Annotated in this window: 53 protein-coding genes and 1 tRNA gene; 23 read left to right on the top strand and 31 right to left on the bottom strand. The window is 62.3% G+C overall.

Translation table 11 applies throughout. The features are described 5' to 3' along the window. Window positions 1-148: 148 nt before the first annotated feature. Window positions 149-1,258 carry an aldo/keto reductase gene (locus NKI31_RS28985; protein WP_352653206.1) on the bottom strand — a complete coding sequence of 370 codons (1,110 nt, stop codon included), beginning with the start codon at window positions 1,256-1,258 and terminating at the stop codon, window positions 149-151. Window positions 1,259-1,292: 34 nt separating this feature from the next. Next, entirely contained in the window at window positions 1,293-1,820 is a 528-nt protein-coding gene (locus NKI31_RS28990) for a nuclear transport factor 2 family protein (protein ID WP_023671025.1), read from the bottom strand. A 99-nt stretch (window positions 1,821-1,919) separates the two neighbouring features. Between NKI31_RS28990 and NKI31_RS28995 the strand changes: the two genes are divergently transcribed. After that, window positions 1,920-2,846: a LysR family transcriptional regulator gene (locus NKI31_RS28995; protein ID WP_352653207.1), complete on the top strand. Its 927-nt coding sequence runs from the start codon at window positions 1,920-1,922 to the stop codon at window positions 2,844-2,846. 33 nt (window positions 2,847-2,879) lie between these two features. On the opposite strand, the gene tsf is transcribed toward NKI31_RS28995, so the two are convergent. The 5 genes from tsf to NKI31_RS29020 form a co-directional block, all read right to left on the bottom strand. Continuing rightward, the gene (gene tsf, locus NKI31_RS29000; RefSeq protein ID WP_023684688.1) at window positions 2,880-3,800 is read right to left on the bottom strand and encodes a translation elongation factor Ts; all 921 of its coding nucleotides are present in this window, start codon (window positions 3,798-3,800) and stop codon (window positions 2,880-2,882) included. A gap of 108 nt (window positions 3,801-3,908) precedes the next feature. Next, window positions 3,909-4,697 (bottom strand): 30S ribosomal protein S2, encoded by a 789-nt coding sequence (gene rpsB, locus NKI31_RS29005; protein ID WP_023671022.1) that lies wholly within the window; start codon window positions 4,695-4,697, stop codon window positions 3,909-3,911. Between the two features lie 177 nt (window positions 4,698-4,874). Further along, entirely contained in the window at window positions 4,875-5,486 is a 612-nt protein-coding gene (locus NKI31_RS29010; protein WP_352653208.1) for a LysE family translocator, read from the bottom strand. After that, the gene (locus tag NKI31_RS29015; RefSeq protein WP_023671020.1) at window positions 5,483-5,761 is read right to left on the bottom strand and encodes a DUF4031 domain-containing protein; all 279 of its coding nucleotides are present in this window, start codon (window positions 5,759-5,761) and stop codon (window positions 5,483-5,485) included. Before NKI31_RS29015 ends, NKI31_RS29010 begins: the two co-directional genes overlap by 4 nt. Before the next feature lie 44 nt (window positions 5,762-5,805). Beyond that, window positions 5,806-6,636, bottom strand: a complete 831-nt coding sequence (locus NKI31_RS29020; RefSeq protein ID WP_023724373.1) for a cell envelope integrity EipB family protein — start codon at window positions 6,634-6,636, stop codon at window positions 5,806-5,808. A gap of 138 nt (window positions 6,637-6,774) precedes the next feature. On the opposite strand from NKI31_RS29020, the gene NKI31_RS29025 reads away from it, so the two are divergent. The 5 genes from NKI31_RS29025 (at window position 6,775) to NKI31_RS29045 (ending at window position 10,991) form a co-directional block, all read left to right on the top strand. After that, on the top strand, window positions 6,775-7,239 hold the full coding sequence (locus tag NKI31_RS29025; protein WP_023684686.1) for a RidA family protein: 465 nt from the start codon (window positions 6,775-6,777) through the stop codon (window positions 7,237-7,239). Window positions 7,240-7,253: 14 nt separating this feature from the next. Next, entirely contained in the window at window positions 7,254-7,982 is a 729-nt protein-coding gene (locus NKI31_RS29030) for a glycerophosphodiester phosphodiesterase (protein ID WP_352653209.1), read from the top strand. A 55-nt stretch (window positions 7,983-8,037) separates the two neighbouring features. Next, a complete protein-coding gene (locus NKI31_RS29035; protein ID WP_352653210.1) occupies window positions 8,038-9,252 on the top strand; it encodes a GNAT family N-acetyltransferase in 1,215 nt (404 codons plus the stop codon). Between the two features lie 94 nt (window positions 9,253-9,346). Next, window positions 9,347-9,775, top strand: coding sequence for an HIT family protein (locus NKI31_RS29040; protein WP_023684683.1), 429 nt, complete (start codon window positions 9,347-9,349; stop codon window positions 9,773-9,775). 73 nt (window positions 9,776-9,848) lie between these two features. Continuing rightward, window positions 9,849-10,991 carry a phosphatase PAP2 family protein gene (locus tag NKI31_RS29045; RefSeq protein WP_352653211.1) on the top strand — a complete coding sequence of 381 codons (1,143 nt, stop codon included), beginning with the start codon at window positions 9,849-9,851 and terminating at the stop codon, window positions 10,989-10,991. Between the two features lie 105 nt (window positions 10,992-11,096). On the opposite strand, the gene clpA is transcribed toward NKI31_RS29045, so the two are convergent. The 4 genes from clpA to NKI31_RS29065 form a co-directional block, all read right to left on the bottom strand. After that, a complete protein-coding gene (gene clpA, locus NKI31_RS29050) occupies window positions 11,097-13,586 on the bottom strand; it encodes an ATP-dependent Clp protease ATP-binding subunit ClpA (RefSeq protein WP_023671013.1) in 2,490 nt (829 codons plus the stop codon). Between the two features lie 6 nt (window positions 13,587-13,592). Further along, complete coding sequence (clpS, locus tag NKI31_RS29055; RefSeq protein ID WP_023671012.1) at window positions 13,593-13,919, bottom strand: ATP-dependent Clp protease adapter ClpS; 327 nt, start codon at window positions 13,917-13,919, stop codon at window positions 13,593-13,595. Window positions 13,920-14,195: 276 nt separating this feature from the next. Continuing rightward, window positions 14,196-14,525, bottom strand: coding sequence for a phasin family protein (locus NKI31_RS29060; protein WP_023745119.1), 330 nt, complete (start codon window positions 14,523-14,525; stop codon window positions 14,196-14,198). Continuing rightward, window positions 14,522-14,797, bottom strand: coding sequence for a hypothetical protein (locus NKI31_RS29065; RefSeq protein WP_155924279.1), 276 nt, complete (start codon window positions 14,795-14,797; stop codon window positions 14,522-14,524). Before NKI31_RS29065 ends, NKI31_RS29060 begins: the two co-directional genes overlap by 4 nt. A 68-nt stretch (window positions 14,798-14,865) precedes the next feature. On the opposite strand from NKI31_RS29065, the gene NKI31_RS29070 reads away from it, so the two are divergent. Continuing rightward, window positions 14,866-16,260 (top strand): SPOR domain-containing protein, encoded by a 1,395-nt coding sequence (locus NKI31_RS29070; protein ID WP_502896837.1) that lies wholly within the window; start codon window positions 14,866-14,868, stop codon window positions 16,258-16,260. Window positions 16,261-16,306: 46 nt separating this feature from the next. Here the strand turns inward: NKI31_RS29070 and NKI31_RS29075 are convergent, their stop codons facing one another. The 4 genes from NKI31_RS29075 to NKI31_RS29090 form a co-directional block, all read right to left on the bottom strand. Continuing rightward, window positions 16,307-17,005, bottom strand: coding sequence for a DnaJ domain-containing protein (locus NKI31_RS29075; RefSeq protein WP_352653214.1), 699 nt, complete (start codon window positions 17,003-17,005; stop codon window positions 16,307-16,309). Then, window positions 17,005-17,736 carry a hypothetical protein gene (locus tag NKI31_RS29080; protein WP_023752224.1) on the bottom strand — a complete coding sequence of 244 codons (732 nt, stop codon included), beginning with the start codon at window positions 17,734-17,736 and terminating at the stop codon, window positions 17,005-17,007. The genes NKI31_RS29075 and NKI31_RS29080 overlap by 1 nt, the downstream gene beginning before the upstream one ends. A 103-nt stretch (window positions 17,737-17,839) precedes the next feature. Further along, a complete protein-coding gene (locus tag NKI31_RS29085; RefSeq protein WP_023815779.1) occupies window positions 17,840-18,277 on the bottom strand; it encodes a DUF1489 family protein in 438 nt (145 codons plus the stop codon). Window positions 18,278-18,355: 78 nt separating this feature from the next. Next, a complete protein-coding gene (locus NKI31_RS29090; protein ID WP_023700741.1) occupies window positions 18,356-19,759 on the bottom strand; it encodes an L-serine ammonia-lyase in 1,404 nt (467 codons plus the stop codon). Window positions 19,760-20,031: 272 nt separating this feature from the next. Between NKI31_RS29090 and NKI31_RS29095 the strand changes: the two genes are divergently transcribed. After that, window positions 20,032-20,775: a DUF599 domain-containing protein gene (locus tag NKI31_RS29095; RefSeq protein WP_352653224.1), complete on the top strand. Its 744-nt coding sequence runs from the start codon at window positions 20,032-20,034 to the stop codon at window positions 20,773-20,775. Here NKI31_RS29095 and NKI31_RS29100 read toward each other — a convergent pair. From NKI31_RS29100 to NKI31_RS29130, 7 genes are all read right to left on the bottom strand, one after another. Beyond that, on the bottom strand, window positions 20,724-21,521 hold the full coding sequence (locus NKI31_RS29100; RefSeq protein WP_023693431.1) for a YdcF family protein: 798 nt from the start codon (window positions 21,519-21,521) through the stop codon (window positions 20,724-20,726). The genes NKI31_RS29095 and NKI31_RS29100 overlap by 52 nt on opposite strands. A gap of 7 nt (window positions 21,522-21,528) precedes the next feature. Next, window positions 21,529-22,059 (bottom strand): hypothetical protein, encoded by a 531-nt coding sequence (locus NKI31_RS29105; RefSeq protein ID WP_023712360.1) that lies wholly within the window; start codon window positions 22,057-22,059, stop codon window positions 21,529-21,531. A gap of 1 nt (window position 22,060) precedes the next feature. After that, window positions 22,061-23,626, bottom strand: coding sequence for an amidase (locus NKI31_RS29110; RefSeq protein ID WP_352653215.1), 1,566 nt, complete (start codon window positions 23,624-23,626; stop codon window positions 22,061-22,063). Continuing rightward, the gene (locus NKI31_RS29115; protein ID WP_023671000.1) at window positions 23,626-24,081 is read right to left on the bottom strand and encodes a GNAT family N-acetyltransferase; all 456 of its coding nucleotides are present in this window, start codon (window positions 24,079-24,081) and stop codon (window positions 23,626-23,628) included. Before NKI31_RS29115 ends, NKI31_RS29110 begins: the two co-directional genes overlap by 1 nt. Window positions 24,082-24,088: 7 nt before the next feature. Further along, on the bottom strand, window positions 24,089-24,376 hold the full coding sequence (gene gatC, locus NKI31_RS29120; RefSeq protein WP_023670999.1) for an Asp-tRNA(Asn)/Glu-tRNA(Gln) amidotransferase subunit GatC: 288 nt from the start codon (window positions 24,374-24,376) through the stop codon (window positions 24,089-24,091). A 110-nt stretch (window positions 24,377-24,486) separates the two neighbouring features. Beyond that, the gene (locus NKI31_RS29125; protein ID WP_023670998.1) at window positions 24,487-24,903 is read right to left on the bottom strand and encodes a hypothetical protein; all 417 of its coding nucleotides are present in this window, start codon (window positions 24,901-24,903) and stop codon (window positions 24,487-24,489) included. 44 nt (window positions 24,904-24,947) lie between these two features. Then, window positions 24,948-25,655, bottom strand: a complete 708-nt coding sequence (locus tag NKI31_RS29130) for a metal-dependent hydrolase (protein WP_023670997.1) — start codon at window positions 25,653-25,655, stop codon at window positions 24,948-24,950. A gap of 182 nt (window positions 25,656-25,837) precedes the next feature. Between NKI31_RS29130 and ruvX the strand changes: the two genes are divergently transcribed. Next, window positions 25,838-26,344, top strand: coding sequence for a Holliday junction resolvase RuvX (gene ruvX / locus NKI31_RS29135; RefSeq protein WP_023688595.1), 507 nt, complete (start codon window positions 25,838-25,840; stop codon window positions 26,342-26,344). On the opposite strand, the gene NKI31_RS29140 is transcribed toward ruvX, so the two are convergent. The 3 genes from NKI31_RS29140 to NKI31_RS29150 form a co-directional block, all read right to left on the bottom strand. Then, on the bottom strand, window positions 26,262-26,603 hold the full coding sequence (locus NKI31_RS29140) for a DUF6105 family protein (protein WP_023693426.1): 342 nt from the start codon (window positions 26,601-26,603) through the stop codon (window positions 26,262-26,264). The two genes, ruvX and NKI31_RS29140, sit on opposite strands and share 83 nt — an antisense overlap. After that, on the bottom strand, window positions 26,603-27,190 hold the full coding sequence (locus NKI31_RS29145; RefSeq protein WP_352653216.1) for a hypothetical protein: 588 nt from the start codon (window positions 27,188-27,190) through the stop codon (window positions 26,603-26,605). The genes NKI31_RS29140 and NKI31_RS29145 overlap by 1 nt, the downstream gene beginning before the upstream one ends. 124 nt (window positions 27,191-27,314) lie before the next feature. After that, window positions 27,315-28,943, bottom strand: a complete 1,629-nt coding sequence (locus tag NKI31_RS29150; RefSeq protein WP_023688598.1) for a DNA alkylation response protein — start codon at window positions 28,941-28,943, stop codon at window positions 27,315-27,317. 197 nt (window positions 28,944-29,140) lie between these two features. On the opposite strand from NKI31_RS29150, the gene NKI31_RS29155 reads away from it, so the two are divergent. Genes NKI31_RS29155 through dprA form a run of 4 tightly spaced genes read left to right on the top strand, consistent with a single transcriptional unit; the run spans window position 29,141 to window position 33,175 of the window. Further along, a complete protein-coding gene (locus tag NKI31_RS29155; protein ID WP_023806087.1) occupies window positions 29,141-30,106 on the top strand; it encodes an aspartate carbamoyltransferase catalytic subunit in 966 nt (321 codons plus the stop codon). Next, window positions 30,103-31,389 (top strand): dihydroorotase, encoded by a 1,287-nt coding sequence (locus NKI31_RS29160; RefSeq protein ID WP_352653217.1) that lies wholly within the window; start codon window positions 30,103-30,105, stop codon window positions 31,387-31,389. The genes NKI31_RS29155 and NKI31_RS29160 overlap by 4 nt, the downstream gene beginning before the upstream one ends. Before the next feature lie 56 nt (window positions 31,390-31,445). Then, a complete protein-coding gene (plsY, locus tag NKI31_RS29165; protein ID WP_352653218.1) occupies window positions 31,446-32,051 on the top strand; it encodes a glycerol-3-phosphate 1-O-acyltransferase PlsY in 606 nt (201 codons plus the stop codon). Next, window positions 32,048-33,175, top strand: coding sequence for a DNA-processing protein DprA (gene dprA, locus NKI31_RS29170; protein WP_352653219.1), 1,128 nt, complete (start codon window positions 32,048-32,050; stop codon window positions 33,173-33,175). Before plsY ends, dprA begins: the two co-directional genes overlap by 4 nt. Window positions 33,176-33,186: 11 nt before the next feature. Here dprA and NKI31_RS29175 read toward each other — a convergent pair whose 3' ends face one another. Beyond that, window positions 33,187-34,095 (bottom strand): hypothetical protein, encoded by a 909-nt coding sequence (locus NKI31_RS29175; RefSeq protein ID WP_245262643.1) that lies wholly within the window; start codon window positions 34,093-34,095, stop codon window positions 33,187-33,189. Window positions 34,096-34,145: 50 nt separating this feature from the next. Between NKI31_RS29175 and NKI31_RS29180 the strand changes: the two genes are divergently transcribed. The 3 genes from NKI31_RS29180 (at window position 34,146) to NKI31_RS29190 (ending at window position 37,636) form a co-directional block, all read left to right on the top strand. Next, window positions 34,146-35,459: a glycosyltransferase gene (locus NKI31_RS29180; protein ID WP_352653220.1), complete on the top strand. Its 1,314-nt coding sequence runs from the start codon at window positions 34,146-34,148 to the stop codon at window positions 35,457-35,459. Then, window positions 35,456-36,175 (top strand): Stf0 family sulfotransferase, encoded by a 720-nt coding sequence (locus tag NKI31_RS29185; RefSeq protein WP_023688604.1) that lies wholly within the window; start codon window positions 35,456-35,458, stop codon window positions 36,173-36,175. Before NKI31_RS29180 ends, NKI31_RS29185 begins: the two co-directional genes overlap by 4 nt. A gap of 135 nt (window positions 36,176-36,310) precedes the next feature. Next, complete coding sequence (locus NKI31_RS29190; protein WP_352653221.1) at window positions 36,311-37,636, top strand: hypothetical protein; 1,326 nt, start codon at window positions 36,311-36,313, stop codon at window positions 37,634-37,636. A gap of 8 nt (window positions 37,637-37,644) precedes the next feature. Here the strand turns inward: NKI31_RS29190 and NKI31_RS29195 are convergent, their stop codons facing one another. The 4 genes from NKI31_RS29195 to NKI31_RS29210 all read right to left on the bottom strand — a co-directional run bounded on the left by NKI31_RS29195 (window position 37,645) and on the right by NKI31_RS29210 (window position 40,903). Further along, on the bottom strand, window positions 37,645-38,301 hold the full coding sequence (locus NKI31_RS29195) for a TVP38/TMEM64 family protein (RefSeq protein WP_023688606.1): 657 nt from the start codon (window positions 38,299-38,301) through the stop codon (window positions 37,645-37,647). 17 nt (window positions 38,302-38,318) lie between these two features. Then, entirely contained in the window at window positions 38,319-39,101 is a 783-nt protein-coding gene (locus NKI31_RS29200; RefSeq protein ID WP_196813777.1) for a glycosyltransferase family 2 protein, read from the bottom strand. A 242-nt stretch (window positions 39,102-39,343) separates the two neighbouring features. After that, entirely contained in the window at window positions 39,344-39,583 is a 240-nt protein-coding gene (locus NKI31_RS29205) for a hypothetical protein (RefSeq protein ID WP_023819936.1), read from the bottom strand. A gap of 177 nt (window positions 39,584-39,760) precedes the next feature. Next, entirely contained in the window at window positions 39,761-40,903 is a 1,143-nt protein-coding gene (locus NKI31_RS29210) for a hypothetical protein (RefSeq protein WP_352514065.1), read from the bottom strand. Between the two features lie 257 nt (window positions 40,904-41,160). Between NKI31_RS29210 and NKI31_RS29215 the strand changes: the two genes are divergently transcribed. The 6 genes from NKI31_RS29215 (at window position 41,161) to NKI31_RS29240 (ending at window position 46,993) form a co-directional block, all read left to right on the top strand. Beyond that, window positions 41,161-42,045 (top strand): dihydrodipicolinate synthase family protein, encoded by an 885-nt coding sequence (locus NKI31_RS29215; protein WP_023819935.1) that lies wholly within the window; start codon window positions 41,161-41,163, stop codon window positions 42,043-42,045. Window positions 42,046-42,068: 23 nt separating this feature from the next. Further along, on the top strand, window positions 42,069-42,728 hold the full coding sequence (locus tag NKI31_RS29220; RefSeq protein ID WP_023693416.1) for a GntR family transcriptional regulator: 660 nt from the start codon (window positions 42,069-42,071) through the stop codon (window positions 42,726-42,728). Window positions 42,729-42,794: 66 nt separating this feature from the next. Then, window positions 42,795-44,132, top strand: a complete 1,338-nt coding sequence (locus NKI31_RS29225; protein ID WP_023819934.1) for an ABC transporter substrate-binding protein — start codon at window positions 42,795-42,797, stop codon at window positions 44,130-44,132. Beyond that, window positions 44,132-45,070 (top strand): carbohydrate ABC transporter permease, encoded by a 939-nt coding sequence (locus tag NKI31_RS29230; protein ID WP_352653222.1) that lies wholly within the window; start codon window positions 44,132-44,134, stop codon window positions 45,068-45,070. Before NKI31_RS29225 ends, NKI31_RS29230 begins: the two co-directional genes overlap by 1 nt. After that, on the top strand, window positions 45,071-45,892 hold the full coding sequence (locus tag NKI31_RS29235; protein ID WP_023700756.1) for a carbohydrate ABC transporter permease: 822 nt from the start codon (window positions 45,071-45,073) through the stop codon (window positions 45,890-45,892). Window positions 45,893-45,931: 39 nt separating this feature from the next. Next, window positions 45,932-46,993: an ABC transporter ATP-binding protein gene (locus tag NKI31_RS29240; protein WP_352653223.1), complete on the top strand. Its 1,062-nt coding sequence runs from the start codon at window positions 45,932-45,934 to the stop codon at window positions 46,991-46,993. A gap of 40 nt (window positions 46,994-47,033) precedes the next feature. On the opposite strand, the gene NKI31_RS29245 is transcribed toward NKI31_RS29240, so the two are convergent. Then, window positions 47,034-47,109: transfer RNA gene (locus NKI31_RS29245), tRNA-Lys, on the bottom strand. A gap of 322 nt (window positions 47,110-47,431) precedes the next feature. On the opposite strand from NKI31_RS29245, the gene NKI31_RS29250 reads away from it, so the two are divergent. Next, window positions 47,432-47,923, top strand: coding sequence for a BA14K family protein (locus NKI31_RS29250; protein WP_023693412.1), 492 nt, complete (start codon window positions 47,432-47,434; stop codon window positions 47,921-47,923). Window positions 47,924-48,089: the final 166 nt, after the last annotated feature.

Consider the following 48,089-nt stretch of genomic DNA (forward strand, 5'->3'; position numbering starts at 1 on the left):
TCCCCTGTAGTTTGTGGGGTGGCGCAGCCGGGCCAGGCCGCCGCCGGGCGGGCCCCCCCGGGGGCGCTAGCCAGTTTCCCCAAACCCCCCGGCCGCCGCTTTGTCCCGGGGCGCCCCTCGCCCAATTCCGCCTTCCCGTCGCGGCCCGTCAGTTGCTGGTGATGCTGACGGCGTCGCCCTCGACCAGCAGCGGCGGCGCATAACCCAACGGCTTGTCGCCGGTCACGGCGCCGCCGGTAACCCGGGCTTGTATGTCGGAACCGAAATAGGCGTACGGGAATGGCGGCGGTGTCTTGCTGACCGTATTCAGCCGCGCGCGAATCTCGGCGGGTAAAGTGAAATCCAACGCCGCCAGATTGTCCTGCAACTGCGCCAGCTTGGTGGCGCCAAGAATCACGGTGGCGATGCCCGGTTGCGTTGCCACCCAGTTGAGCGCGACCTGCGCCATGCTGCGTCCGAGTTCGGCGGCAACTTTTTCGAGCTCCGCCACGATCGCCCAGTTGCGCTCGGTGAACTTCTGGAACCCCGGATGAGTGGTGTTGCGAAAGCCGTCGAGCCGGCCGGCATGGCCTTCCTGCGTCGGCCGGTACTTGCCGCTGAGCAGCCCGCTTGCCAGCGGGCTCCACACCATGATTCCTGCGCCATGGCGGGTGCCGAAGGGCACGAACTCATTTTCGATCGAACGCTCCACCAGCGAATATTCAAGCTGCAGGGCCGACACCGGCTCGTAGCCGCGCCACTCGGCGATCGTCTGCGCGCGGGCAGCATACCAGGCCGGCACATCGGACAGGCCGACATGGCGAATTTTGCCCGCACGCACGAGATCATCCATCGTGCGCATGACCTCCTCGGCCGGCGTCAGCCCGTCCCAGACATGGAGGAGGTAGAGGTCGATATAGTCAGTGCCCAACCGCTTCAGCGAGGCGTCCACGGCGCGCAAGATGTTCTTGCGGCCGTTGCCACCGGCGTTCGGATTGCCGGGCTCCGCGTTGAAGGTGAATTTCGTGGCGATCACCGCTCTGTCGCGCAAGCCTCGCTCGGCGATGAATTCGCCGAGCCAGGTTTCGGCTGTGCCGCCGGTGTAGAGGTCGGCGGTGTCGAAGAAATTGCCGCCGGCCTCGACATAGGCGTCGGCCATGGCGCGCGCGGTTTCCCTGTCCGCGCCCCAGCCCCATTCGGTGCCAAAGGTCATGGTGCCCAGTGCCAGCCGGCTGACGCGCAGGCCGCTGTTGCCCAGTGTGTAATAGCTCATGGTCATGGTGTTTTTCCTATCCTGATTTCTTGACGCCGGCTCACTGGCCAGGCGTCATCTTGACCCAGGGATTGCCGCGCTCATGCGTGGCGCGGAAAACGAAGCCGTCGACTTTCCAGCCGGTCCCGGAGCGAACCAGATGGTGCTCGTAGGTGCCCCAGACTTCCCACAGCGGGTCGCCATTGCCTTCCATCCGGTTCCAGGCATAGCCGTTCGAAGAGACGGTCGCCGCGTCCGCCTCAAAGATCACCTGGTGATTGGTGCGCAGATGCAGGCTGGTCTTGCTGCCCCTGAGGTTGCCGGCCCAGGTACCGATCAGATTGTCGGAGGGGATGGTGGCGGCAGGCTGTCCTGACAGGCTGCTGAAGTCGACGGTGACACGGTCGGCGAAATAGGAGCGGGCAAGCTTCCAGTCCTGCGCATCGACGGCACGGTCGATGGCATCGGCGATGCGGATGACGGCGCGTTCGTCGGCGAGCGCGCGCCAACCGGACGGCTCGGCGCCGCCGGCATCGACCGGCGCTAGGGCAAGGCCTGCGGCGAAGGTAGCGTGTTTCAAGGCATCCATCTCTCTTCTCCTTTGTGCATCGGTGATGGCAATATGGATCAGCCTGTCGGCATCGAGAAGATTGAAGTGTTCGCAAGGACTATGCGATATCATGCATGAATGGACCGGGATCTGCTCAGTCATTTGCCTGTCATCGTCGCCGTTGCCCGACGCGGCGGCTTTGCGCTAGCTGCGGCCGAACTGGGCATGTCCCCATCCGCCGTCAGCCATGCGGTGCGCCTCGTGGAGCAGCGGATCGGCCAGCCGCTGTTTGCGCGCACCACGCGCAGCGTCTCGCTGACGGAAGCCGGCAAGGCGCTGGTGGAGACGGCAGCCCCTGCTCTCCAGGATATCGCCGACCGGATGGACCGCATCCGAGCCATCAAGGGCCGGCCCTCCGGCTTGCTCAGGTTGAACGTTCCCAACATCGCCGTTCCACTTGCCGTCACTCCCGTGGTCGCCGCGATGGCTGAACGCTATCCTGATGTGACCATCGAATTGCTCACCGACCAGGGGCTGGTGGACATTGTCGGCGAGGGTTTTGATGCCGGCATCCGGCTGGGCGAGATGATCGCACAGGACATGGTCACGGTCCGGCTGACGCCGCCATTCAACGCCGTGATCGTCGCCTCCCCCGCCTATGTCGGCCGGCATGGCCGTCCGCGCGGTGTGACGGATCTTTCGGACCACAATTGCGTCGGCTACCGGCTTGTGCGCTCCGGCGCACTCTATCGCTGGGACCTGACCGAGGACGGCAAGGATGTCGTGGCCGAGACGAAGGGTACGGTCATCGTTACCGATTCGCTGGCCGCGATCGACCTTGCGCTTGCCGGCGTCGGGCTGATCTATGTGTTCGAGCCGCTGGTGCGCGCGGAATTGGCCGCCGGCCGCCTCGTTCAGATCCTGCCGCAAACGGCGATCGAGGAGCCCGGCCTCTTCCTCTACTTCCCGCGCAGGGCGTCGATGGCGCCAAAGCTCAGGGCCTTCATCGACACCGCACAAGAAATCGGCCGAGCATCCTTGCGGACACCCGGCCGAGTTGCCTGAGCTGAGAAGCCCTTTTCGGGGCTATTTTTAAAACTACTTCTTCACCGCCGCCGCGACTTCCGCCGCGAAATCGGTCTCTTCCTTTTCGATGCCTTCGCCCAGCGCAAAGCGCAGATAGGCGGAGATCTTGGCCGGAGCGCCGATGTCCTTCTCGGCATCCTTCAGCGCCTGCTCGACAGTGATGTCGGGATTGAGCACGAAGGCCTGCTTGAGGAGCACGACTTCCTCGTAGAACTTGCGCAGGCGGCCTTCGACCATCTTTTCGATGATCGCTTCCGGCTTGCCGGACTGGCGCGCTTGGTCGGCGAAGATCGCCTTCTCGCGCTCGACCGCTGCCGGATCGATCTGCTCGGCGGTCAACGCCAGCGGGTTGGTGGCGGCGACATGCATGGCGACCTGGCGGCCAAAGGCGTTGGCGGCATGCTCATTGCCCGTCGTCTCGATCGCGACCAGAACGCCGAGCTTGCCAAGACCATCGGCAACCGCATTGTGGACGTAGGTTGCGACAGCACCGTGCGGGACGGTGAGCTTGGCCGAACGGCGGAAGCTCATGTTCTCGCCAATGGTGCCAACGGCGTCCTTGATGGTGTCAGTGACCGACTTGTCCGAACCCGGATACTTTGCGGCAGAGACAGCCTCCGTCGTGCCATAAGCAAGCGCGACCTTGGCGACATTGCGAACGATCTCCTGGAACTGCTCGTTGCGGGCCACGAAATCGGTCTCGGAGTTAACCTCGACGATGGCGGCCTCGCGGACGCCGGAGTCGACGCCGATCAGGCCTTCGGCGGCAGTACGGCCAGCCTTCTTGTCGGCCTTGGAAATGCCCTTCTTGCGCAGCCAGTCGACGGCCTCTTCGATGTTGCCGTTGGTCTCGGTCAACGCCGCCTTGCAGTCCATCATGCCCGCGCCGGTCAAGTCGCGGAGTTCTTTGACCTGTGCAGCCGAAATGCTCATTGTCGCCTCTTTGTTTTAAATGCACCGACGCACCACCGGTACTCGGTGATGCGTCTGTCTAGCGTGCCAAATATGAGAATGATGAAGGCCGCAACCGGCCTTCGATTGTCAAGCTTCCGGAGCGTCCGCAGCCGGGGCCGGAGCCGGATCAAGCGCCGGTTCGACCGGAGCTTCGACCGAGGCGCCGATGTCGACGCCGAGCGCGCCCTGCTGGCGGGCGATGCCGTCGATGGCAGCCTTGGCGATCAGGTCGCAATAGAGCTGGATGGCGCGCGCCGCGTCGTCATTACCGGGGATCGGGAAGTCGATCTTGTCCGGATCGCAGTTCGAATCGATGATGGCAACGACCGGGATGCCGAGGCGCTTGGCCTCGAGGATGGCGATCGCTTCCTTGTTGGTGTCGATGACGAACATCAGGTCGGGCGTCGAGCCCATGTCCTTGATACCGCCGAGCGCCTTGTCGAGCTTCTCGCGCTCGCGGTCGAGGTTCAGGCGTTCCTTCTTGGTCAGGCCCTGGGCTTCGCCGGCCAGCATCTCGTCGAGCTTGCGCAGGCGCTGGATCGAATTCGAGATCGTCTTCCAGTTGGTCAGCATGCCGCCGAGCCAACGCGAGTTGACATAGTATTGGGCCGAACGCTGTGCGGCGTCGGCGACGATGTCGGACGCCTGGCGCTTGGTGCCGACGAACAGCACGCGGCCGCCCTTGGCAACGGTGTCGGAAACCTGCTTCAGAGCCTGGTGCAGCAAAGGCACCGTCTGCGACAGGTCGATGATGTGGATGTTGTTGCGGGCGCCGTAGATGTAAGGCGCCATCTTCGGGTTCCAGCGGTGGGTCTGGTGGCCGAAGTGAATGCCAGCTTCCAAAAGCTGGCGCATGCTGAAATCAGGCAGTGCCATTCTTAGTTCCTTTTCCGGTTAGCCTCCACGGACACAGGCATTTTTGGACTTTGTCCTCGAACGCCACCGGAGGTTTCAGCCGGATTTCTCCCGGGCAGACACCAAAGTCCGTGTGTGGAATGAGCGCGCATATAGAGGGGAAGCGCTGCAAACGCAAGCGGTGAGGTGCTTCATCGCTCAGCGTGCGGCAATCAGCGCTCCGGTGCCGATCATGGCGCTGCCGGCGAACCGGTTAATCAGCCGCATGCGTTCGGGCGTCCTGAACCAGCCGGATGCCCTGCCCGCCAGCGCGGCGTAGATGCCCATGGTGAGAATATTGGCGCCGACGACGACTGCCACCACCAGCAGGCCGTCGGCAAACGTCATGGTGTCGAGGTTGAGGATCAGCGGCATGATCGAGGCGTGGAACAGGATCGCCTTCGGGTTGCCGAGCGCCACGGAGGCGCCAAGCAAGAACGAACGCGACAATCCGGTTTGGGGGATTCTTTGCGCGGCCGATTGCGCGGCCGCGGCCCGCCACATCTTGATGCCGAGGAAAATCAGGTAGGCCGCACCGGCGTATTTCAACAGGAGAAACACCCATTCGAAGGTCTGGGCCAGCGCCACCAGCCCGAGCAGTGCCAGGGTGACCAGCACGGCATCGCCGGCGGCAATGCCCATTCCGGCGACGAACGCACGCAGGAAGCCGCGTGCCACGCCGTTGGTGATCACCGTGAACATCGCCGGTCCCGGCGTGGCGGCGGCAAGTGTGATGGCAAGGCAATAAGCCAGGAATGCCGTTAGCGTCACGATCGGCCCTTTCCGTTGGGTACCCGTACGCGCCTGAAGATCGCAACGATCTCCTCGCGGCTGCATTCGATGGCGCCGAGCCGCACCGCCCGGTCGCGCTCGAAGCCGGTTATGTCATAGTGCGGCGCCGATGTCCTGGGCGGCCCTTGGTAGGACGAACGCTTGACGCCAAGCTCGGCGGCGAAACGATGCAGTTCGTCCGTATCGTCGGCCATCAGGTGGCACCAGCGATGGCCGGCCCATTTCCAGATTGCCGCATCGACATAGACCGCCATCGGGAACTGCCATCAAGCCTGCCGTGGCCAGCGCCGCATTGTCGCTATTTCGAGACGGGGCAAGGCTTGGTCTGATCGAACAGCGACAGGTTGACCAGCTTTCCGGTCATCGAGAACTCGCCATAGTCCATTGTGAGGTCGCGGGTGATGCCGTTCTCGTGCAGCTTGAAGCTGATGCGGTATTCCGGCACCTCTTCGCCCGATTTGTCGGTCTCGTCGAAATAGGCGATGTCGACCGGCCAGTATTTGTCGCCTGCAAGCTTGGCCAGCGCCGGCGCTTCGGGGTCGGCCTTGTCGCCCTCGGCCTTCTTGCCGACGATGACGGTGGTGGTCATCACCTTGTTGGCATCCTCCGAACCGTCGAACAGGCTGGTTTCGTAGAAATTCTCGCCCTTCTCGGCCTTGCCGATCAGTTCGACCAGATGCTGGGTCGGGAACTGGGTGGTGGCAAGTTCCAGGCTGTTCTTCTCGGGCTTGTCAATGTCGACTTTGAGGCCCTTGGTCTCTTTCGTGGCGGTGCCCTTGACCTCCTTGTCGAGGTTCTGGTCGACGAAGGATTTGGTCACGAACGAGAAGGTCTTGCCTTCGGCGTCCTCGAACGTGGTCGTCTGCTGGTCGGTCAGCCTGGTGTTGTCGCCGGTGGCGATCTGGGTGACGAAACGGAATTTTACCGTATAGCCCTCGCAGGGCGAGCCGTTGAACTCATAGACCATGCGGCCGGAAATCCCGGTGATGCCCGAGCGGTCCGACGCCTTGTCGAGGGTAAGATCGTAGACGGCGCGATGCGCCTGCAGCGCCGGCACGGCAAAGGCTGGAGCCATCGAGAACAGCACCGGAAAGAGAACGGCGTGGAAGGCAAGGCGCGTTGCGCGCATAAGGGGCTCCGATCGTCGCAGCTGATGGCAGGCCACAGGTAAAGATGGTCCAGCTTAAAAAAAGTCGTGGCGGAAGCGAGGCAAAAATAGCAATTTCGGCCCGGCCAGCGCGGCGTCTCCAAGCAATAGGGAAATACCATGAGTGAAACAATCGAAAAGCGGCTAAGCGATCTCGGCGTGACAATACCTGCCGCCGCAGCGCCCGCCGCGAACTATGTGCCCTATTGCAGGTCCGGCAATCTTTTGTTCACCGCCGGGCAGTTGCCGCTCAAGGACGGCAAGCTGCAGGCAAGCGGCCTGCTCGGCCGCGACGTCGATACCGCAACCGGCAAGGAAGGCGCAAAGTACTGCGCAATCAATGTCTTGGCCCAAGCAAAAGCAGCACTTGGCGATCTCGAAAAAATCCAGCGTTTGGTCAAGATCACCGTCTTTGTTGCATCTGTGCCGGATTTCGTCGAGCAGCATCTGGTCGCCAATGGCGCCTCCGATTTCCTGGTCGCCGCCCTTGGCGAGCGCGGCAAGCATGCCCGCTCCGCCGTCGGCACCGCCTGTCTGCCGCTTAATGCCGCAGTGGAAATCGAAGCCGTCTTCGAGGTCGCATGAGCAGGACCAAGACAATGACCGACCTTTCCTGGCTGACCGCCCGCCCGGTGGCGCATCGCGGCTTTCACGACATGAACAAGACGCGCTGGGAAAACACGCTGTCGGCCTTCGCGGCTGCCGCCGAGCGCGGCTATGCGATCGAATGCGACGTGCATCTGTCGTCCGACCGCGTCCCCGTCATCATTCATGACGGCGATCTCAGGCGGTTGACCGGCCAGGACGGCTTCGTCTGGCAGCGCACGGCGGCGGAACTGGCGGCGCTCAGGATCGGCGGCACCAAGGACCATGTGCCGACACTGCAAGAAGCGCTCGACCTGGTCGACGGCCGTGTGCCGATGGTTGTCGAACTGAAGGGCGTGCCCGGCTACGACGAGGGCCTGGTGGCGAGCGTCGGCAAGATGCTGGAGCGCTACAAGGGCAAGGCGGCGATCATGTCGTTCGACCACTGGCTGGTCCGCTATTTCCCCAGGGATGCGCCTGGCATTCCGGGTGGGCTGACCGCCTATGGCAGGGACAACCAGTTGATCGAGGCGCATTTTGCCATGCTGGCGCATGACCTCGCCTTCACCTCCTATGCCGCCGGCGATCTGCCGAACCCGTTCGTCAGCTTCGTGCGCGAAAGGCTGAAAATGCCTGTGATCACCTGGACGGTGCATGACCAGCCGGCGGTGGATCTCACCTTCAAATACGCCGACCAGATGACGTTCGAAGGGTTCGAACCCGATCTGGTCAAAGTCGCCTGATGGGAGTGCCTGAAACGTGACTTGTAGCGGCCCCGACAGAGCTTAAATAAGCCTCATGGATCAGGGTGACGAAGTCGATGGGCAAACGGCGAATGCGGAGTTCTCCATCCGCGTCGCCGCCGGCATCAATGCCTTCACATGTGCCGAGTGGAACGGCTTTACCGGCACAACCCGCAGCGACACAGAAAACGGCTATAACCCTCTCGTTTCATATGCTTTTCTGCGCGCGCTTGAAGATTCCGGCTGCGCCGTGCGGCGCACCGGCTGGCAAGGTCATCATCTCAGACTGGAAAATGCCCAAGGCAGATTGCTGGGCGCCGTGCCCTGCTATCTCAAATCGCACAGCCAGGGCGAATATGTCTTCGACCACGGCTGGTCCGATGCGTTCGAACGCGCCGGCGGCAACTACTATCCGAAACTGCAATGCGCCGTGCCGTTCTCTCCGGTCACCGGCCCTCGCCTGCTGGTCAGCAAGGGCGAGGACAGCGCCATTGTGAAGGCCGGTCTCGCAGCGGGCCTGAAGGCGGTGACGGAAAAGCTCGGCGTGTCCTCCGCGCATGTCACCTTCGCCAATGAAAGCGACGTTGCAACGCTGGAAGCAGCCGGCTTCCTGCACCGCACCGACCAGCAGTTCCATTTCTTCAACGAAGGCTTTTCGACCTATGACGACTTTCTCGCCACGCTGGCATCGCGCAAGCGCAAGGCGATGAAGAAGGAGCGCCGCGAGGCGCTCGCCAACGGTATCTCGATCGACCGGCTGACCGGCAAGGACCTGACCGAAAAGGCGTGGGACGATTTCTTCGCCTTCTATATGGATACCGGCAGCCGCAAATGGGGCCGGCCCTATCTCAACCGCAAGTTCTTCTCGCTGATCGGGGAGCGCATGTCCCGGGACATCCTGTTGGTCATGGCCAAGCGCAATGGCCGCTATGTCGCCGGCGCCATCAACTTCATCGGCTCCGATGCGCTCTACGGCCGCAATTGGGGCTGCATCGAGGACCACCCGTTCCTGCATTTCGAAGTCTGCTACCATCAGGCCATCGACTTCGCCATCGAGCGCAAGCTGAAGGTGATCGAGGCCGGCGCGCAGGGTGAGCACAAACTGGCGCGCGGCTATCGTCCCGTGACCATGCATTCGGCGCACTACATCGCACATCCCGGCCTGCGCAATGCTGTGGCCGATTATCTCCGGCGTGAGCGGCGCGAGGTCGAGCGGATGGGCGAAATTCTGGAAGAGCATACGCCGTTCCGCAAGGATCTTGAGGAATAGCGATCCGCGCCTGCCTCGCCTGACCGTCTTACCTGACCATCTTGCCGGTCCAGGACAGCTTCGCTACACCGGAGCATACTCCCGGAGCGCCGCCATGACCGAGGCCTACGACCCCAGCAATATCTTCGCAAAGATCCTGCGCGGCGAAATCCCCTCGCACCGCATCTACGAGGATGATGCCGTGGTCGCCTTCATGGATGTGATGCCGCAAGGCCCCGGTCACACGCTGGTGGTGCCCAAAGCACCGTCGCGCAATCTGCTCGATGCCGATCCCGCGACGCTCGGCCGGCTGTTCACCACGGTCCAAACGGTCGCGCTGGCGGTCAAAAAGGCTTTCGGCGCTGACGGAGTCACCATCCTGCAGTTCAACGAACCGGCGTCCGGCCAGACCGTCTACCACCTACATGTCCATGTCATCCCGCGGTTCGAAGGCATCGCGCTCAAGCCGCATACGGGGCAGATGGAGAAGCCCGAAGTGCTGACGGAGAACGCGGCGAAGATCCGAGCAGCGCTGAACGGTTGAGGTGGCGCGCGCCTCAGGGCGATGCGCTCAGCCACAATCCACCACGTCGGTTAGGAAAATATCAAACCACGCCGTGATAACGTGCTCCGTACCGGGATGCGTTTGGGTTTTCAAAATCGTGGAACATTCGGTTGCGACATCAGAGCCGTTGGTAAAAGCAGCTGCCGGGCGGGGCTTTCTGCGCACCTTGGCGGACGCGTACCGGCGACACCGCCTGCTGCACGCGATGGCCATCGCTGCCCTGCTTTTGGCAGCCGCGGTCGGCCTGCGCACCGGAAACATGCCGGATTTCGGCGTGCTGGAAGACTATTCCCAATACCTTCTTTTCGCTTTCTGGATCGGTGGCTGCGCCTTCGCACTCGGCAGCTTTTTTCACCTTGCACTCATCAAGCGGGATCCTGAGCCGCTCGGCACTTTTCTGCGATCGATCGGCGGCGTCTTCGGCGACGCCGAGCGCAACGCCAACAGCCTGAATGGTCTGGCCGCGTGCATTGCGCTCATATCCGCTTTCGGTGTGTTGAAAGGCGCGGTCGCGATCCTTTCGCCATTCGCATGGGATCACGCATTGGCTCAGGCCGACCGGGTGCTGCATTTCGGCCGAGCGCCCCATGAATGGCTATGGTTTATCGTCCAGTCGCCGCTCGCCGTAAGATCGTTCAACCTGGCTTACAATTCCTGGTTCGTCGTCCTTATCGCCTCGGTCTTCATCGCTTGCATCACGCGCAGGGACACGAAGCTGCGTCACCAGTTCCTGATGAGCTTCATGCTCGTGTGGATACTGGCGGGTTTTTTCCTGGCGATGGGCCTGTCTTCGGCAGGGCCGTGCTTTTACGAGCGACTGGGGCTGGGCAGCGACTATCATTCCCTGATGCAAGCACTCGCCGCCGCCGATCGCATCTATCCGATCTGGGCGCTCAGCACGCAGGACATTGTGTGGAGCGGCTATATCGGGGCGACGCCAGGCAGTCTCGGCATATCCGCCTTCCCGTCCATGCATGTAGCGATGGCGGTGCTTTTCGCGCTTTATGCAACACGCCGCTCATGGTTGGCCGGCCTTTTGATGTGGGCATTCGCCGCAATCATCATGGTCGGCTCGGTCGTCCTTGGCTGGCATTATGCCGTGGATGGCTATGCGAGCGTTCTGATTTCGATCGCCATGTGGAAGGCGTGCGGGTACTTTCTGGGCAAGTTTGCACCCGAGGGCGTCGCCGCCTGACCTAACAACATCTGACCTGAAAAGCAGGGGCGTTGTGTCGGCAAACCGGCCAGCCAATGAAAAAAGGGCCCGTCACCGGGCCCCTTTTTTTCATAGGCGAACTTTTTAGCTCTTGCGCGGCAGTTGCGGCACCAGGCTGCGCTTGCCGCCGTCCTTGCCCTTCGGCTCAGGCTCGTCCTTGCCCTTGGGCTGAGGCTTCTGCGCCACCGCCTTCTTGGCGACGGGCTTCTTGGCCACCGCCTTGCGGGCTTTCGGCGCCTCTTCCGGCTCCTGCTTCGGCTGCACCGGGGCTTCGTCGGCCAGTGATTCGAGCTTCAGGCCGGTTTCGCCGGTTTCCTTCTTCTCGACGGTGACGCGCACCGTGCCGCCCTTCTTGAGCTTGCCGAACAGCACCTCGTCGGCCAACGGCTTCTTGATGTGCTCCTGGATGACCCGGCCGAGCGGCCGCGCACCCATGCGCTCATCATAGCCCTTGTCGGCCAGCCAGGCGATCGCGTCGGACGACAGGTCGAAGGTGACGCCCCGCTCGGAGAGCTGGGCCTCGAGCTGCATGACGAACTTCTGCACCACCTGATGGATGACCGGCACCGGCAGCGAACCGAACGGGATGATCGCATCGAGACGGTTGCGGAACTCCGGCGTGAACAACCGGTTGATGGCCTCGACATCGTCGCCTTCGCGCTTGGTCGATCCGAAACCGATCGCCGCGCGCTGCGCATCCGATGCGCCCGCATTGGTGGTCATGATCAGGATGACGTTGCGGAAGTCGATCTGCTTGCCGTTGTGGTCGGTCAGCTTGCCGTGGTCCATGACCTGCAACAGGATGTTGAACAGGTCCGGATGCGCCTTCTCGACTTCATCCAGCAAGAGCACGCAGTGCGGATGCTGGTCGACCCCGTCGGTAAGCAGACCGCCCTGGTCGAAGCCGACATAGCCGGGAGGCGCGCCGATCAACCGCGAGACGGTGTGGCGTTCCATATATTCCGACATGTCGAAGCGGATCAGCTCGACGCCGAGCGAGGCAGCCAACTGCTTGGCGACTTCGGTCTTGCCGACGCCGGTCGGGCCTGAGAACAGGTAGGAGCCGATCGGCTTTTCCGGTTCGCGCAGGCCGGCACGCGCCAGCTTGATCGCCGAGGTCAGCGCGGTGATGGCGGTGTCCTGGCCATAGACGACGCGCTTCAGCTCGATGTCGAGGCCTTGCAGCACCTTCTCGTCGTCGGCCGAAACCGTCTTCGGCGGGATGCGGGCCATCGTGGCGATCGTGGCTTCGATCTCCTTGATGCCGATCGTCTTCTTGCGCTTGGCTTCCGGCACCAGCATCTGCGAGGCGCCCGTCTCGTCGATCACGTCGATCGCCTTGTCCGGCAGCTTGCGGTCGTTGATGTAGCGGGCCGACAGTTCCACCGAAGCCTTGATCGCCTCGTTGGTGAACTTCACCTTGTGGAATTCCTCATAATAGGGCTTGAGGCCCTTCATGATCTCGATGGCGTCCTCGATGGTCGGCTCGTTGACGTCGATCTTCTGGAAGCGCCGCACCAGAGCGCGGTCCTTCTCGAAGAACTGGCGGAACTCCTTGTAAGTGGTCGAGCCGATGCAGCGGATGGCACCCGAAGACAGCGCCGGCTTCAACAGGTTCGACGCATCCATCGCGCCGCCGGACGTCGCACCGGCGCCGATGACGGTGTGGATCTCGTCGATGAACAGCACGGCGCCGGGATAATCCTCTAGCTCCTTGACAACCTGCTTCAGCCGCTCTTCGAAATCGCCACGGTAGCGCGTGCCGGCCAGAAGCGTGCCCATGTCGAGCGCGAAAATGGTGGCGTCCTGCAGCACTTCGGGCACATCGCCTTCGACGATGCGCTTGGCCAGACCTTCGGCAATCGCCGTCTTGCCGACGCCGGGATCGCCGACATAGAGCGGGTTGTTCTTGGAGCGGCGGCACAGCACCTGGATGGTGCGGTTGATTTCGCTCTCGCGGCCGATCAGCGGATCGATCTTGCCGGCCTTGGCTTTGTTGTTGAGGTTGACGCAATAGGCAGTCAGCGCATCCTGCTGCTGCTTCTTCTTGCCGCCTTCCTCCTGCGGCTCGGCGCCGTTCTGGCCGCCCTGCTCGTCATCGGCGCCGCGCGGCGAGCGCGTCTCCGATGCGCCGGGGCGCTTGGCGATGCCGTGCGAGATGTAGTTGACCGCGTCGTAGCGGGTCATCTGCTGTTCCTGCAGGAAATAAGCGGCATGGCTCTCGCGCTCGGCAAAGATGGCGACGAGCACGTTGGCGCCGGACACTTCCTCGCGGCCGGATGACTGCACATGGATCACGGCGCGCTGGATGACGCGCTGGAAGCCGGCGGTCGGCTTGGAATCCTCATCGTAACCGGTGACCAGATTGTCGAGTTCGGTGTCGATATAGGTCAGAACGGTGTGCTTCAGCTCGTCGAGATCGACGTTGCAGGCGCGCATAACGGCGGCCGCCTCGGTGTCGTCGATGAGGGCGAGCAGCAGATGTTCTAGGGTTGCATATTCATGGTGCCGCTCATTGGCGAGCGTCAGCGCCTGGTGAAGCGCCTTTTCCAGGCCTTGGGAGAAAGCCGGCATGTTACCTCACTTCTTCTCCATCACGCATTGCAGCGGATGCTGATTCTGTCGGGCGAAATCCATGACCTGAGACACTTTGGTCTCGGCCACCTCGAATGTATAGACCCCGCACTCGCCCACCCCATGATTGTGAACATGAAGCATGATGCGTGTGGCGGCTTCGCGGTCCTTTTGAAAAAAACGCTCCAGGACGTGAACCACGAACTCCATGGGCGTATAGTCGTCGTTGAGGATGAGGACCCTGTAAAGGCTGGGCTTCTTGGTCTTGGTCTTGGTGCGCGTAATGACGGCTGTGCCGCGACCGGCCTCATTGCCGTCGCCGTCACTTTGCATCCGCACCACGCTTGTCGTGGCAGTCAAACCTGAAGTCACGTAGTCCTGCCTCTTTCGAATCCCCATGCGAGTTCGATATGTAGGTGTTCGATGGACGATTTTAAGCCCTTCTTGTTAGCTGACAATATGGCTAGGTGGGCAAACCGAGGGGATTTTCAAAATCGTGAACTGCCAAAGCCCCGGAATTGAAACCGGCATGAAAAAACCCGGCCGCGCATCCGCGACCGGGTCTGTTTTGCAAGCCCGAAAGGCCGTGCCTGGTATTCTCGAGCGAAATTACTTCGCCTTGGCGACAATCGATTCGAAGGGCTTGTAAGCCTCCTTGGCGAGATCGGCATAGAGATCGCCGAACTTGGTCGCCTCGGCAACGAAGCTCTCATAGCTCTGCTTGGCGAAGTCGGACTGGATCTCGACCGCATTTTCCAGCGACTTGGCGGAGAACAGCTTTTCGACCGCGGCGCTGCCGGCTTCGAAGCTCTTCTTGGTGTATTCGCCAGCTTCAGCGGCGATCGCCTGCGCCCCCTTGGAGAGCGAGGTGAAGCTCTTCAATCCGGTATCGGCAAACTCCTTGCCGTATTTCGAGAAGTCCTCGTAGGTCTGGGTCATTTGACGTTTCCCTTGGCGTTTTGAAGCGCCCTTGCCTGAGCGCGATTGTGCAATGCACGAGAATATATTGTGCGCTGCACAAAAGTCAAGATTTCAGCGGCATCAGGCCGCGCTGCGCCGGTAACAGCTAAAATTCGAATAAAGAAAGGCTCAAGCCCGAGGAAAATGGTGAACGCGCCGGTTACCATAAACGGATTGGTAACGCTGGCCGCGATAGTTTGACGACAAGTGAGGTCGGATCCCTTTGCCGCCTCCAGGGCAATGAGTTTCAAAGGAACTATCAGTGCGTCAGGCGTTGTCGGTCTTCGGTTCAAAATCCGCATCTTCCCTCAAAACGATCATGATCCTCGCTTTGGCGATGTCATTTGTCGTTGCGGATGCCGCGTCCTCGATGGCCGCCAGGTCTTCGGCGATCGTCGTCGACGCCAAGACCGGCAAGGTGCTTTATTCGTCCGATGCCAACGGCCGGCGCTACCCGGCGTCGCTGACCAAGATGATGACGCTCTATCTGACCTTCGAGGCCATGGCGAAGGGCCGGATCAGCAGGAACACGCCCGTGCCGTTCTCGGCCAAAGCGGCGGCCGAACCGCCGACCAAGCTCGGCGTCAAGGCGGGCGGAGCGGTTTCGGTCGAAACCGCCATCCTGTCGATGGTGACCAAGTCGGCCAATGATTCGGCGACCGCGCTCGGCGAACTGCTCGGCGGCAGCGAAAGCAATTTCGCCCGCATGATGACCGCCAAGGCGCGCGCGCTCGGCATGGACGGCACCGTGTTTCGCAATGCCAACGGCCTGCCCGATCCCGGCCAGTTCACAACCGCCCACGACATGGCGATGCTTGGCATAGCGCTCAGGGAACATTATCCGCAGTATTACGGCTATTTCTCGCAGCGCTCCTTCCTTTACGGCCGCCAGCGCATCAATGGCCACAACCGCCTGCTCGGCCGCATCAAGGGCGTCGACGGCATCAAGACCGGCTATACCCGCGCCTCCGGCTTCAACCTGGTCTCGTCGGTTTCGGATGGCAACCGCCGCCTCGTCGCCGTCGTCATGGGCGGCACTTCGGGGCGCAGCCGCGACAACCAGATGGCCGGCCTGATCAACGCATACATGCCGCGCGCATCGACCCGCGGCGGCGGCGCCCTGGTCGCCAAGGCCGGCGGCGACAATCCGGTCAAGGCGCTGGCCAAGGTCTTCCTGCCCAAGCATGACGCGCCGACGCCGGATGGCAAGCCGATGGTTGAAGACGATGCCGTAGCGTCCAATGACGATCCGACATCCGCTGACGAGCAGTCTGCTGAAGGCCAGTCTGCCGACGAACAGACGGTGGCCGCGGTCGAAGAGCCCGCCCCCGTCGTCAAGACCAGGAAGGTCAAGACCGTCATCGTGACGGCGCCGAAGGTCGAAACTGCGCAGATTGTGGCTGCCTACGCCGAACCCACGCCTGCATCCCCAAAGGCGGTCGACCCGGTCAACACGGCCTCGGTGCCGGCTCGTTGGGCGGTGCAGGTGGCGTCGTCGCCCAAGCAGTCCGAAGCCCAGGCTTTCCTCGACAAGACCGCCAAGCAGGCGCCCAAGGTTCTTGCGGCTGCTTCCGGTTTCACCGTCGCCTTCGAGAAGGATGGCGAGACCTATTACCGCGCCCGGTTCGGCGGCTTCGGCTCGAAGGACGCGGCCTGGAATGCCTGCAATGCCCTGAAGAAAAAGAAAATCGCCTGCTACGCAGTCCAACAGTAGGGCGGCGTCGGAACCATCTCCCGGAAATTTACTGCGTCGAAGGAGACTAGTTGTGATTGGAGAGCAAGACGTCCTTGGCTTCGTTGATCCGCGCCGCCAGGAAAGACGTGCCGCCGATGTCGGGGTGCAGGCGCTGCATCAGGCGGCGGTGCGCCTTGCGGACATCCGCCGCGGCGGCCCCCGCTTCAAGACCAAGGATCTTGTAGGCCTCCTCCTTAGTCATGGCGCCCGCACCTGGCGCAACACCCAACCCTTCGCCACCGTTCGCCTCAGCGTCTTTGCGCCAGACGGGAAAACGGCCGTCAAGATACGTCTCTAGGAGCTGGCGGCTCTCCGGGTCGCCGGAGAGTTCGCGGTAAAGCTGCTGCAACTCGGCCAGGCCCATCGCGCCCAGCATCTTGCCTTCATGGCGGCCGGCCAGAACCAGGCCTTCAAGCCCGCCCGTATCGTGATCAAGCTCCATTTCCAGTGCGGCGGTCCGCACCGTCGAGCGCTTGCCGGGCTCCGGCCCGACCGACGGCCGCTTCATTCGCATCGAACCGTACCAGGCAAGGGCCGCGGCCAGGATGAGGCCGGCAATGCCTTCGCGCCCGACCACCAGAACGGCAAGCCCGACCAGCGCCAGAAGCACCGGCCCGAGCGTGCGCATGCCGCTTGCCAGTCTTTTCGCATCGGCGCGGACAAAGATCGTCGCCGCGCCGAGCAGCACCAGAAACAGTGCAACAAGTGCAATGATAGCGCCCATCAATTCCCGCCGCCCCTGAGATGCTCGATCAGCAGCCGGTCTCCCGGCCTGTCCCTTGCCTCGAGCGCCTTCAATCCGCCGGTCGCATAGACGGCAACCGCCGAAAGCAGCCCGGCCAAGGTCGCGGCAGCCCGCCGATCAAATCGGAACCAAGCCCCTTTGGACAGCCGCGCAATCTCCTTGAACGCCTTTTCTGCGCCGGGATCATGGCCTTCCTGGAAGACGAAGACGGGAACGCCGTGCAGACCGAGGCTGCCGGCCTTCTGCGCCAGCTCGTCGATATCCTCTTCCATGGCGTCGCCGATATAGACCAGAGCGTTGACCTTGGCCGCCGCCGTTTCCTTTAGCGCATGCGCCAGCACCTTGCCGATCTGGGTGTGGCCGGCACGGCAGTCGATCCGCGTCATCAGCTGCTTCAGGGCATCAGTATCGGCGACAAAAGCCGACGAGCGGCACTCGCCCAACCCGCGAAAATAGGCCAGTTGGACGCTGAGAGTTCCGGCCTTGCCGACGGCGTCGAACATTTCGCCCTGCAGCTTGGTGGCGAGATCCCAGGTCGGCTGGCGGCTCATCGTGGCGTCGAGCGCAAGGATCAGCCGCCCGGAGCCGGTCGCGGACGCGGCAAGCGTCCGGGCCTGACGGATGAAGGCGTCGATCTCGCCGGCATTGGATTGAGGCTTGACCGGCGCAGGACTGGCCCTTGCGGGCACGCGCTGCTTCTTGTCGCTCATAAGAAGCAAGATGTGGCGTTGTCGGGCCCCTTGCAAGTCCAGCCTTGGACAAGATGAAGGGCCAGCGCTCGACGCTCTGGGAGAAGCGGCCGCGCCCTTGGCTCTACAGCAAGCCCAGATCGGCGAGCTCGCGCTTCAGTTTCGGCGGCATCTCGACCATTCCGGCCTTGCCCTTGCCGATATCGGCGGGCGCATCCGACGGTTTGAGATAACGCCAGCCCTGGAAGGCGCGGCGCGGCTGCCAGTCGGTGCGCACGACGTCGAGGTCGAGCATCAGGCGGCAACGGCCGATGCCTTCGTCGTCGGTGAAGGGCCTGATATCAGTGATCAGCTGGCGGCATTGCACGCTGCCCTTGATCACCCAATAAAGCGAACCGCCATCGGTCACCTCGGCGCCGCGCGCCGGCACCATGCGGGTGGTGTGCCAGTGCTCGGCGGGTTCGCCGGCGCGGCGGCGCTCATCGACGCGAAAGGCGATCCATTCTTCGAGGTCCTCGACGCTGTCGCAACCGACGCACAGTTTTAGGAGATTGAGTGCCATCGCTTAAGGTTTAGTCCGGCGCGCGATTGCGTCAACGGCCCTGCCCGACTTCTCCACAGTGCCAGTGGCGTTGCGCGGTCAGCATTCCACGACATTGACAGCGAGCCCGCCAAGGCTGGTTTCCTTGTACTTCTCGTTCATGTCGAGGCCCGTCTGGCGCATTGTTTCGATCGCGGCGTCGAGCGGCACGAAATGGACGCCGTCGCCTTTGATCGCCAGAGAGGCGGCGGTGACCGCCTTGACGGCGCCGAGCGCGTTGCGCTCGATGCAAGGCACTTGGACCAGACCGCCGACTGGATCGCAAGTCATGCCGAGATGATGTTCGAGCGCGATTTCGGCGGCGTTCTCGACCTGCTCGGGCGTGCCGCCCATGACGGCGCAGAGACCCGCGGCAGCCATCGCCGAGGCCGAGCCGACCTCGCCCTGGCAGCCGACTTCGGCGCCGGAGATCGAGGCATTGGTCTTGATGATGCCGCCGACGGCGGCCGCCGTGAGCAGGAAGTCACGGATGCTCGGCTGGTCAGCCTCGGGGTGGAAATGCAGCCAGTAACGCAGCACCGCCGGCAATGTGCCGGCCGCACCATTGGTGGGCGCGGTGACGACGCGTCCACCGGCCGCGTTCTCTTCGTTCACCGCCATGGCGTAGATCGACAGCCAGTCATTGGCCAGCAAAGGGTTGGGCTTGTTCTGCTGCCATTGCTCCTGCAGCTTGTCGTGCAGCATGCGGGCACGACGGCGCACTTTCAGCCCGCCCGGCATGATGCCGTCCTGCGACAGGCCGCGGTCGATGCAGCCCTTCATGGCGCCCCAGATCGCATCAAGGCCGCTGTCGAGCTCCTCGCGCGACATATGCGTCTCTTCATTGATGCGCTTCATGTCGGCGATAGACAGGCCGCTTTTGCCTGCCATCTTCAGCATCTCGACGGCGTTCTTGAAGGGATAGGGCACCTTCTTGCCTTCTGTGGTCACCGAGCCCTTGACCTTCATCCGCTGCAGCTCTTCCTCGGACACCACGAAGCCGCCGCCGATGGAATAATAGATGCGCTTGAGCAGCAGCCGGTCGCCGGCATCGTAAGCGTAGAAGGCCATGCCGTTGGCGTGGCCGGTGAGCGGCGTCTTGCGGTCGAGCACCAGATCCGTCGCCGGGTCGAAGCGATAGGAGGGATGGCCGTGTGGCGATATCCGCTTCTCGGCGGCGATGCGCGTGGCGATGCCTTCGGCCTGATCGGGATCGACCGTCTGCGGTGTCAGGCCGGCAAGGCCGAGGACAACGGCGCGATCCGAGCCGTGGCCGATACCGGTATAGGCGAGCGAGCCGTGCAGGCTGGCGCCAATGCGATCGACCTTGACTCCGGCCGGGCGCGGCCAGTCATCTCCGGCGATCTCGTCGAGAAACCGCCGCGCCGCCGTCATCGGTCCCATCGTGTGCGAACTCGACGGTCCGATGCCGATCTTGAACAAGTCGAAAACCGAAAGAAACACGCTGCGCCGTCTCCGGGAATGGGATCAAGACCTACATATAGGACTTTCCATGATGTTTGTGCTGTTTTGCGGATTGCGGCGCTGCACCTGCCGACCTTGTTTGCTCCGGCAGCGACATCCCCGGCTGAAAGCGCGTCGCGCTGAAACGGATTCATGCGACGCGCTTTAAGTTCTTGTTTTAATGCATGTGGTTGTCCCAGAACCGCAGCTCACTTTTGGGCGACATGCTTTGGAGCATCGAACTGACCGCTTTGGCTGTGGTAAAAGGGGGCATGGGCGATTCCTTCCATCTGTCGACGGCTGATCTGGCGGCGCTGGCTTTTTTCCTGCTCGCATGGTTGCTGCATACGCTGGCGTCCGACGGCAGACTGGTCAGCCGGGTGTCGTTGACGATGGCCATGAACGTGCAGCGCGAGGCCTGGATGCGCACCATGGCCGAGCGCGAAATCCGCATCGTCGACACCGCCATCATGAGCGGCCTGCAGCAAGGCACCGCCTTTTTCGCCTCCAGTTCGCTGATTGCGCTCGGTGGCTGTTTCGCGCTGCTTGGCGCCTCGGATCAGGTCCTTGACGTGCTGAACGACCTGCCGTTGAACGCGACCTCATCGCGCTCCGCCTTTCAGATCAAGGTCTTTGGCCTGGTGCTGATCCTGGCCTTCGCCTTCTTCAAGTTTGGCTGGGCCTACCGTCTCTTCAACTACTGCACGATCCTGATCGGCGCGGTGCCGATCCCCTATGGCGAGGCGTCACGCAACCCGGTCAGCGAAACGGCGGTGTGGCGCGCGGCGCGCATGAACATGCTGGCCGGCAAGCATTTCAATTCAGGCCTGCGCGCGGTGTTCTTCTCGATCGGCTATCTCGGCTGGTTCGTCGACCCGATCGTGTTCGTGCTGTCGACGCTGCTGCTACTGGCAGTGCTGGTGCGGCGTCAGTTCTTTTCCGCCGCTAGGCAAGCCGTGATCGGTCAGCCGCCCGGGCCGGGGAAAAGCTGGTCGATCCGGCCCGACAGCCAATAGGCGGCGAGCCCGATCCATTCGCGGATCGCCATGGTCGTGGTCTGCAGCGAATCGGGTGCGTTGTCGCGAAACAGGCCAAAGCCTTCCTTGCCCGAGGTGCGATAGTCGACCGGCCACGGGACCGTGTGAAAGCCGGCCTTGTCGAACAGCGCCTTGGCGCGCGGCATGTGGAAGGCGGAGGTCACCAGCAGCCAGGTTTCGCCCGATTTCGGCGTTACCAGTTCCTTGGTGAAGACGGCATTCTCATAGGTGTTGCGGGATTTGCTCTCGAGCATCAGGCGATCGGCGTCGACGCCAAGCGCACCGAGCAGCCGCGGCGCGGTGGCCGCATCCCCCTCGCCATCGATGAACAGTTCACCGGTGCCGCCCGAGATAACCACTTTCGCCTCGGGAAAGCGCCGGGCAAGGATCGCCGCCTCGACCATGCGGTCGCCGCCGGAATTCAGCTCATAGCCGCCGCGCGCCAAGTTGATGGCGCCCTCGAAGCCGCCGCCGAGCACGACAATGCCGTCGACCTTCCGCGGCAGCGGCGGCTTTGGGAAGCGCTCTTCGAGCGGATTGAGCATCATGGCGCCAAGCGACGTCCAGGCCGACAGCGCCAGAATCAGGAAGGCGAACACACTGCCCGTCGCCGCCAATCGCCGGCGGCCGATCAGCGCCGCGAGCAAGCCGGCAAGCAGCAGGAAGATCGCCAGGTTAAGTGGTTGGACGAAGAACCAGAATACCTTGGAGAGATAGAAGAACATTGCCTGCCTATCTCCAGCTCAAATTGTGACGGCCGGTGAAGTGCTCGACCGCACTCGCTACCGCTTCCGCTTCGAGGCGGCTTAACTCCCTGCCGAAAACAAGGGCGCCGTTCGCGTTGGTTAAGCTGATGACTTCCGACAGTCCCACTTCGTCCGTGGGATAGGTATGGTCGAGGATTTCGACCCTAAGATGCCCTTTCAAAGGCAGTGACCACCGATTTCGCAAAGAACCCCTCACCGAGCGCACGGCTGCGGTGTCGGTCAGCCGCAGGGTTTCCCTGCCGAACACCCGCCAGATGAAATCCTTGCCCAGGAAATAGGTGAAGAGGGCAATGACCGCCACGAAGGACAGCAGGCCGAGCGTGCCGCTGGTGAGCGTTGCGGACGACATATCCGTCAATCCCATGTAGCCGGTGTAGGCGACGATCGCGGCCCCGATCAGGACAAAGACTGTCCTGAAATCCGAGGTGCGTGGCGGGTTCGTGATCAGCAGTTCGTTTCCCGTCTCGACGATGGAAATGCGAGACGGAGGCGGCATGCTACCACCACTTCTCCGGCTGGAAGGTTCCCGCCGCCTGCTCGATAACGGCGGCTGTCTGGAACAGGGTTTCCTCGTCGAAGGGACGGCCAATCAGCTGCAGGCCGAGCGGCAGGCCCTTGGCATCGAGGCCGGCAGGCACGGCAATGCCCGGCAGTCCGGCCATGTTCACGGTCACCGTGAAAATGTCGTTGAGGTACATTTTTACCGGATCGGCGGCCATGTCCTCGTCGGCGATGCCGAAGGCGGCCGACGGCGTCGCCGGCGTCAGGATGACGTCGACGCCGTCGGCAAAAACCGTCTCGAAGTCGCGCTTGATCAAATTGCGCACCTTCTGCGCCTGCAGATAGTAGGCATCGTAATAGCCTGCCGACAGCACATAGGTGCCGATCATGATGCGACGCTTGACCTCTTGACCGAACCCGGCGGCTCGGGTCTTTTCGTACATGTCGACAATGTCCTGGCCTGGCACGCGCAAGCCATAGCGGACGCCGTCATAGCGCGCCAGATTGGACGATGCTTCGGCAGGCGCTACGATATAATAAGCCGGCAAAGCATACTTGGTGTGCGGCAGCGAAATGTCGACGATCTCGGCGCCGGCATCCCTGAGCCAGGCAATGCCCTTCTGCCACAGCGCCTCGATCTCTTCCGGCATGCCGTCGACGCGATATTCCCGGGGAATGCCGACCTTCATGCCCCTGATCGGTTTGCCGATCGCCGCCTCGTAATCCGGCACCGGCCGGTCGACGGAAGTGGTGTCCTTGGCGTCGACCGAGGCCATGGACTTCAGCATGATCGCGGCATCGCGCACGTCCCGGGCGATCGGGCCCGCCTGATCGAGCGACGAAGCGAAGGCAACGATGCCCCAGCGCGAGCAGCGGCCATAGGTCGGCTTGATGCCGACGGTGCCGGTGAAGGCGGCTGGCTGGCGGATCGAGCCGCCGGTGTCGGTGGCGGTGGCGCCGGCGCACAGGAAAGCCGAGACGGCGGAAGCCGAGCCCCCCGACGAGCCCCCCGGCACCAGTTGGGCATTGTCCAGCGTGCGCGCGGTCTTCGTGCCGCCGGCCGAAACGAAACCGCCATCGCCCTGATGCGTGGTCGGCATCACCACCGTGTCGAGGCGCGAACGCCGCCACGGATTGACGACAGGGCCGTAATAGGAGGTCTCGTTGGACGAGCCCATGGCGAACTCGTCCATGTTAAGCTTGCCCAGCATGACGGCGCCGTCTGCCCACAGATTGGCGGTGACGGTCGATTCGTAGCGCGGCTTGAAGCCGTCCAGCACATGGCTGCAGGCCTGGGTGTGGACACCTTCGGTCCCGAACAGATCCTTGATGCCGAGCGGGATGCCCTCCAGCGCACCGCCCTCGCCCTTGGCGAGCCTGGCGTCGGAAGCTTTGGCCATATCGCGCGCCTTGTCGCCGGTGACGACGATGTAGGCATTGAGCACCGGATTGGCGCGCTCGATGGCACCGAGATAGGCCTCGGTGATTTCGACGGCAGAAATCTCCTTGGCGCGCAGCTTGGCGCGCGCCTGCGAAATTGTCAGATGGGTCAGTTCGCTCATCAAAGGCTCTTTTCGTAAAACACCGACCACTCGGAATCGGGATAATCCAGCACCGGCCCGCAGCGCGAGAAGCCGGCGCGTTCATAGACGGTCCAGGCGGCGGGATGGCGGTCGCCGGTTTCCAGCACCAGACGCTTCAGCCCTTCGCTGCGCGCCAGCGTTTCGACATGTTCGACGATCTTGGCGCCGATCTTCCTGCCCCGATGCGAAGGCCGCGTGTACATACGCTTGACCTCACCGACGCGGGCATCATGGCGCTTCAGCGCGCCGCAGCCGATGGCTTGCCCGTCGTCGCGGGCGATAAAGACGGTGGTGTCGTCGCCAGCCATCTGCTCGACCGTCAGATGGTAGCAATGCTCCGGCGGCGTCAGTTCGAGCAGAGCCGCGTTGAGCTCCTCGACCAAAGCGCGGACATCGTCCTGCAGCGGCGTTTCGATGGCGATCTCGATTGCCATCGGCCGCCTACTCCACGACCTTCGGCACGAGGAAGAAATTCTCGTCAGTGGCCGGCGCATTGGCGACGATATCGGCGGCCTTGTTGCCGTCGGTGACGATGTCTTGGCGCTTCTTCATCTCCATCGGCGTCACCGATGTCATCGGCTCGACGCCGGAGACATCGACCTCGTTCAGCTGCTCGACAAAGCCCAGAATGGCGTTCAGCTCGCCGGTCATGCGCTCGGCATCCTCCTCGCTCACCGCAATGCGGGCGAGACGCGCGACGCGCTTCACAGTTTGCAGATCAACGGACATGTCTTTAGCCTTTGGGAAAACCAGATCGCGCTATAGCGGCGTGGCGCGTGCCGCGCAACATCGATCGTGCTTGGGGATAGAGCCCGTTCATGCCAGGGCGGCATTTCAGCCTAGGGCAGCGATACACCCTCGCACAGATAATAGCTGCCGCCATTGCCGGCCTGCTCGCCTTCGTCGGCGGTCGGGCGCACCGAGACGATGTCGATTTGGGTCGCGTTCATCTGCGTGATCGACAGTATATCGGGAAAGAGAAAGCCCGGCTCCTGGCAGATGGCAGTGACCGCCCAGCTCGGCGAGCGCGTCGCCTTGGTGACCTGGACAAACTCGCAATTATACTCGACGCTTTGCAGGCCGTCCGCCGACAAGATGACATTGCCGGTGTCAATCAGCGTCTGCAGCGTGTCCTTTTTGGCTTGCGCGCAAAGCTCCTGGGTCTGGAGGTAAACGCCCTTGATGAAGTCCTCGGCGGCGGATGCGGGCGACGCAGCGACCAGCATCGAAACGCAAAGAGTCTCTCTCAAACCCATGGTTTAATTCCCCTTTGCGACAAGGGATCGTTTCAACGATCGCTCTATAGTGTGATCGTTTGGCCGATGGCTGGCAAGGCTACGTCGACACCTGATCCTTCGAGGCCGGCCACGAACTTCTCCGCCGTCGCGTCGATGATCGGGAAGGTGCCGAAGTGGCATGGCACGACGGTGTCGAAGTGGAAGAAGCGCCGGCAGGCCAGGGCCGCCACCGCGCCGCCCATGGTGAAGCGGTCGCCGACCGGCACGAGGCCGATCTTCGGCTCATGCAATTCCTCGATCAGCGCCATATCGGAGAAGATGTCGGTGTCGCCCATATGGTAGAGCGTCTTGTCCTCCGGGAAATGCAGGACCAGCCCGTTGGGATTGCCGAGGTAGACGTTCTGGCCGCCATCGAGCCCAAACGACGAGGAATGCAGTGCCTGCACGAATGTGGTGGTGAAGGCACCGCAATCGACGGTGCCGCCATGATTGCCGGGATTGATCTTCTTGCCGTCGACGCCCTTGCCGACCAGGTACATGCAGATCTCGTAATTGGCGACCAGCTGGGCGCCGCTCTTCTTCAGCACCTCCACCGCGCCGCTGACATGATCACTGTGGCCGTGGGTCAGAAGCACATGGGTGACGCCTTCCGCCGGCCCCTCCCAGCCGCTCGTCCATGACGGATTGCCGACGAGATAGGGGTCGATCAGGATGTTCGCGCCTGATGTCTCGACGCGGAAGGCGGAATGTCCGTACCAGGTCAATTTCATCGATCGTGTTCCTCGATTTTGGTTGCGCCGGAAGATAGAACGCCGGCAGCAAAATTAAAGTGACACAGTGTGCTCGCGGTTCAAAAGAACGTGTCGCGCTCTTTGTGACGGCAAGTCTGGGTCACGGTAAGTCTGGGTCACGGTTAAGACTGGGTCACGGTAAAACTGGTTGGGGAAAGCCGTTGGGCATCATAGCAATCGAGGATCTGCCGGCACGGCTGGAGGGCGGCAGGACGCTGGCCGGGCTCGACCTCGGCGACAAGACGATCGGTGTCGCCGTTTCCGACCGCGGCCTGTCCTTCGCCCATCCGCGCGCGGTCATCCTGCGCAAAAAATTTTCGCTGGATGCGGCAGCACTGCTCGCCCAGCTGCAGAAGGACAATGTCGGCGCGTTTGTACTCGGTCTCCCCATCAACATGGACGGTTCGGAAGGTCCCCGCGCCCAGAAGTCGCGCGCCTTCGTGCGCAACATGGCAGGTATAACCGACCTGCCCTTCGTGCTGTGGGACGAGCGGCTGTCGACGGTGGCGGCGGAGCGGACGCTGATCGAGATGGATTTCTCGCGCCGAAAGCGCGCCGGCAAGATCGATTCGGCGGCTGCGGCCTTTATTCTGCAGGGAGTTCTGGACCGGCTCCAGTCGCTTGACCCACGCGATCGGACGGAACCGGATTCCCCGCCTGCCGCCTGACCCAGGCCGTGATGTTGCGGCGGCGGCGAAACGCCCACAATGCCATCAGCAGGAAGCCGTCAAAGACGCAGGCCCTTGCCACCATGCCCGGAATGATCGCCGGATCGATGCCCAGCATCTGCCCGTAGAGCTGGAACACGAAATCATGCAGCTGCCGGCTGAGCATGACGTAGCCGAAATTGATGTCGTTGAGCGACAGGAAGAACCAGCCCCAGAACAGAGCGAGTGGCGCGGCCCACAATGCGAACAGCGTGCGCATCAGTGACCGTCCCTGCGGCTGCAGCCGCCTCTGGGACCGCTGGGACCAATGTCCGGACGGCCGGAAATGCGCGACAGCAAGGAGCCGTGCGCGGCACCCTTGGCCATGGCATGGGCGGTGGCGCGACTCTCTGCCTCCCGCGAAACCATGACGGCGAAGACCGACCTCCGCTCGGCCAGCATGGCGACATAGGAGGCCAGAAGTGCCGCCAATTGCACGGCGACAACCAAAAACAGGCCGTTGATGCCTCGCGCTGCGCCGCCGATCAGGATCAGCGACAACACCGCGGATGCCGAAATGAAGGCGGTCCGCGCCACACTGTCGGCTCCGTCCGGGCTCGCTGCGGCGTTAACCAGACTCTCGACGAAGACCCAGCAAAACAGCACCGCCACGACCAGCAAGGCGATGGCCAGCGGCGCCACGACGGCAGCATTGTCGAGATCGGCCAGACGAGTGTTTTCCACGACGACGCCGAGCACGCCCAGAGCGCCCGCAACGCCGCGGTTTCCATCGACACAGATGAACGCCAGCAGGGCGAAAACCAGCGCCCAGTGCAAGGCCAGAAAGGACGTCAAAATGTGCCGCATGGCATTCCTGCTTTGGTGACAAAGACAGTGGGGTCTGCGGCCTGCGGCTGCAACGGAAACCATTCGTTAAGGTTAACGGCTTTCCACAGGCAGGCAAATTCGTTCAAGGCCTGGCGGAAGGCCCTCAATTCACCGGCGGATAGAGCGTGTCGACGATCATGCGCGCATCGTGGCGCGAATCGAGCATGCCATAGGTGTTGCGCCACTGGCCGGCGAGCCGCGTCTCGACGAAGGCGTCCGCAATCCGCCCTGCCCCCAGCCGGCGCAATTCCGCAGCTGCCGCCGACAGCGCCAGCTGTTCGGTCAGCAGGCGGGCCGACCCCTCATCGGTGCCGGCGACCTGCATGGCCGCCTTGAGCACGCCAATGGTTCCGCGTCCGCCGGCGCCGAGATCGCGGTCGATGCCGGCCAGCACCTCCTCGAACAGGCCGGGCGCGCGGCCGAGCACGCGCAGCACGTCGAGCGCCATGACATTGCCTGAGCCCTCCCAGATCGCATTGACCGGGGCTTCGCGGTAGTAGCGGGCGAGCGGCGCTTCCTCGACATAGCCATTGCCGCCGAGGCACTCCATCGCCTCATAGAGCAGTGGCGGCGCGATCTTGCAGACCCAGTATTTGACCACCGGGGTCATGGCGCGGGCAAAAGCAGCCTCGCCGCGGTCGCCGGCAGCCTCGTCGAAGGAGCGCGCCAGTCGGAACGAGAGTGCCGTGGCGGCGGCGACATCGAGCGCCATGTCCGCCAGCACGCGTTGCATCAGCGGCTGTTCGATCAACGTCGAGCCGGCCACCTGGCGGTGACGGGCGTGATGCACGGCCTCAGCCAGCCCCGCTCGCATGATTGCCGACGAGGCGACGGCGCAGTCGAGCCGGGTCAGCGTGACCATGTCCATGATCGTCTTTATGCCGGCGCCGGGCTCGCCGACCATCTCGCCGATGGCGTTGACGAACTCTACCTCCGATGAGGCGTTGGAGCGGTTGCCGAGCTTGTCCTTCAGCCGCTGAAAGCGGAAGCCGTTGCCGGAACCGTCGCCGAGGATGCGCGGGACGAGAAAACAGGAAAGCCCTTCCGGCGCCTGTCCAAGCACGAGAAAAGCGTCCGACATCGGCGCCGACATGAACCATTTGTGGCCGGTGAGGCGATAAAAGCCGCTGCCGGCGCGTTCGGCCCGTGTGGTGTTGGCGCGCACGTCGGTGCCGCCCTGCTTTTCGGTCATGCCCATGCCGAGCGTCAGCCCGGTCTTGTCGACCGGCGGCTTCTGACTCTGGTCGTATTTGCGCGTCGTCACGCGCGGCGCCCATTCGCGAAACAGCTTTGGGCTGGCCATCAGGGCGGCCAGCGAAGCGCTGGTCATGGTGATGGGGCAGAGATGCCCGGTCTCGAGTTCGGCGGTCAGGTAGAAACGCGCGGCGCGCACCTGATGGCGACGGCCGATCTCGCTATCGCCGTTTTCCCAGATCGAGGAATGCAGGCCGCCGGCAACCGAGCGGCGCATCAGCGCATGATAGGCCGGATGGAATTCGACGAGGTCGATGCGCCGGCCCTGACGGTCATGCGTGCGGAGCTTCGGCGTCTCGACATTGGCGAGGCGAGCCAGTTCCTGCGCCTCCTGCGTCAGGACGAACCGGCCAAGCCCGTCGAGGTCCTTGCGCACCGGATCGGAAAAACGCTCGGCAAGCTGGATCAGCAACGGATCGCCCCGCCAGGCGTTGCCGCCCGTCAGCGGCGGCGGCTGGTTGGTCACGTCGTCGGTCACGCCCAATCCTTCTGAAAGTAGAAGGGCCTTCTAACGCTAGAAAGGCACTTATCATCACGAGGCTTCGAATCCGAAGCAATCGGCTAGATATAGCCCAAGGCAGGCGGCGCGCGCGACGAAAATACCGGGGAGAAAGGCCGCAATGCCAAGCTGGCGCTTGCGGCAAGGAATTCTCCCCCCTATAGCAGCGCCTTGAGATGACCGACGCTTCGTCCCTGCCGCTTTATCCTCACCGCCATCTTCTGGGCATCCGCGATCTTTCCCCCGGTGATATCGAGCTTCTGCTCGACCGGGCTGACCGCGCCGTCGCCATTTCGCGGCAGTCCGAAAAGAAGACCTCGACGCTGCGCGGCCGCACCCAGATCAACCTCTTCTACGAAGCCTCGACGCGCACGCAGTCGTCGTTCGAACTGGCCGGGAAACGGCTCGGCGCCGACGTCATGAACATGTCGGTGGCGAGCTCTTCGGTGAAGAAGGGCGAGACGCTGATCGACACGGCGATGACGCTGAACGCCATGCGCCCCGACATCCTGATCATCCGCCACCAGTCTGCGGGCGCCGCCGCCCTTTTGGCGCAGAAGGTCGGCTGCTCGGTGGTCAATGCCGGCGACGGCGCGCATGAACACCCAACGCAGGCGCTGCTCGACGCGCTGACTATCCGCCGCGCCAAGGGGCCGCTGTCGAAACTGATCGTAGCGATCTGCGGCGACATCCTGCATTCTCGCGTGGCGCGTTCCAACATCATGCTGTTGAACGCGCTTGGTGCGCAGGTGCGTGTGGTGGCGCCGTCGACCCTGCTACCGTCCGGCATCGAGAAAATGGGCGTCATCGTCTCGCGCTCGATGGCAGAGGGCCTCAAGGGCGCGGACGTGGTGATGATGCTGCGCCTGCAGCGCGAGCGGATGGAAGGCGCCTTCGTGCCTTCGGTACGCGAATATTTCCGCTATTTCGGCCTCGATGCCGAAAAGCTGAAGGCCGCCAAGGACGGCGCGCTGGTGATGCATCCCGGTCCGATGAACCGCGGCGTCGAGATTGCGTCCGAAATCGCCGACGGTCCGCAAAGCGTCATCCAGGAACAGGTCGAGATGGGGGTGGCCGTGCGCATGGCGGTCATGGAAGCGCTGCTCGATCCCCGCCGCAATGCAGAGGGCCGCGGCGCATGAGCACGACGGTCTTTGAGCGCGCCCGCATCGTCGACCCGTCACGCGGCATCGACGAGGTCGGCACCGTCATCGTCGAAGGGAAAAAGATCGTTGCCGCCGGCAAGGCTGCCCTGAACCAGGGCCTGCCGGCGGGAGCCACCGTGGTCGACTGCGCCGGCAAGGCGATCATTCCCGGCCTGATCGACGCGCGCGTCTTCATCGGCGAACCGGGCGGCGAACATCGCGAGACCATCGCTTCGGCCAGCGTTGCGGCGGCGGCCGGCGGCGTCACCTCCGTCGTTATGATGCCCGACACCGACCCGGTGATCGACAATGTCGCGCTGGTCGAATTCGTGCTGCGCACCGCCCGGGACACGGCAAGCGTCAACATCTTTCCGGCGGCGGCGATCACCAAAGGCCTCGCCGGTCGCGAGATGACCGAATTCGGCCTGTTGCGCGAGGCCGGTGCGGTCGCCTTCACCGATGGGCGGCACACAATATCCAGCGCACTGGTGATGCGCCGGGCGCTGACCTATGCCCGCGATTTCGGCGGCGTCATCGCACATGAGACACAGGATGGCGACCTCGCTTCGGCGGGCGTGATGAATGAAGGCCTGTATGCCAGCTGGCTCGGCCTTGCCGGCATTCCGCGCGAGGCCGAGTCCATCCCGCTGGAGCGCGACCTGGCGCTGGCACGGCTGACGCGCGGCGCCTACCACGCGGCCAAGATCTCGACGGCGATGGCAGCGCAAGCGATGACGCGCGCGAAAGCCGACAAGGCCAATGTCACGGCGGGCGTGGCGATCCACAATCTGTCGCTGAACGAGAACGATGTCGGGGAATACCGCACCTTCTTCCGGCTGACGCCGCCTTTGCGCGCGGAGGAAGACCGGCTGGCCATGATCGAGGCGGTCAAGGACGGCACGATCGACATCATCGTCTCCTCGCACGACCCGCAGGATGTCGACACCAAGCGCCTTCCCTTCGCCGATGCAGCTGCCGGCGCGATCGGGTTGGAGACGCTGCTTGGAGCAGCGCTTCGGCTCTACCACAATGGCGACGTGCCGCTACTTCGGCTGGTCGAAACACTGTCCACCGCACCAGCAAGGCTGTTCGGCCTGCCGGGCGGCACGCTGAAGCCGGGAGCGCCGGCCGATCTTGCGCTGATCGACCTTGAAGAACCCTGGAGCGTGAGTGAAAGCGGCATCCGCTCGCGCTCGAAAAACACCTGCTTCGAAGGTGCGCGGCTGCAAGGCATGGTCTTGCAAACGCTGGTGGCGGGCCGCACAGTGTTTTCGAGCTAGAGCGATCGCGCCACGTCGCAGACCGATATGTTGCTGGGGAAATGCGGGGGCAAACAATGAGTTATAACGTTATCCTGGCATTGCTGTTCGGCTATCTCCTCGGCTCGATTCCCTTCGGCCTCTTGATCACCCGCGCCGCCGGCCTCGGCGATGTGCGCAAAATCGGCTCCGGCAATATCGGCGCCACCAACGTTCTGCGCACCGGCAACAAGGGCCTCGCCGCCGCGACGTTGGTGCTCGACGCATCGAAGGGTACGGCGGCGGTGATGATCGCGCGCCATTTTGGACACGACTACGGACTGTGGGCCGGCCTTGGACTCTGGGCGGGCCTTGGCGCCTTCCTTGGCCATCTGTTTCCGGTCTGGCTCGGTTTCAAGGGCGGCAAGGGCGTGGCGACCTATCTCGGCGTGCTGATCGCGCTCGGCTGGCATGTGGCGCTGATTTTTATCGTCGTCTGGCTGGCGATGGCTTTTCTGTTTCGCTATTCCTCGCTGGCAGCGCTGACGGCGGCGGTCATCGTGCCGATCGCGCTTTATTTCTGGAGCACACCTGAGACCGCCGGGCTGTTCCTGGTGATGAGCCTGATCGTCATCTTCAAACATCGCGCCAACATTTCGCGCCTTCTTGCCGGCACCGAAGGCAAGATCGGAGCCAAGGGTTGAGCAAGCCCGCCGCCGGGCCGCGCCTCAGCGACTGGCAGCGGCTGAGCTGGCTGCGGCTGATCCGCACACAAAATGTCGGCCCGGCCTCGTTTCGCGAATTGATCAACCGCTTTGGTTCGGCGGAGGCGGCGTTGGAGATGCTGCCCGAGCTGATGATTTCGGGCGGAGCCAAAAGGATCATGCGCATTCCTTCCGTGGAGGAAGCCGAAGCGGAACTCGACGCAGCCAGTGAAAACGGCGCCCGCTTCGTCGGCATCGGCGAGGCCGACTACCCGCCGATGCTGAAAAACATGGACAATCCGCCGCCACTGATTGCCGTGAAGGGCGAGGCAGCCGTCTTTCGCCTGCCGGCGGTGGCCATCGTCGGCGCCCGCAACGCGTCGCTCGCCGGCATCAAGATGGCGCGCATGCTGGCGGCGGATCTTGGCCGCGACGGCTACGTCATCGTTTCCGGCCTGGCGCGCGGCATCGACACGGCAGCACACCAGGGCAGTCTCTCGACTGGTACAGTGGGTGTGCTGGCCGGTGGGCTCGATGTCCCCTACCCGCCCGAAAATATCGGCTTGTGCGACGACATTGCCGAGCGTGGCGGCGCCGTTATTTCGGAAATGCCGTTCGGCTGGCAGCCGCGGGCGCAGGATTTTCCGCGCCGCAACCGGCTTGTCGCGGGCACCGCCCTCGGACTGGTGGTGATCGAAGCGGCGCAACGCTCCGGCTCGCTGATCAGCGCGCGCCTGGCCGGCGAGATGGGCCGGCTGGTCTTTGCCGTGCCGGGTTCGCCGCTCGATCCGCGCTGCGCCGGCTCCAACGGCCTGCTCAAGGACGGCGCCACCCTGGTCACCGAGGCGGCCGATGTTTCCGGTGCGATCGCACCCTTGGCGGGCACGCGAACGCGAAGCATTGCGCCGCCAGAAAAGGCACCCGATTTTTCGGCAACTCCCCCGCCCGGTGAGGACGAACGCAGCGGCGTGCTCGAGGCGCTGGGCCCAACGCCGGTGGGCGTGGACGAGATCATCCGCCACACCGGCCTCAACGCCGCGCAAGTCTCCATGGTGCTGCTGGAACTCGACCTTGCCGGCCGCATCGAGCGCCATGCCGGCGGCAATGTCTCACTGGTTTCGTGAAAGCCTGAGACTTAGTTTGCGGCCGCAAATACCGCAGCACTTTCAGACATGAGGCGCCGTGCGGCGGGTTGGACATTATCCCTGTATGTAATGCATTGGCGGTAGCGGCCATCGGCAACGCGCTGTTTACCAATGCGCTCCCACTCCGGTGTCCAGGAGGAATTCCAGTCAAAATCCTGGGACATCAGATTTTCCCTGTCGAAGCATTGCGGATCCCTCTCGAGTATCCGACGCGCTTCATCGGCGAGGGGACTATAGTTTTCAACAGCCGCTATCTTCCGCGCCCGCGCGGCCGGGGAAAGCTGAATTGCCGATTCGACACGTCCCGCCACATTTGGAACCGCAGCGGAACAAAGCTGTTTGCCGACCTGTGCCGTCTTTCGCAGTCCTCGGCAGAGGGCCTGGCCAAACGCAAAGGCAAGATCATGTATGGGATTATAGCCGTCGACCGCATCCGATACGATCTGGACACTCTTTGCGGTCGTTAGATCGGCGCGCACTCTCGAAAACACGTCGATCAGGAAATCATGGTTCCCGGCCAGCAGCGCTTCGTACCAGGCGCCATCCGGAATTTCCCCAAACACCGCGCCGCGTGTCGCGCCCGCAGCTTCGACCAGATCGCGCGAATAGCGGGTTCGCGATGTTTCCTTGCCGCCTGATCCGTCGGTCAGAAGATAGACCCTTGGTTTGGCGATCTCGAGCCAATGGTGGATCCTGAGTTCGTGCCCGGGGTGAGCGAGGATCAGCACGTTTTCCAGTTTTTCTCCTGACTTTTCAGGCAACAATGGCTCCAATCCAGTTTCTGGTCCGATCGAGCCGAATGGCCTGGGGACAAATTCAGGCGCAAACCTTGGCCGCGACAATGCTGACGAAGCTTGTTTGGTCAGCGGCTTCAACTTAAGACGCTGCCAGAAACTCATGCGCCTTTCTCTCTCATATCAGATGTAGTGCGCAAGCAAGGAATCGCCCGTTGCGAATTCTTATCACCAATCTCTCCCTGTCGCGAAACAGCGGATCGGAAGCGGTCGTCGAACTGTTGGCCGACGGGCTTCGCGGCGCCGGCCATCAGACCATGCTGCTGGCTCCCACTCTGGGCGACATAGCCGATAGAATGCGTCGGCGCGGGCATCATGTCGTCGATCGGATTGCCGAGATCGTCGAAAGGCCCGATGTCATTCACGCCCAGCATCTGACGCCCTGCCTGACTGCGCTCGCCAGGTTTCCCGACGTGCCAGCGGTATTTTCCTGTCACAGCGCGTTCTTTGAAGTCGAAGCGCCGATGCTGCATCCCCAGATACGCCATTGGATTGCGGTCGACGAGGCGTGCCGAGCCAAATGCCTGTCGAGGGGCATACCGGCCGACCAGATGAGCCTTGTCTACAACGCGGTCGATCTCAATCGCTTCAAACAGCGCCCACCGCTGCCCGCCAGACCCGCGCGAGGCCTGCTGCTGACCAAGAATTTCGAGCACCAGGCGGCGGTTCGTGAGGCCTGTGCGAGAAGTGGCATCCAGCTGGATGAGCTAGGTCCAGCCACCGGGCGGTTTTCGCAGCAGCTGGAACAGGATCTGCTTGGTTACGACATCGTGTTTGCAACCGCCCGAATGGCCATCGAGGCAGCTGCGGTCGGCTGTTCCGTCGTGGTTTGCGACGCGCGCGGTTTTGCGGGATTGCTCAGCAGCGCAAACATGGAGGCATGGCGTCGCTTCAATCTGGGCGTTGGGCTTTTGACCAAGCCGACCACGGTCGAAAATCTTCTGGGCGCGATATCCGGTTTCGATGCGAACGATGCCGCGGCGGTGTCCACCTATTTTCGGAAGGCGGCCGGCGACGCGTATTTTGTCGAGGAACATGTGCGCATCTATGATCAGGTGCTGCGATCCGACAGGGGGCTGAATCCCGATGAGCGCGCGCTTGCGACCGCCGTGTGGATCGAAGAGATCGGGGTCTCGCATCCACGCCGAAGATGGTTTCACATCGTGAAAGAATTGCACGGCTGGCCGGATGCGCCCGAATTGGCGACGCTTCTGGCTCAGTCCCACGCAAACTCGCGAGTTTTGGAGAAGCTTGGCGAACAGATCGCCAGAACCCAGCAGCTTGTTCTGGACGAGGCTGTCTCGCGCGCCGCCGCGCTGGGCGACAACCCGGCTGTGCTGAGCCGGGTGGAGGAACAGCTTTCGAACCTTTCAAATTTTGTGGCCGAGATAAAGCGGCTGTACAACGGTATGATCCCCCTGTTCATCAGAAAGCTTCTCCTTCGGGCGCGTAAAGGGGTCGGACATTGACAGGGCTCGACGGCTTGGACCGCGATAAATTGAGTGGCTACAGCATCTGCACCTCGCCACGATCCGGCAGCAATTTCCTGTGCCAGCATCTGAGCGGCACGGGCCTGCTCGGACATCCGCTGGAATATTTCAATTGGGGCGGGCGGCGCTATTTCGATGACCCGGACTACCCCAAGGATATCGCCGGCCAGGTCTGGAAAATCCTTACCATGGGCGCCACTCCCAACGGCATCTACGGCTTGAAGTTATTTGCCCACCAGCACGACTGGATTTCGGGCGAGGTGAACTGGGTCGATGCCCTTCCCAATCTTCGCTTCGTGCTGCTCACCAGACGCGACTTGCTTGGCCAAGCGATTTCCTGGGCACGCGCGCTGCAGACAGGACAATACCGATCGAGCCAACCGATGGCACAGAAGCCGGTCTTCGACGCTGGACTGATCCAGAGCCAGCTCAACGCCCTTGCTCGTGAACGAGCCCGCTGGGAGATGTTCTTTGCGCGCACCGGTATCGAGCCCTTGCGGTTCGAATACGAGACAATGATCGAGGACCCTCGCCACGCCGTCAGTCAGGTCGCCGAGCTGATGGGCCTGAAGCCGCCCTCCAAGCTGGACCCCGGCAACGTGACCGTTGAGCTGCAAAGGGATGCATCAAACCTCGAATGGGCAGACCGCTTCCGGGCAGAGCGCGGCGACCCGAACATCCTGGACTTGATCTAGCTCCGCAGAATTCGTCTTCGGGCTGTCTGGAGCGCCGCTGAGCGGGTAGCAAAAGTAGCCATTTACTCTTCGCCATCCCGTCTGTATCACCGCCCCAGACCGCGTGGGGCGCCACGCCATCCAGCCGGGGGGCAGATGTCGACACCGTTCAATGCATTTACTTTGGTTGAGTTTCTCGCCTTTGCAGGGTTGAGCTTCCTTTATGTCCGGGCAGACGATTCGTTATCCCCCAGGGGCAAGACCGAATACACCATCATCGCAGGGATACTGTTTGCGATCCTGGTCGCGGTAAGAGCCCCGGCGTTGCTTACTTTCTATAGGGTTTGGGCTGAAATTGGCCCTCTGTACTTCGGCTATGCCTATGCGAACGGTCCGTTAGCCGCTCTGTTCAACCCGGCAAGCAATTACTACGATCTAGCGGCAAACCTATCTTCAGCCGTTGCGGTGTCGGCCGGACTTCAGTGGTGGCCGGTCGTTGACACCGGCTCCGGTCTTCTGGTGGCTTTGCTGTTTCCATTTGTTGTCGCCGGCACAACGCAATCGATATCGTGGCGAACCGGAATCCTGTTGGCGGTTGCGACCGCGCTCTATTGCGTCACCGCATCGGAAACATTCGGAACGGCACTGCACATCAAAGGCTGGGCACCTGTTTATGCCGCGCTTGTTTTTGGTTCTTTGGCGTTCAAACAGCCGCTCAATCGCGTTCATATCGGTCTTCTTCTAGTGCTGCCGTTCACAGGAACCCCCGCAGCTTTCGCGCTTATCATATGGGCGGCTGCCGGCTTTGTGCTACGGCAGCCTTATCTTGTCCGACCTCTGGTTTGGTCTATTCCTGGATTGGCGACGCAGATCGGCTGCGCACTATTGCCGGCTACGAATACCGGCTTGGCCGTACGGCCGTTCACGTTTCTCGGTTTCGCAAGCTTGCCAGACCTGTTCCTGCTCAAGGTGGGTGGTGCGATCCTTTGGCCGGCCTTGTTTTTCAGCAACTTGACACCGGGTACGCTTGAACTGATAGCAGCTGCCATCGTCTTCCTTGGCGTGCTTGGAGCTGCAGTTTTCCTCGCCCCCCGCCAGCCCATCCTGCTGCTCGTTCCGATCGTTGCGCTGCAATTTTCGGCTACTGCGATTCTCGCCGTCGGAGGTGCCGAGTCACTGCTCCAATCGGGATCTGGCTTCAGGTATTACTTCGCGCCAGTCGCAACACTCCTGATCGTTCTGGCGATTTGGGCGTCTTCGTGGAGGTCGGTTACAAGGGTCGCGGCGGTTGCTATTTGCCTATGCGCGGTCCTCGCAAATCGAGACTACAACGCCATGGTCGACGGCTTGTTCTTCACACCGTCCCACACCAGTTGGTCCTCGCAGGCAACGACCCATCTCACGTCACCGTCGCAAACGCTTGTAAATTACCCCGAAGCAGGCAGAGTGCAGCTACCGGACTGTGGAGAATACCACTGCTAACAAGCACATCAGGTTGTTTCGGAATTGTGATGGTACATGACGAACCTGCCGACCAAAGTCGCGCCAGCAATAACACCTCCCGCCAGCATCAGCAAAAAGACCTGGTGAAACTCAGGCGATTCGAGAGACGCCGCATTGCCGAGCAATGAACCGACATAGACATAACCAAAAAGGGCGGGAAGCGACGCTGCGGTTCCTATCACGTAGTCGGCGAGGCGAATTCCACTCGCGCCCAGCGCAATGCTTGTGGCGGCAAAGGGAACGACCGGTGACAGGCGGATCAGAAAAACCGATCGCCAGCCGTCAGCGGCAAGGAACTGTTTGACCTTGTCGAGGCCGCCAACAATTTTCGTGTTGGTAAAAGGAACGTTTTGGAGACCCTTTCGGCCTACGTAGTAGCCGACGATGCCGCCGGCCAAAGTCCCGACGAGCGCCATTGCCGAGCCACCGGCGAATCCGTAAACCGCTCCGCCTGCGATGCCGAGCAGGGACGCCGGCAATATGCCGGTGGCGGCCACTAGAAACTGCATCACGACCAGCGCAACGAAACCAAACAGCCCTGTCTGCTGAACGCTCGCTTTGGCGATCCGCAAGATATCGTCGAGATAGCCCGACAGCGCCGCGGGGACGAGAACCATCGCAAGGCCCGCCACACCGAGGGCCATTCGTGTCCGGCGCCTCATCAGATATTGCTCCCGACGAATAACGGATCTTGTCGAATGCCCAGTTTGCTGAGGCGAAACTTCGCCGCGGTTTTCAAGACACCCAGGCCATAGACGACGCTACGCCGAAAGTTGATCGACGACGCCTCCGGGAAGTATCTCGTCGGACAGGACATCTCGCCACCACGCAGGCCGAGATAGACGGCCTGGCAGACCATCTCATTGTCGAACACAAAGTCGTCCGAGCACCGGTGATAAGGAATCTCGGTCAACGCTTTCCGGCTCCAGCACCGAAAGCCAGTGTGAAACTCCGACATTTTCTGACCGATCAGAATGTTTTGAACCAGGGTCAGAAAGCGATTGGCGATATATTTATAGACCGGCATGCCGCCGCGCAGGGCACCCTTGCCCAAGATGCGCGAACCAAAGACGTAATCATACTCGCCAGAGGCGACCATCGAGGCAATGGCCGGCACCAACCTGGGCGAATATTGATAATCGGGATGAAGCATCACGACGATATCGGCATCGCGCTGCAGCGCCGCATCGTAACAAGTCTTCTGATTGCCACCGTAGCCCTTGTTGATCGAATGCTCGATTGTGTGAATGCCGAGCTGTCGCGAAATGCCGACAGTATCGTCCTTCGACAGATCGTCCGTGAGAATAACGTCGTCGATCAATTGCATCGGCAAGGCGAAGTAGGTCTTCTCCAGTGTAGCCGACGCATTATAGGCGGGCATGATCACCGCCACACGCAATCCATCAATCATTTCTACGCTAACGCCCCGATGTTGCGTTTCCATTGCCGGAAAACGTCCTATAGCGCAAGCCGGCCTAGCATTTCCCGATCCACGTGCGGCAAAAACGCCACGCAATGTTTCCGTCCGCACCAAACGACGCCGGAACGAGAGACCGTGGTGGTCCCCGTTGAGGTCCCGTTATGTCGAGCCGCCAATCCAGTCGACGGCAGAACTCGCGCGCCTGCTGGCAAAGCGGGTCCGGCGCAAGGCGCTTTCCCTAGCCGGGTTGTCCTAAAGTTAGCCGATCAAGCAAACTGGGGCCGTCGGTTGCCGGGCAACGACGGCGCGCAGTCAGATCCATTCCAGATTGATGTTTCGGATGTTTCCTGCGCGATGCGCTGGCGAATGCGCTCCACCCGACGCGCTATGTCTGGCGACACCCGGTCGTGCGTTTCAACCAGAATGGCGCCGATAGCATCTTGCAGCCCAGCTTCGCGGGATGCTTCGAGGCATTCGGCTTCGCTGCTCTCAATGTCCATCTTCATGATCGATGGCACGCCGGCGGCGCCAACGCCGGTACAGATGCCACCGCAGGGTATTTTTCCAGGCGGCTCTCGGAAAAGCGCTCCGCCATTACAGGGCTCTCCGATGCACTGACGATCACGCTCGCAATGGCATACTCGACAGCTGACGAAACCCGGGCTCGACAGTCTGCGCATCAGTCAGCGGAACAGATACTTCGATACCTCCGGATTGCCACGGCGCCACATCACATTGTCCAGAAAATAATGGTGCACATTGATGAAGATGAGCACGATGAAGAAGAACAGCGATGATCCCAGCACTTGCCTGTCATACGGGATCAAGGCCGTCAGCGCGGATGGGATCAGCCAGAAGCCGAGATAGCCAAGGGCCGTGCCGCCGACGATGAAGCCGAGGAGCCGAAACCTGTAGAGGGGGCCAAGAAAGGACAGGATTTTCGGCTGCGGATCGCCTTCGGCATCGGAACTGTCGCGCTCGACGTTCGTCTGGTAGCGCCAGACCACGGCGAGATACTGCAGCGAGTGGAGCGCGGGCACGATCAACAGCCAAAGCGGGTTTACGCGCGCAATCAGGATCCAGAGATAGAGCGACGCGACATAGGCCACCAAGCCGTTATAGGGCAGACCGCCGCCGTTCTTTCGCCAGCGATTGGCCAACATCAAAAGCGTGGCCGCCGTCGACGCAACGGCCGCCAACAGGGCAATGTCGGTGATCCAGGAAGGGGCCGCGAATGTGTAATAGTCCAGGCCATAATATTTGCCCTGGGTGACCGCCGTATTCGTCTGCAGCCACGCCAGGATCCACACGGCATAGGAGTTGACCAGCAGCACCTTCTTGTCGCGGTCGTCGAAGAATTTGCGCTTCAGCACCGCATCCACCATCAGCATGCCGTAGCCCTGCTTGACGTAGTGCCAACCGACAAAAAAGAACATGGCGTTGGTGGCATAGCCGAGCAGGCGCGTGTTCGCCGCCGCGGCGCCATAGGCAAAGAACCCGGCCATGACCAGGGGCACGACAATGCCCGCGAAGATGTAGCGGAGCTGCAGGCTCCTGTCGTAGCCGTCGCCCGTCACCTTGCGCCCGAAATTGCGGTAGAAGAGTTGGTAGGAGTGGGCGAAGTGGGGATAGTTCACGAGATAGGCTACGAAGACCATCGTTGCGGCCACCGGACCTTCATATTCGAGCGGAACGAGAAACAGCACCGGCAGGATGAGAAAGGCGCTGCCGCCCAGCATGAGGAAATCGGCGAGCGGGCCGAAGAGGTATTTTTGAGCGGTCGCCGTCTGAGGGGCTACAGCATCCGCCGAAAGCTGAAGTGTCATGTCAGAACCTCCCCTGGGAAAGGCTGAGTTTAGCCATCGACTGGGATGGGGACAAGGTTGGAGCTGCCGCTCGGCGCCCGAACACTAGGCCATCTTGTTGTTTCGCCAATGGTCTCGATCCGCCATGGCTTGAACCCGTGAACCTCTCGATAAAAAAGGTGGGGGCCCTCCGCTGTTAAAAAAGCGCACCACCCCAATTTACGACTAACATGTTAGTGTGCTAGCACAGCATACATACCTGCTTCGGAGACCTTCCGGTGACATCACGCTTTGGCCTTTCGGCCGCTCTCGCCACGCCTTTCGATGCCCGCGGGCAGATCGCCACCGCCCCCATGATCGCTCAGGCCGAAAGTTGCCTGGCGCAGGGTTGCGGCAGCGTGACTCTTTTCGGCACCACAGGGGAAGGCGCATCGGTGGGCACGACGGAGCGGCGGTCGGTGACCGAAGCCATGCTGGCTGCTGGAATCCTGCCGCATCAACTCGTTGCCGGCGTGCTGGTCGACGCCGCCGAAGACGCCGCCGAACAGGCACAGCATGCCTTGCAGCGCGGCGCCCGAAACATTCTGCTGGCCCCGCCAAGCTACTTCAAGAATGTCGGCGACGACGGCCTTTTCGGCTGGTTTTCCGCCGTCTTTGCCGCGCTCGGCCCCCTCGCCCGTGACGTGCTGCTCTACAACATCCCTTCGGTTACCATGGTGCAGCTTTCGCTTGGCCTGATCGGCCGGTTGCGCACTGCTTTTCCCGACGTGGTCGCCGGAGTGAAGGATTCCGGTGGAAATTGGAGCTACAGCGAGGCGCTGCTTGCCGCCCATGGCGATCTGGTGATCCTGATCGGCGATGAAAGGCATCTGGCGCGTGCGGTGCGAATGGGTGCTCAAGGCGCAATCTCGGGCATGGCCAATTTCGTCCCGGGCGAAATCCGCGCCATGGCCGAGGACGGGCGCGACGATCCTCGCGTCGAGAGTTTTGTGCTCGAATTGCTCAAACATCCGGTCACCCCGGCGGTAAAGGTGATGGTGGCGCGCAAGACCGGCGACGAGCGCTGGCTGGCGGTCCGTCCGCCGCTGGAGCCGATCGCGTTGCAAGGGCAGCAGCAGCTTGCCGCAGCCTATGACAGCTTGTTTGCCAGGGAACCGGCCTGACCGGCAAAGAGAAGCGCGCCGATATGGAAGACGGCAACGAACCGACCACCCTCAGGGAGAAGGCCTATGCCAGCTTCACGCGGCATTTGCTGGCGCGCGACTTCAAGCCAGGCCAGTTCGTGTCGCAGCGTGAGCTGGTTGCCTTCACCGGACTGCCGCTCGGCGCCATTCGCGAGATCGTGCCGCGTCTCGAGGCGGAAGGACTGCTGACGACCATTCCGCAGCGCGGCATGCAGATCGCCCATATAGACATCAGCCTGATCCGCGAGGCCTTTCAGTTCCGCCTGTTCATGGAGCGTGAAGCGGTGGCGCTGTTTACGGTCAGCGCCTCCGACGCCGAGCTTGCCCGCTTGCGGCGCGAGCATGAGGACATGCTTGCCCGGGCGCTGGAGCAGACCCCGACGCCGGAGATGGAGGCCAAGGCGCAGACCATCGACTGGGCCATGCACGACACGTTCATCGATGCGCTGGGCAACGAGATCATCGCCAAGGCCTATCTGGTCAATTCGGTGAAGATCCGCCTGATCCACCAGGAACGGTTCCGTATCGACGGGCGCGTCGTGCCGGTCATGCGCGAGCACCTGGCGGTGATCGATGCGATGCAGAGCCGCGACCCTGGCAAGGCGGTCGAGGCCATTAGCCAGCATATCGATAAGGCGCGCCGGCTGGCGCTGCAAATCTGAGGAAGCATGAGCCGCGCCGCGGTCGCTGCGGCGCAATCGACAACGACAACAACCGGGAGGAAGAAAATGTCGTCCAATCTGTTCAACCCAACCAGGAGGCAACTCCTCCAGGGAACCGCCGCCCTTGCCGCCGCCGGCTTTGCCGGTGTTCGCCCAAGCTTTGCCGCCGGTGTCGACTGGAAGCGCTTTGCGGGAACGACGCTTGACGTCAATCTGGTGAAAAGCCCGCGCAGCGACACGCTGATAAAATACATCGCCGAGTTCGAGGAACTGACCGGGATCAAGGTCAATGCCGAAGCGACGCCGGAACAGCAGCAGCGCCAGAAGACGGTGATCGAACTCAGCTCCGGCAAGCCGAGCTTCGATGTCGTGCATCTGAGCTACCACGTGCAGAAGCGGCAGTTCGAAAAGGGCGGCTGGCTGGCCGACATATCAGGCTATCTCGCTGACTCGACCCTGACCGATCCTGCGCTGGTGGAAACCGATTTCGCTGATGCCGGCATGCTGTTTGCCAAGGACGGCCAGGGCGTGCTGCGCTCGCTACCGTTCTCAGTCGACTACTGGATCGTCTACTGGAACAAGGAATTGTTCGAGGCCAAGGGCCTCAAATACCCTGAAACCTTCGAGCAATTGGTGGCGGCCGCCGAAGCGCTGACCGACCCGTCGACCAACACCTATGGATTTGTCGCCCGCGGCCTCAAGAACGCCAACACGCCGGTGTGGACGTCGCTTATGCTCGGCTACGACATGACGCCGCTCGACGACAAGGGCAAGCTGCGCACGACCTCGCCCGAGGCGGTCGAGGCGGCCAGCCTCTACCAGCGGCTGATGACCAAGTCGGCGCCTCCAGGCGTCACCGGATTCAACTGGGCCGAAGCCCAGTCCGCCTTCCTGCAAGGCAAGATCGGGATGTGGTTCGATGGCGTCGGCTTTGCCCCGCCAATGGAAAATCCGGAAAAGTCACGAGTGGTCGGCAAGGTTGGCTACGGCGTCATGCCCAAAGGGCCCAAGGCGCATGCCGCCGGCACCTTTGGCGACGGCCTCGGCGTGACGGCCACCAGCGAGAAGAAGGAGGCCGCCTACCTCTTCTGCCAGTGGGCGATTTCGCCCGCCATGGGCGCGCGCCTGCTGCAGGCGGGTGCCGGCGTGCCGTTCCGCAAGTCGGTGCTGGAAGATCCCAAGGTGCGCGAAGGCGTCACCATGCCGGCGAGTTGGCTCGATGCCGTGGTCGGCTCGGGCAATGTCAGCCGGCTGTCGCTGCCGGTCATCATTCCGGTCACCGAGTTCCGCGACATCTATGGCGTGGCGCTGACCAATCTGATCGCCGGCGCCGATCCGGCGGAGGAACTGAAGAAGGCCACCGAGCAGTTCCAGCCGGTGCTCGACCGGAGCGAGCAAGGCTGATGTCCGCCATCACCCCAGAACGCACCGGGGTGACGACGCAAGCCATCGAAGGGAGCCAGACCATCCGGCTGGCTCCCAACTACTGGCCTTTCGTCGTCCCGGCGCTCGTCGTCGTCGGCGCCGTGATCGTCTTTCCTTGGGCCTTCACACTGTGGATGAGCGTCAACCGCTGGACCCTCGGCCAGGCGCGAAGCTTTGCCGAGATGGAAAACTATCTGCGGCTGGCAGTCGACCAACGCTTCTGGGAATCGCTTTTCCATACGCTGACCTACACGGCGCTTTCGGTCGCGGCGCCGATGTTCCTCGGCACTCTTGCCGCGCTGATCTTCGACGCCAAATTTCCGCTGCGCGGGCTGTTGCGTGGCGTCTTCGTCATGCCGATGATGGCGACCCCGGTCGCCGTGGCGCTGGTCTGGACGATGATGTTCCATCCCCAGCTCGGCGTGCTCAACTATCTGTTGTCGCTGGTCGGCATTCCGGCGCAGGAATGGATCTTTAACGCCAGGACAGTCATCCCGTCGCTGGTTGCGGTCGAGACCTGGCAGTGGACGCCGCTGGTGATGCTGATCGTGCTGGGCGGCTTGGCCTCCGTGCCGCGCGAGCCCTTCGAGAGCGCCGAGATCGACGGCGCCAACGCCTGGCAGCAATTCCGCTATCTCACCTTGCCGATGATCGCGCCGTTCCTGATGATCGCGATGATCATCCGCACCATCGATGCGTTGAAGAGTTTTGACATCATCTACGCCATGACCCAGGGCGGACCGGGCACGGCCTCGGAAACCATCAACATCTATCTCTACAACACCGCCTTCTCCTACTACGACATCGGCTATGGCTCGGCCATGGCCGTGGTGTTCTTCATCGTCATCGTCGCGCTGTCCTTCATCCTGCTGATGCTGCGCCAGCGCTCCCATTGGATCGGGGTGGAGGGCAAATAGATGAGTTCACGGCTGCTCAACCGAATCGGGCTGTTCTTCGCGGCTCTGGTCTTCGTCTCGCCGGCGATCCTGTTCTTCCTCTGGATGATCTCGCTGTCGCTGAAATTCGAGATCGACAACGGTGCATACCCGCCGATCCTGATCCCGGAACATCTCGCCTGGTCGAACTATGTGAAGGTATTCGAGGAGAACAATTTCCTGCTCTATTTCTGGAATTCGGTTCTGGTGACGGGCACGGCAACGTTGCTGGCGCTGCTGATCGGCGTGCCGGCCGGCTATGGCATCGCGCGGCTCAAGGCCGAACGCTCGGCGGTGGTCATCATGATCGCCCGCATGACGCCGGGGCTTTCCTATCTCATTCCGCTGTTCCTGCTGTTCCAGTGGGTCGGCATTCTCGGCACGCTGTGGCCGCAGATCATCATCCATCTGGTGGTGACGGTGCCGATCGTGGTCTGGGTGATGATCGGCTATTTCGAGACCACGCCGATGGAGCTGGAAGAAGCGGCCAACATCGATGGCGCCAGTTCCTGGCAGGTGTTCCGGCTGGTCGCCTTGCCCATCGCCAAGCCGGGCATTGTCGTCGCCTTCATCCTGTCGATCATCTTCTCATGGAACAATTTCGTCTTCGGCATTGTGCTCGCCAGCCGCGAGACCCGCACGCTGCCGGTCGCCGTCTACAACATGCTTTCCTACGAGCAGGTGAGTTGGGGTCCGCTCGCCGCCGCAGCACTTGTGGTGACGCTGCCGGTGCTGGTGCTGACCCTGTTCGCGCAAAGGCAGATCGTCGCCGGGCTGACCGCAGGCGCCGTCAAGGGCGGCTGAGGCACGGCCCCGACATCACTCATTTCCGGGAGAAATCCAATGGCATCGGTAACAATCAACAACGTTCAGAAGGCTTTCGGAGCCGCCAAGATCATCCACGATGTCAGCGTCGACATCGCCGATGGCGAATTCGTCATCCTGGTCGGGCCGTCGGGCTGCGGAAAGTCGACGCTGCTGCGCATGATTGCCGGACTGGAAACGATCTCGGGCGGCAGGATCGCCATTGGCGATCTCGTCGTCAACAATCTCAGGGCGCGCGACCGAAACATCGCCATGGTGTTCCAGAACTACGCGCTCTATCCGCATATGACGGTGGCCGACAATATGGGCTTTGCCCTGAAGATCAAGAAAGCCGATCCGGCCGACACCGCCGGCCGCGTCGGGAGGGCCGCCAGCATTCTCGGCCTGGACAAGCTGCTCGACCGCTATCCGCGTCAGCTTTCCGGCGGCCAGCGCCAGCGCGTCGCCATGGGCCGCGCCATCGTGCGCGACCCGCAGGTGTTCCTGTTCGACGAGCCGCTGTCCAATCTCGACGCCAAATTGCGAGTGCAGATGCGCGGCGAGATCAAGGCGCTGCACCAGCGGCTGGGAACCACCACCATCTACGTCACCCACGACCAGATCGAGGCCATGACCATGGCCGACAAGATCGTCGTGCTGCATGACGGCCTTGTCGAGCAGATCGGCGCGCCGCTCGATCTCTACGATCGCCCGGCCAACCTCTTCGTTGCCGGCTTCATCGGCTCGCCGGCGATGAATTTCATTCGCGGCCATGTCGAGGAAGGTGTTTTCCGCAGCGCCGGTGGACTGATCTTGCCGCTGCCGGAAGGCATCGACCTGACCAACATTCCCGGCGGCGACCTCATCTACGGCATCCGCCCCGAACACATCCGAGCGACGACCGCCAAAGGAATCCCAGGCACGATCGTGCTTTTGGAAGCAACGGGTTCGGAAATCTTTGCCAGGGTCGACTGCGCCGGAGAAGAAATCTCCTGCCTTTTCCGCGAGCGGCTGGCACTGAAACAGGGCGAGCAGATGCGCATCGAGATTGACCGCGCCTGTGCTCATCTGTTCGACGTCAAGACCGGGCGGCGATTGTAGGGGGCTGCTGACAGGGAGCAACTTTCGCACGAAATATTTCTGGTGAGCGCGTCGGGGTTCGAACCCGAGACCTACTGATTAAAAGTCAGTTGCTCTACCGGCTGAGCTACGCGCTCCCGCGGGCTCTAAAGGCCGCCCTCGAAATTGCGCGGAACATAGGGAGAGTGCCGCGACCGGTCAACCGGAAAAAGATGGCCGTTCGACCGGGGTTTCAGCCATCGCCAGACGCGCCGCAAATTGCGTCGTCACCAGCCCGGTGAGCCGTTCCCGCAACGTGGTCGCCGGTTCGATCTTTTGGCGCGCGAGACGCGCCTTTTCTCACGCGCCAAATTCGAGAAACATTACAAATCAGCAACTTACTGTTTTGGCAGGAACCATCGTACCGGCGAGCCGTTTCCTTCTCACAAGGGACGTCAACCACCCTTCGAGGAGAAGATCATGAACAAGATCGCAACAGGTCTACTGGCGACCACCCTGTCAATCTCGTTTGCCGCAGCCGCCGCCATGCCGGCCAATGCGGCCCAGATGTTTGTGCCCCAGTCATCAGCAACTTCGTCCGACATCGTGAATGTGGGCGATTCTCGTCATGACAACTGGCGGTGGATGCGCCATGGCAACCGCAATTCCGGCAATCGCGATTTCCGCGTAGGCCGCCAATTCTCGCGCAACAATGATGGCGGCAGCTATTGGAATGGCCATCGCGGCTATCGCGAATATCACCGCGGCTATCGCCGTCACGGCGACTACTGGTTCCCGCTGGCTGCCTTCGCCACCGGCGCCTTGATCACCGGCGCGATCGTCAACAGCGAGAACAACCGCGGCGATGCGCATGTGCAGTGGTGCTACGACCACTATCGGTCGTACCGCGCTTCGGACAACACATTCCAGCCCAATTACGGCCCGCGTCGGCAGTGCAATTCGCCCTATTGAGCTGAGTTGGTACCAAGTGTTGTGTAGAGAAGCGCGCGCCCGGCCCCGGGCGGGGGGGGGGGGGGGGTTGGTTGGGGGGGGGGGGGGGGGGGTGGGGGGGGGAATGGGGGGGGGGAAGATGATAAAAAAGGGGAGCCCGGCACCCCCCCGAGGACCGGAATGAACC

Source organism: Mesorhizobium sp. M0659 (genome assembly GCF_040320605.1).
Taxonomy (GTDB): Bacteria; Pseudomonadota; Alphaproteobacteria; order Rhizobiales; family Rhizobiaceae; genus Mesorhizobium.

Coding starts and splice junctions, on each gene's coding strand:
- NKI31_RS29030 (WP_352653209.1), top strand. CDS start 7,254: ATGACCGACCTTTCCTGGCTGACCGCCCGCCCGGTGGCGCATCGCGGC.
- NKI31_RS29160 (WP_352653217.1), top strand. CDS start 30,103: ATGAGCACGACGGTCTTTGAGCGCGCCCGCATCGTCGACCCGTCACGC.
- NKI31_RS29110 (WP_352653215.1), bottom strand. CDS start 23,626: ATGAGCGAACTGACCCATCTGACAATTTCGCAGGCGCGCGCCAAGCTG.
- NKI31_RS29240 (WP_352653223.1), top strand. CDS start 45,932: ATGGCATCGGTAACAATCAACAACGTTCAGAAGGCTTTCGGAGCCGCC.
- NKI31_RS29085 (WP_023815779.1), bottom strand. CDS start 18,277: ATGGCACTCAATCTCCTAAAACTGTGCGTCGGTTGCGACAGCGTCGAG.
- NKI31_RS29200 (WP_196813777.1), bottom strand. CDS start 39,101: ATGGAAACGCAACATCGGGGCGTTAGCGTAGAAATGATTGATGGATTG.
- NKI31_RS29225 (WP_023819934.1), top strand. CDS start 42,795: ATGTCGTCCAATCTGTTCAACCCAACCAGGAGGCAACTCCTCCAGGGA.
- clpA (WP_023671013.1), bottom strand. CDS start 13,586: ATGCCGGCTTTCTCCCAAGGCCTGGAAAAGGCGCTTCACCAGGCGCTG.
- NKI31_RS29210 (WP_352514065.1), bottom strand. CDS start 40,903: ATGACACTTCAGCTTTCGGCGGATGCTGTAGCCCCTCAGACGGCGACC.
- NKI31_RS28995 (WP_352653207.1), top strand. CDS start 1,920: ATGGACCGGGATCTGCTCAGTCATTTGCCTGTCATCGTCGCCGTTGCC.
- NKI31_RS29015 (WP_023671020.1), bottom strand. CDS start 5,761: ATGGCGGTCTATGTCGATGCGGCAATCTGGAAATGGGCCGGCCATCGC.
- plsY (WP_352653218.1), top strand. CDS start 31,446: ATGAGTTATAACGTTATCCTGGCATTGCTGTTCGGCTATCTCCTCGGC.
- tsf (WP_023684688.1), bottom strand. CDS start 3,800: ATGAGCATTTCGGCTGCACAGGTCAAAGAACTCCGCGACTTGACCGGC.
- NKI31_RS29190 (WP_352653221.1), top strand. CDS start 36,311: ATGTCGACACCGTTCAATGCATTTACTTTGGTTGAGTTTCTCGCCTTT.
- NKI31_RS29155 (WP_023806087.1), top strand. CDS start 29,141: ATGACCGACGCTTCGTCCCTGCCGCTTTATCCTCACCGCCATCTTCTG.
- NKI31_RS29130 (WP_023670997.1), bottom strand. CDS start 25,655: ATGAAATTGACCTGGTACGGACATTCCGCCTTCCGCGTCGAGACATCA.
- NKI31_RS29080 (WP_023752224.1), bottom strand. CDS start 17,736: ATGAGCGACAAGAAGCAGCGCGTGCCCGCAAGGGCCAGTCCTGCGCCG.
- NKI31_RS29145 (WP_352653216.1), bottom strand. CDS start 27,190: ATGCGGCACATTTTGACGTCCTTTCTGGCCTTGCACTGGGCGCTGGTT.
- NKI31_RS29105 (WP_023712360.1), bottom strand. CDS start 22,059: ATGCCGCCTCCGTCTCGCATTTCCATCGTCGAGACGGGAAACGAACTG.
- NKI31_RS29040 (WP_023684683.1), top strand. CDS start 9,347: ATGACCGAGGCCTACGACCCCAGCAATATCTTCGCAAAGATCCTGCGC.
- rpsB (WP_023671022.1), bottom strand. CDS start 4,697: ATGGCACTGCCTGATTTCAGCATGCGCCAGCTTTTGGAAGCTGGCATT.
- NKI31_RS29115 (WP_023671000.1), bottom strand. CDS start 24,081: ATGGCAATCGAGATCGCCATCGAAACGCCGCTGCAGGACGATGTCCGC.
- NKI31_RS29205 (WP_023819936.1), bottom strand. CDS start 39,583: ATGAAGATGGACATTGAGAGCAGCGAAGCCGAATGCCTCGAAGCATCC.
- NKI31_RS29140 (WP_023693426.1), bottom strand. CDS start 26,603: ATGCGCACGCTGTTCGCATTGTGGGCCGCGCCACTCGCTCTGTTCTGG.
- gatC (WP_023670999.1), bottom strand. CDS start 24,376: ATGTCCGTTGATCTGCAAACTGTGAAGCGCGTCGCGCGTCTCGCCCGC.
- NKI31_RS29125 (WP_023670998.1), bottom strand. CDS start 24,903: ATGGGTTTGAGAGAGACTCTTTGCGTTTCGATGCTGGTCGCTGCGTCG.
- NKI31_RS29075 (WP_352653214.1), bottom strand. CDS start 17,005: ATGGGCGCTATCATTGCACTTGTTGCACTGTTTCTGGTGCTGCTCGGC.
- clpS (WP_023671012.1), bottom strand. CDS start 13,919: ATGCAAAGTGACGGCGACGGCAATGAGGCCGGTCGCGGCACAGCCGTC.
- NKI31_RS29100 (WP_023693431.1), bottom strand. CDS start 21,521: ATGTTCTTCTATCTCTCCAAGGTATTCTGGTTCTTCGTCCAACCACTT.
- NKI31_RS29070 (WP_502896837.1), top strand. CDS start 14,866: ATGATCCTCGCTTTGGCGATGTCATTTGTCGTTGCGGATGCCGCGTCC.
- NKI31_RS29175 (WP_245262643.1), bottom strand. CDS start 34,095: ATGAGTTTCTGGCAGCGTCTTAAGTTGAAGCCGCTGACCAAACAAGCT.
- NKI31_RS29025 (WP_023684686.1), top strand. CDS start 6,775: ATGAGTGAAACAATCGAAAAGCGGCTAAGCGATCTCGGCGTGACAATA.
- NKI31_RS29235 (WP_023700756.1), top strand. CDS start 45,071: ATGAGTTCACGGCTGCTCAACCGAATCGGGCTGTTCTTCGCGGCTCTG.
- NKI31_RS29230 (WP_352653222.1), top strand. CDS start 44,132: ATGTCCGCCATCACCCCAGAACGCACCGGGGTGACGACGCAAGCCATC.
- NKI31_RS29195 (WP_023688606.1), bottom strand. CDS start 38,301: ATGGCCCTCGGTGTGGCGGGCCTTGCGATGGTTCTCGTCCCCGCGGCG.
- NKI31_RS29060 (WP_023745119.1), bottom strand. CDS start 14,525: ATGACCCAGACCTACGAGGACTTCTCGAAATACGGCAAGGAGTTTGCC.
- NKI31_RS29020 (WP_023724373.1), bottom strand. CDS start 6,636: ATGCGCGCAACGCGCCTTGCCTTCCACGCCGTTCTCTTTCCGGTGCTG.
- NKI31_RS29035 (WP_352653210.1), top strand. CDS start 8,038: ATGGATCAGGGTGACGAAGTCGATGGGCAAACGGCGAATGCGGAGTTC.
- NKI31_RS28990 (WP_023671025.1), bottom strand. CDS start 1,820: ATGGATGCCTTGAAACACGCTACCTTCGCCGCAGGCCTTGCCCTAGCG.
- NKI31_RS29250 (WP_023693412.1), top strand. CDS start 47,432: ATGAACAAGATCGCAACAGGTCTACTGGCGACCACCCTGTCAATCTCG.
- NKI31_RS28985 (WP_352653206.1), bottom strand. CDS start 1,258: ATGACCATGAGCTATTACACACTGGGCAACAGCGGCCTGCGCGTCAGC.
- NKI31_RS29095 (WP_352653224.1), top strand. CDS start 20,032: ATGGGCGATTCCTTCCATCTGTCGACGGCTGATCTGGCGGCGCTGGCT.
- NKI31_RS29220 (WP_023693416.1), top strand. CDS start 42,069: ATGGAAGACGGCAACGAACCGACCACCCTCAGGGAGAAGGCCTATGCC.